This window comes from Desulfopila aestuarii DSM 18488 (assembly GCF_900143695.1).
Taxonomy (GTDB): domain Bacteria; phylum Desulfobacterota; class Desulfobulbia; order Desulfobulbales; family Desulfocapsaceae; genus Desulfopila; species Desulfopila aestuarii.
Window position 1 is genome coordinate 1 of record NZ_FRFE01000007.1, and the last position, 57671, is coordinate 57671.

The window sequence follows — 57671 nt, forward strand, 5'->3', positions numbered from 1 at the left end:
AGACTCTTTCTTCCGGTCAATTGTGCAATCATCATGGCCATGAACTGACTCCAGCGATTGAAGGAGCGAAACTTTTGGCCTTGATGGTACTGAGTTGCCAGTTTTTCAAAATCATGTCTCGGGAAAAATGCGGCAAGTTGACTGAGGATTGTGTTACAATGCGCCATGGCTCGGATCTCCTTGTATTTGAATGACATTTCGCAATTTCATTATAACACAAGAAGCTCTCCGAGCCTTTATTTATTTGGTATTACACATGTATTTGCGAGACAGCAGTGATCAAACATACAAAAGCGCGGATGTGGAGGAAAAGAGAGAGGGACGTGATCGTAATCGCCTTTTTAATGATTGTGCGGGCAAAACGACAGTTGGCTGTAATCCCGAAACCAGCCAGGAATGATATCGAAAACCTCTGGATTCACGGCTGTGCCACGCTTTCACGCCCTCATGCCGGGAAGCACCTTCAAGGTTCATCCACCATTGACTTTCAGCAAAAAAGATGCAAAGGTGGCCTCCATGTAACTATTGAAACTTGTACATGAAAATAATCACATAGCCCGACAGGCTATATAACAACGCTTTTCAGGAGGGAAAACCAGCATATGATGTCATCATACGAAGAGAATTCCACGCCAATCGTGGAAATCATAAAAAGTATCATCAGCCTCATCGCCACCTGCGTGGGTCTTGCCATTATTATTATCGGCCTGAAGTACACCATGGAGATTTTTCAGCTTATTTTCTCCATCCTCCAATCCCCCTCGCATCTTACCGAACCCATCCACCAGCTCGCCGAAAGCATCGGCGGCAGCGTCTTTGACATAAAGCTGGAAGACAGAGCCATCCCGATGGCCAACCTCATTGCGCTCACCGTCTATTGTGGCGGCGGGTTACTGAGTGCCTGGCTGACCCTTGCGATTATGCAGACCGGTGCGAAAATCGTCTCGCTGACCGCCGGCGACAGTGGCGCAGTAAAAAAGATTTTACATAACGCCTTTGGAAAACGGATGCAGCCAAAGGAATGATGGACTTGTAAAAAATCCAATCGCTTCGATGGCCGTGCAGATTCTGTCGGCCATCAGCCAAAGGCAGCGACCACCTAGAGGGTTGTTGGTTGCCTGGCTGAAGCCAACACAACCCTTTGCTTTCAGCCCTTTGGCAAGCAGTCGACCTTTGTTTCCCATCCCCTTTTTTGCACATCTTCGAACCTTTCCTGAAACGACAGGTCGGTCCGGTAGAGCTTTTTCGAGGCACTCCGCTGGGGAAATTTTTTCAGCTGTCCAGGCCCACCGTTATAGAGGGCGTAGAGCCAGGTTGCCAGATACTTCCGGCCCGGTTCCTCAGTTTTCCCTAGAAAGTCCTTATGGGCAGCAACATAACGATTGAGATAAAGAGCAAGGATCTCCGAGCCGGCCATGATGTTGTATTCGATATTCCAGCGCAGCTCTTTCAGATCGTAGATACCGCGCCATACCTTCTCGTTCACCTGCATTACTCCGACTGAGGTATTGTTATAGGAAAGTAGGTAAGTTATCTTTTTATCTTTTACGATAAACTGGCGGAAACAGCTCTCCTGCCAGGCAGTGGTTTCGAGCAATCGCTGCCCCCAGCCTGCTTCACCAACGGTGGCATCAAGTTTATCTTCCAGTTTCTTCGCTGATTTCCCTAACATCAGTCGTACCCTCGGCAGCAGCTGCTCCGCTGGTGTCAATTCCGCTGTCCAGCCACTGACCTTGTCCAACTGGGGAGTTGTAGCGGCGCATGCCTCAGCTACCCCAAACACCTGTTTCCAGTCAGGCCAATACGAAGCACCGCTGCCCGTATCATCCAGCAACTCCTCGTTGGGGACAGGAACAAAAGGAGCAGTCCCCTTCTGCGGTTCTTCTCCACCCGACGGTTCGGTTTCACGAAAAGGCACATCGGCAGAAGGAGCATCTGTCGGAGTGGGTTCGATCGGGGCCGCCTCCGGCTCTACCGGAGCAATCTCTGCCGGCACCTCCGGTTGCGGTATTGCCAGCGGGGCACCAAAACCAAGCAAATCGCGTAAAGGACTATTCACCTCACCAGTTTCATCGAGTGGTCGGTCGCTTAACATATGCGCCAGCCGGTAGAAACCTTCACGGCTGATGTCGATGCCCAGCATTGGGCCAATACGGTCAAGCACTACCAGGGCATCGGCAGCGGTGAAAAAGCTGAGATAGCCGAGCAAATTGTCGGCAGGGTTTGGGGCAAGGTGACGCTCAAACAGTGGCTTCAAGGCCGCCCAGGAGGTGATGAACTGTCTGCGGATAAAATTGGTGGTCAATCCAGGCCCACCTATCACCTCGCTGAATTCATAGCGAACGCTGAGCAAGGTATCGAGGAGTAACTGGCGGTCCTCAATGCTCAGCTCTTTGCTTGATAACTGGCCGATCATGTTCACCAGAAGCGCATCCCAAGTCTGCCACAACGCCAATAGCCGTTCTTCCATTTCGGAGTCCTCGATCGGGGGCACTCCAAGCTCATCCTCCTCGCTGGTGAGAGGAACATCGCTCTCGGCAAGGATATTGAAAGCAAGGCTATGTTTTTTCACCTGCGGCTGTTCGGGATGCATACTCGCAATAAATCGCTCTGCCGGGGAAGACGCGAAAACAATTGGCTGAGGCTGCATGAACTGTTTGAGGTTATCTATTGGCGGGGCAAGATTTACGGCAATGGAGTCGATATAGCCATGCACATTGCTCTTGAGCAGTTCCCAAATGAGACTGGGGATTGCCGCCTTTTCACCAACAGGGTTGAACAGTTTCGAATCCCTGGTAACAAACCTTAACCGCCAGTCATTGTCGATCTTTGGTTGTTGCCAGAAAACCACCGTTCCAGACCAGCGGATGGGCATAACACAGTTGCCAGCCACAGGCGTGCCCCAGACAACATGAATATCAGTCTGAAACCGCACCTCGCCGTTTTCTTCACCAAGTTGAGGGCTGCTCAGCCATATTTCATTACAGCCTTCGTTCATCACCACAACTCCGGCACGCTCCTCAGGTTCCGGATAGGCCTGCTGGGCAACCAGGCTGCGCAGTAGAGCAAAATCAACGGTCATCGGCAACTTGACTGTTTCCGCCACCGCGGAAAAAGGAATGGTGAGAAGTACAACAATAAGACAACAGCAGCACCAGCCGCTTCGAATCTTCTCTTTTTGTTTACGGGACAAACCCATCTCCCCCTCCATTTCCAGATACCACCCCACCTGCCCCACGATTCTCCTATACCAGCATATTCAGGGAACGGTCAATCAGAACCTATGCGTAAGCAGGATGGCGTTTTGTCCGGAAATAATCGAGTTTTATTACAATCGTATTTTTCAACGAACTGTTCAAGGCTTCTGTTCGATTGCCTGACAGGCTGTCCGTACCCGCTCGCTTGTCGTATCTCGTTTATTCTCCGTTTTTTCTTGTGGTTCGTTCGAAAATATCATAAATAAGGGCCTTTTAAGAGATGGTTCGCGGCATTAACTGCTGTCCTCGGGAAAAGCATATCTCACAGCCAATATAGCATCACAAGTTATATTGTTCTGTTGAGCCCAATCCCCCTATACGACAAAGTGCAATAGGGAAACCCTGAGAACAGAGGTCCATGTTTTGATGAAAGAAGAAGGCAATAAAAGCGACGAGGATATGCACATTATCGCACGACTTTTCAGTGTTGTTTTGATATTGATTTTCTGTTTGCCCAGTATGACTCTCGGAACTGAGGCGATTACCCTCACGGCGGGTGGCACCGGCAGCGGCATAGGTTTCATGCGCCTTTTAGGTGACAGCTATCAGACTTTACATCCTGAAATCACGGTCGAGGTGTTGCCAAGCCTCGGAAGTGCCGGTGGGATTCGGGCACTGAAATCCTGCGCCATTGATCTGGCGATTTCGAGCCGTCCGCTGAAAGAAACGGAGAAATCAGGGATAAACGGGCATTTTCTCGGTACATCGCCCCTGGTATTTGCTGTTCATCCTGATACCAAGGTGGCCGATGTGACCCTTGCTCAGCTTATCAATATCTATGAAGGAACCGTCACAACCTGGCGGGATGGCATCCAGATCAGGCGTATTTTGCGGCCAGTGGATGATTCGGACTGGCGTCTGATGCAGACGATATCACCAGAGATGGCAAAAGCGCTTGACGTCGCCAGCGCGACAAAAGGTTTGTTTCTGGCAGTGACAGATACCGATGCGATTTCCTATCTTGAAAGGATTCACGGTAGTTTTGGGCCGACAACTCTCGCCATGATTCGAGCGGAGAAACGTCGGGTGAAGATACTTTCATTGAACGGAGTTGATCCGGCCAAAGAAGATTCCAACCAGCACTATTCCCCACAAAAGCCATATTATCTTGTAACAAGAGCCGACGCATCTGCTGCTGTTGTCGATTTCCTCGATTTTATTCTGTCAGAGCAGGGCAGGAAAATATTAACCGATGCAGGAATTACCGTAGCGAATGAGCAGGACCATGAAAAGTGACATCAGATTTGAGTGGGAGAAAGCGGTTCAGCGTCTCATAGCAGTTGCTACCGTCCTCAGTATGGTTAGCCCGCTCGTGCTGTATCTCATTTTTTCCGTTGCAAAACAGAAAGCCGCAATTGGAGCCGAGATGGAAGTCCTGTCGCATATAATCACCGAGCAGATCAACCAAAATCCCGACTATTGGACGTACGAGGACATACGTCTTGCCTCCATCCTGAGACACCGTCCACATACCGGTGATTTTCAAGAGCACCGCCAGATCTTTGACAGCAATCAAAAGCTGGTTGCCGAGAATGTTGTCAACCTCAAGCTTCCCGTGCTAAGTCTTGATACGCCGGTATACGATGCCGGTACCACTGCAGGTTTTCTGCGAATTACCTGGTCCATACAGGCGACACTGGTGAGAGCAGCCTTGGTATTTGCCGCAAGCTGTGCAGGCGGAGCTTTGTTGTATTTCGTGTTACATACGTTTCCCCTCAGGGTACTACGATCGGCCTTTGCGGCCCTTCACAAGGAGAAGGAGCAGGCCACTATTACCCTTGGATCGATTGCTGATGCGGTTATCACCACAGATACATCACTCAACATCCTCTCTTTAAATCCTGCCGCCATAGAGTTTGCGGGAACAACGATGGCTGACGTAGCAGGAAAACCATTCGGTGATTATTTCAGAATCATCCGTCCGCAGACCCGGCATAGCCTGGAAGAGCTTTTGTTTCAATGCCTGCAATCTGAAAAGCATTCACCCCCACTGCTTGATCAGGCGGTGCTTGAGCGCCAGATAGACGGCCGGGAATATCAGGTTGAGATCACGGTGTCGCCACTGTATGACGAGCAGGCACGATTGCTCGGGCTGGTCGTTGTCCTGCATGACGTAACCGAGTCTCGCGTGCTTGAGAAACAACTGAAAGATAAGGTGCTGGAGCTTGTTCATATCGTTAGATATGCCGGAGTAGGTATCACGTTTATCCGCGACGGTGTCATACAAAAAGCGAATGGCATTGCCGCAGAAATACTCGGGATGCCGCAGGATGAGGTTGTCGGCAAAGAGCTATCCTTCATCCTCAAGACATGTCTTGGCTTCACCCAACCTTTGGACCATATCTATGAGACGCTTGGCGATGGCAGGATTTTTAATATGGAGCATCGGGCGATTCGGGCCGATGGCAGACAAATCTGGCTACGGCTCATTGGGCAGGCGATAGATCCGAACAGGATAAGGGAAAATGGTACCGTCTGGATAGCCCAGGATATCACCCGGCTGAAACAGCAACAGGAACAACTGGAAGCGGCCCGGCTCCAGGCCGAAGAGGCAAGCCGTTTTAAATCAGAGTTCCTTGCCCATGTCAGTCACGAGCTGCGCAGCCCGCTAAGTGGCGTTATAGGACTGAACCGACTGGTGCTCGATACGGAATTGACCTCATTGCAACGGCAGTACCTTACCATGGTCGATGGCACGGTCGAGACCCTTCTTCTCTTGATCAACAACCTCCTTGACCTCTCCAAAATCGAGTCAGGAGCAATGGAGTTGGAGGAAAAAACCTTCAATATCAGCTCAATATGTACCTACATACGCAACATTGTCACGTTACAGGTAGAAGAAAAAGGGCTTAATCTGATTTTTACCCTCGCAGAAGATGTTCCTGCCAAACTGATTGGAGACGAGTTACGACTTGGCCAGATACTCCTCAATCTGGTCAGCAATGCCCTCAAATTCACCTCGTCGGGCAGTATTGAGGTGGTTTGCGAAAAGATGTCGCAGTCCGAAAGCGCCATTCAGCTCAGTTTCAAGGTGATCGATACCGGATGCGGCATGGATGACACTACCTGTAAAAAGATCTTTGAAGCATTTGTGCAAGCATCAAACAGTGTGGCGAGAACACACGGGGGGTCTGGTCTTGGTCTTTCGATATGTAAGAAACTGACAGAACTGATGGGTGGTGAGATCTGGGTGGACAGTGTAGTGGAAAAAGGAACCACTTTTACGTTCACCGCATGGTTCAAAACTGTAACGGGTGTGACCACAGACTTCAGTGAGACAAATCCGCATACAGAGGAAAAGCTGACAGAGACGCGGCCACCAATGAGACGCATTCTGGTCGTTGATGATCTTCCGGTGAATCAGACAATAGCCAAGCTGTTGCTGGAGCTCGATGGCCATACCATTGATGTCGCGGGAAATGGGCGTGAGGCGCTTGTGGCTCTGGCGAAATCCACATACAACGTCATTTTCATGGATGTCCAGATGCCGGGGCTTGATGGCCTGACCGCGACCCGCCTTATTCGTCGCTGCGAAAAAGAAGAAAACCCGAATGCCAGAGAAGACAATAACCTGATAAAGGCTCTATCAGCCAAGATACGAGGGAAACATATCCCCATTATCGGTATGACGGGAAACGCCATGGATGAAGGGAAACAAGACTGTTATGCAGCCGGAATGGATGGCTATATCTCAAAGCCCTTTGAAAGGATAGAAATGCTTGAAGCCCTGGATATGGCCTTCAAACAGCAGTCGTCGACAGGAGTAGGCTCTACAGGCAGTCCGCAAGCAACGACTCTCCCGGCATAAAGAGCGACTGGCCAGTTTGAGCTTGCCAGAGCTTTTTTTCACTGTATGTATACTTTCCGCTGCACCAGTAGTGCCATCCCATAAAACTACGAATAATGCAACAAGGGATATGTCATGAGCGAACTTGAACCATATGTCATCGGAATCGCTGGAGGTTCAGGATCAGGAAAGACCACTGTCATTCGGAAAATCCTGGAAAAAACCAGTGAAGAAAATGCCATCATTCTCCAGCATGACTGGTATTATAAAGACAATCCTCATCTCTCTTTTGAAGAACGATCGGAGCTGAACTACGATCATCCCGATTCGCTCGAAACAAGCCTTCTGATTTCCCATCTCAAGGAGATCGTCGCGGGTCGCCCGATAACCGCGCCCCAATACGATTTCACTCAGCATCTGCGCAAAAAAGAGAGTCGGCTTATCAAGCCGGAAAAAGTCATCATCGTCGATGGCATCCTCATCCTTCATGATGAAGAACTGCGCGGGTTGATGGATCTGAAAATTTTCGTGGATACCGACTCCGATCTCCGCTTTATCCGCCGGATGGAACGGGATATCATCCAGCGCGGCCGCACCCGTGAGTCAGTTGTCCACCAATATCTGCACACAGTCAAACCGATGCATGATCTCTTTGTCGAAACCAGTAAACGTCATGCGGATATCATCATCCCGCATGGCGGAGAAAACTCCGTAGCCATAAATCTTTTTATCGCAAAAATTGAATCGGTACTGGCAAGCAAGCCTCTTTCCTGACAAATAAAAGCGATGACAGTGGCAACTCATTGTGCATTGTTCTGCAGTCAGCTTTTATCTTCAGGCAGCAGCTGCAGCGGCATCCCTCCGGTCCCTGCTATTACCGCTGTGAATAAGTAACGCCGAACCGGAGGTGAGCAACACAATCGCCCCCGCCGTAAAATAATAGGCCGAAGCTATGCCCAGATGGTCCATGGTGTAGCCGCTCAGCATTGCCCCGGTAAAGACACCTGCGCTCATGGCCAGGCTGAAAACACCCATCATGGTGCCGTGGCCGAAATGTTTGCGGCCTTCTTCTGAGGCATATGCTCCCAGCACCGGCCAGATGATCGCTTCCCCTACCCCTAAAAGCATATAGAGCAGCATCATCCGTGTTACTGTCTCAACCTGAGGAACCAATATCATCGCCAGACACATGAGGGTCGTTCCCGATAGCAGCAGAACCAGCTTGCTCCGCCGATCAGCCAGTTTGCCAAACGGCACCTGCAGAAGCGCGTTGACCAGGGTTCTGCTAGCGATAACGATCCCGATCTGCAATCCGGTAACGCCTTCCCAATTCGACATAAGCAGCGGTAGAAAGGCCATGGTCGGCACCATCATGATCATGGTGGCGTATCGAGCTGCCAGTATCCCCGCCGTCCGTCGTCGCTGCACCATTGCCACCATGCTTTTTACTAAGCCGCGACGGCCTTTATCCCGAGCCGGCACATGGGCCGGCATCTTGTACATCACCAACACAAACGAGAAAAAACTTAAAGCCGCCATAGCGTTAAAGGCTGAAGCCATTCCCCAGTGATCATTGAAAAAACCACCAAACACCGGGCCGCAGCCGATGCCACAGAAAATGGCTATATTCAGATACCCCATGTAGCGCCCTTCCTGTCCTTCCGGGGCGAGAAAACTCATATAGGCCATGGCGATTGGTACAATCATGGCCGAACCGACGCCGTGGAAACCACGGATGATGATAAGGTCAATAACGCTATGGGCATGGGGAATGAGCAAGCCAACTGCGCCATAAATGCAGAGTCCTGCAACCAAAAACCATTTACGACCGAATTTGTCGGAAAGACTGCCGATAACAGGCTGCAGCAGACCGCGGCTTACGGAAAACGCAGCTATGATCATGCCCAGGGCAAATCCGGAAGCACCGAGCTTGGTGGCAAACACCGGCATGATAGGAATGATGATACCGATGCCCAAAAGCGCGATAAAAACCGAAAGCAATAAAGTGACAAGTGTCTGACGTTCCATACCTTCACAACTGACCGACCATAACGTAAAACCGGTCTTTAAAAATTCAGGCCCAGCATCCACACAATGCGGTTTACAGAAAATACAAACACCCCTCTGCCCAGGCAAGTGGGCTGAGGGGCGGGATAATGAAATACGTGACTCGTTCAGCTACTAGAAACCGTCAACCATCCTGGTTATCCTGAAATAATTCAGATACACCGTGCGCACCACAGCAACTTCATTGGCCTGGGCGCGTGAAAGATTGGTGATGGCGTCCAGCAGATCAGACTCGCGCTGCAGCCCCTCCTCATATTTCAGGCGAGTGATTCGAAGGTTTTCCTGGGCCTGCTCAATAGAACGGCGCGCCACCTCAACATTGGCCAGACTTATCCGGTAATCGATAAAAATATTCCGGAGATCGTTGGTAAAAGTATCTTTTAACTCCTGCAAATCGTACTGGAGCTGGCGCTTTTCAAGTTTAGCTTTGCTGGTTTTCGCTTCCTTGGTAAAACCGCGAAAGAGATTCATCGAGAGTACCATCTGGGCACGCAGTTCATCCTCGCTGTTGTCGCCAGCGCCGTTGACATAGTTATCGTCATAGTTCGAGTAACTGCCGACCAGATCCACCTTAGGATAGTAGTCGCTATAGGCGGCCTGAATCTGGGAATCACTGGCCCCTATCAACCCTTCGAGTGCCTTGATCTCACTGCGTGAGCTGAGCATTTTCTGCCGGTATGCTTCTTCGTCAAGTTCCTTGGGCATTTTGTCGAACTCGGCGAAGATCAGTTCAGGCAGGGTTATCTCGGTACCGACCTCCCGTGAGAGCGTATTGACGCTGGTATCCAGGGTGGCCTGAGCAGCCTTCATGGTGATATCGGCGTTATCGTAATCGACCCGGAATTTCAACAATTCGTTTTTGCCGATCAAACCAACCTCGAACCGGTTTTCTCCGTCTCTGTAGAACTGCTCAAGCGTCTTATAGGCGTCCTCCGACACCCGAAGATTCGCCTTTCTATCAAAGACGTACAGATAACTCAGTGCCACGTTCAACTGAATATCCTGACGGATGGCGGCAAGGCGTTGGTTTTCCACCTCACGCAACTGTTCTGCCGTAGCGAGGTTGTATTTATCCCTGAAACCGGAAAAGATATTCCAGCTCACTCTACCGGACGCAATAGAATTCTCAGAGTCGAGATTCGACAGGTTTGTGTCGTCAAGAGAGTTGGCGATATACGAAATATCGACCGAAGGATAATAGGCGCCCTTTGCGATGGTTACGTCTTTTTCGCTCTTTTCCACGGCGGTTATATAGCGCTGGACCACTGCACGGTTTTCGATGGCCATTTTCTGCATGTCAGCGAGTTCAGCGGCCTGAACCGCTGAACCCAACAACACACCACAGGCAAGAATACTAACTATTTTCATCTGTTCTACTCCTTTCAAAACCGATGACAAAAACGAGAAGCGCAGGGATAACAAAAAGGGTCAGCAAGGTGGACAATCCCAGACCGCCTAAAAGAATCGAGCCCAGCCCGCGATATAGTTCACTACCGGAGCCGGTGGAAAGTACCAGCGGGGTCATAGCCAGCAAGCTGGTGGTGGCACTCATGAAGATGGGACGGATACGGGTCCGTACCGATTCAGAGACCGCCTCAACGCCAACCAATCCGTGATAACGAACGTTATTCAGTGACTGATGGACAATAAGGATAGCATTGTTCACCACCGTTCCGATCAGGATGATAAAGCCAAGCATGGCCAGTACGTCAAACCCTTGCGGTGCAACGAAGGTGTTGACCAGCACCAATCCGACAAAACCACCAGCCGCCGCCATGGGCACGGAAAACAGAATGATGAACGGATAGAAAAAGTTCTCAAACAATGCTGCCATCAGGAGATAGGTGATGAGAAGTGCCAGCAGCAGGTTCCATTTGAGCGCCTCGCCCGTTTCCACCAGTTTGTCGGCATTGCCACCGATAGATATTTCCAGCCCCTGGAGCTTCCCTTCTTTCTGCATCGGGGCAATCAGGTTGTTCTGGATAGTATCCATCGCCTCCTGGATCGGCACCGTCTTGGGCGGCGTCACCTGGAGAGTAATAGTACGCTTTCGTTCCAGATGGTTAATCTGCGGCATACCCTGGCTATAGACCAAATCAGCCACGTCACCCACCTGGATCAGGTCGCCAAAAGCGCTGACGATGGTCGCCTTCAGAATCTTCTCCGGGGTATCGTAGATCTCCTCACTGCCTGTTAACACCATATCGATCTGCTTGACCCCTTCCGGGCGGAAGTCGCCGATCTTACGACCATCCATCAGCACATCGACATAGACGCCCAGGTCCCTTTCGGTCAGGCCATTTGCCGCCAATCGTTCCTTGTTAGCCACCACCCGGATCTCCGGGTAGCTGGTTTCAAAGGAAGGTACCGGCCGCACCTGCGAACCTGGCACCGCCTGCATGGTGGCTCCGTAGAGCATCATGGCCGCCCCGGCAATCTGTTCGACATTTTCGCCGGAAATATTCACCTCCACGCTTCGTCCCTGGCCAAGGCCGGTCTCAAAGATCCCTGCCTGCAAAGAGACACCAAAGAAGCCGGGAATACCGCGCATGATCCGGTTAAAAAGTGGGATCAATTCCGCTGCCCGGGTTTCACTGGTGGAGATTCCGCCAAAAAGTGTGAAACGGTCAGAACCGACATAAAAGAGCTGGCTGATTCCAGGGAAACCGTCCTTTTCCTCGACATTAAAATACGGCTTGGTTTCGTCAAAAATATACGTACCGATACTTTTCAGCTTCTCCACCGAATACCCCGGCGGCGGCACTAAGATGTTCAGAATCAGGTTACGGTTTCCCTGAGGCAGATATTCAGCACTCGGCTTTAACATCACCACTGCCCCGACAGATACCGTTGTAAATACAACCACTGTCAAAATCCGGGTGAGAACGTTTTTTGTGCAAAAATTGGAAATAGCCATTAGAACGCTCGCCGCCAGCGGACCCACGGTACTTTTTTGCATCCAGTTCTGCTTTTTCTCTTCACGCTTTCGGTAGAGAATATTGATAAGGGTCGGGATTACTGTCACCGACACCAAAAGACTGAGAATAATCGAGAAGGTGATAGCGATGGCTATATCGCGAAAGAGCTGTCCGGCCTCTTCCTTCATGAAAATGACAGGTAAAAAGACCGCCACAGTGGTTGCGGTGGAGGCAAAGACAGCACCCCACACCTCATTGGCACCTTCCAGCGCCGCCTTGAACGCCGACTTGCCCATCTGCCTGTGCCTGTCGATATTCTCCAGTACAACTATGGAGTTATCAACAAGCATACCCACCGCAAAAGAGATACCGGCAAGACTGACGACGTTGAGACTGCGACCGGAGAGCCAGAGAAAAATAAAGCAGCCTATAACTGATACCGGAATGGCAATGGCCGTGGTCAAGGTCGATCGCACACTGCGTAGGAAAAGCAGAAGAACACAAACAGCCAGAAAACCACCGACAGCAACGTTCTGTTTTACCAGACCGATGGCGGTATTGATGTAGGGCCGCTGGTCGTAGACCATATCGATATAGAGGTGCTTCTCGCTTAGAAGGCCGTTATTGAGTTCAGTAATAGCCTCCTCTACCCGATCAGTCATCGACAGCACGTTCGCCCCGGGTTCCTTACGGATACCGATAACCAGTACCTGGTCGCTGTTATGGAAAACGCCACCACTCTCCTTGTTAAAGCCAGGAGTTACCGTGGCTATATCGCGCAGGTAGACCCGTTTCAAACCGTCATCGAAGACCACGACATCCAAGGCATCCTCGGGATTCTGAAACTGGCCGAGGGTCCTGATCCGGTAGTTTTTTCGGCCAATACCCATGACACCGGCCGAGGTGGTGACATTGGCATTCTTCACAGCGGCGGTTATCTGGTTGATGGAAATGTTGTTTTTCGCCATCTCCTCCATATCGAGGGTCACATGCAGCTCGGAATTGGTGCCGCCGAAGATCAGCAGTGAACCAACACCTTCCACACGTTCAAGGTGCTGCCGGACATTGTCCTCAAAATATGTCCGATAATGGTTGATCGAATTGGGATTATCCTTGGTGGTCTTCAGCATCGCCCAGATCACCGGCGAACTGTTCGCACCTGCCGCCTCGATCACCGGCTTATCGGCACTGTCAGGATAGCCCGAGACTTCGTTCATTTTGTTGGAGACGCGCAATAGCGCCTCGTTCAAGTCGGTATCAAGGCCAAAAGAGAGGGTTACCTCACCGAAATTGTTGTAACTGGCGCTCTCCATTTTGGTGAGACCCGACAAACCTTTCAGCGCCTCTTCCTGCTTTTCAATGATATCTTTTTCGATCTCATAAGGCGTAGCACCACTCCAGGTGGTCTGAACGGTAATCTGCGGGGTCTCGACATCTGGCGTCAGCTGTACTGGCAACTTATTCAGCCCGATGATACCGAAAACCAGGAGCAGGATCACCGCCACCGCTATGGTAACCGGCTTGCGCAGCCCATATTCAACGATGTTCATTTCTGCTCACCCCCGGTGGTTACCGGCTGATCGGGACGCAGCCGCTCATTGCCTTCCACCACCACCTCCATACCCGGCACGATGTATGGATTGTCGACAGCCACACTCTCGCCCATGAAGGTGACGATATTCACAGGCAGGATCGCCGCTTTGCCTTCCTTTATCGTATAGACGAAATCCTTACCCTGGAATTTCACCACCGCTGCCCGGGGCAGTACCTGCAACTGCTGTTTGGGACCTGCCGGAACATGGACCGTGGCCGACATGTTCTGGGCAACCATCTCAGGAGCAGGAATCCGGATTTTCATAAAGATATTCTTGGTTTTCATATCTGCCACCGGATCGATATCGACCACCTTGCCGGTGATCTCCTTGTCAAAGGCGGTGATAATAACCGGCACGCTGGAACCAAGTTCAACAAACTTCAGCAGATTCTCAGCCACAGGCGCTCGCACGAAAATATCTTCGCTGGAGCCAAGACTGAGCAGCTGTTTTCCCGGCGTTACCCATGCACCAGAATCGACATCCTTGGTCAGGATCGTCCCGGCAAAAGGGGCCGTAATGACACTACGCTGCTTCTGGATCTGCAGTTTTTTCAGGGTATCCTCACCGGCCTGTTTCTCTTTCTGGGCATCGTTGTAGGCATATTGGGCATCATCAAATTCCTTTTCGCTGACACCAGACTGGCTGTAGAGTTTTTGCAGACGCAGGAAATTCTTGCGGGTATTGTCGATTCGCAGCTGAGCCTGTTCAATACGGGTTCTGGTCAGGGCAATTTCCTGTTCGAGGATTTCGGTATTCAGCACCACCAGGGGGGCGCCCTCCTCCACGTGATCGCCCTGGTTCACCTTTACAGCTTCAACCAGCCCCGCCACCTCGGTGGAAATATCGCTTATGCGCTCAAAGTACACAACACCGATCACCGAGCGAGTCTGGGCAACCTCCTGTTGGGTGACTTTGCCGACTACCACCTTCGCCGGCGGTGGACCATCGGCAGCCATTGCCGGAACGCTGAGAAAGACCAGAGCCAGGGCAGCCAGCAGCCACACAACTTTTTGCATCTTTGTTCTCATTTCTCATATCTCCTGGTAAGTTCAAGAATATTTGCGTGGATGATCTTCAGACCATCCTTAATGTCCTGTATCTGCTGGTTACTAAGCCCTGCTGTAATCTCCGCCTCAAAACCGTTCAGTTCCAATCGTACGAGACGAAGCAAATCCTCGCCGCCCGGGGTCAGATTGACCAGGGTTGATCGCCGATCGTCCGGATTGGCTCGCCGCTCAATGCACTCTTTTTTCTCCAGCCGATCGAGAATGCGGGTCATGTTGGCCGGGCTTTTCATTACTATCTCGCAGAGCTGGTTCTGGGTGATACCGTGCTCCTCACTGAGACTTTTCAGCACATGGAACTGTTCCGCCGTCAGATCATAGGGTTTCACCCTATTTTCCACACAGGTTTTCATGGCCATTGTCGTCATGTATACCAGACGGCCGATAGGGTCGTTTTGGCATGTTGTCATTCTCTACCTCTTTCGTATTGCTTGCCCGTTCGTACAATTCCGGACAGGAGAGTCTTTTGCAAAAGGCTCAGGGTATAGTTAATCAGTCAACTATCTACGCAACAACCTTTTCCCTGTCAACATATTTTCAATTCTCTGACAAACCACTGCTTTCCATTACCTCAGCAGCCTTTTGCAGCGCACCCAACCTGTTAGGCAGCGAAAGGCGCTGGACAGAGAGGCATGAACGATATATGGTGAACAACTGTAGACATTTTCTCTATTCATACAGATACATATCTTGTTTTATCAACGAAAGGAGAAGCATATGAGACAAACAGCCAGATTAGTGGCCATCCTTTTCTCGCTGCTGCTGCTGAGCAGTTGCGGCTATAACTCACTGCAGATGAAAGAAGAGGCGGTATTCAAGGCCTGGGCCGATATCGAAGCGGCACTCCAGCGACGCGGCGACCTCATCCCCAATCTTGTGGAAACAGTTAAAGGCTACGCCTCCCATGAGCGCGAAACCCTCGAAGCGGTGATCAACGCTCGTTCCAAAGCCACCTCCGTGCAGGTTGCCCCGGGCGATTTAGGTAATGCAGCAAAAATGCAGGAATTCCAGGCGGCTCAGGGTGGTCTGACCTCGGCGCTGTCGAGACTGATGGTCGTGGTGGAAAGGTATCCCGACCTCAAAGCCAATCAGAATTTTCTTGATCTGCAGAACCAGCTGGAAGGCACCGAAAACAGGATCAACGTAGCCCGCCAGCGCTACAATCAGGTGGTGGAAGAGTTCAATGGCGCCATCCGGCGTTTTCCCGAGAGCCTCACCAATAATTTGCTGTTGAAACTGGATCGCAAGGAATATTTCAAGGCTGACGAGGCCGCCAAGGCTGTACCGCAGGTCAAATTCCAATAGAGGATAAACCCGCATGTTCAGGACAACCGGCTTTAAACCGTACGTCATTTTTCTGTTCTTGCTCCTGCTGCTCATGCCTGGGGTGCTTCTGGCCCTGGAGGTACCGCCGCTGAAAGCGCGGGTGAACGATTATGCCGGCCTCCTCGCTTCCTCAACGGTGACCCAGCTCGAAGGCTCGCTGAAGGCGTTTGAGGCAGACCAGTCCACCCAGATCGTGGTGCTCACCATCCCCTCTTTAGAAGGCGATTCGCTGGAAGCATTCTCGATACGGGTTGCTGAAGCCTGGAAAATCGGCCAGAAGGGACTCGATAACGGCGCCATACTGCTTATTGCCAGGAATGATCGTAAGCTGCGTATCGAGGTGGGTTATGGGCTTGAGGGAACACTTACCGATCTCACATCCGGCCGGATTATCCGCAATATCATAACCCCTCGCTTCAAGGAGGGTAATTTTGATCAGGGTGTCATCGACGGGGTCAGTGCGATGATGGCGACAGTGAAGGGAGAGTTTTCCGCCGCCGATCATAAATCGGGCAACACGTCTGGCGGCTTTACGAATTCCGCTGCATTTGTCTACATGATATTTATCGGTATTTTCATTCTCAGCCGGATGCTGAGGCGAAAGGGATTCACCGGCAGCAGTCGCCGATCATCCCGTTATATAGGTGGTGGCGGATTCGGAGGTTCATCCGGAGGATTCGGCGGTGGTTTTGGCGGTGGCGGCGGCGGCTTTGGCGGCGGCGGTGCTTCAGGAGGATGGTAATATGGAGACATTGGCAAAAGAATTTCTGACAGCATCAGAACAGCAGGCCGTTACCTCAGAGGTCCAAAAGGCGGAGCGTGAAACCTCCGGCGAAATTGTGCCGATGATCATCTCTGCCAGTCATCATTACCCTATGGCGGCGGTGCGGGGCGCAACGCTCATGGCCCTGCCGTTAGCCCTGGTCTGCACTTCGCAGCTTGGTTCCTCCTTCTGGACGGGCTCCGACAACATGTATCTTTTTGTGTTCTTTTTCGCGCTGTTCTACCTGCCATTACGGTTCGTAGTCAACCGCTCTGTAAAGCTCAAGCGGCAATTTTTAAGTGCACGTGAAATAGAAGAAGAAGTTGAAGAAGCAGCCATCACATCTTTTTATGGCGAGGGACTCTACCGCACCCGTGAAGAAAACGGCATTATCATTTTCATCTCCGTACTGGAACAGAAAGTCTGGATTCTGGGTGATAAAGGAATCAATGATAAGATCAATCCAGCCGAGTGGGAAAACATCGTGAACGAGCTGATTCAGGGGATAAAGTCTGGGAATCATGGGGAAGCACTCTGCATGGCGGTGCGCCAGGTCGGCGGAATATTGAAAACACATTTTCCCTACCGGCGCGATGATACGGACGAGCTGCACAACCTCATCATACGATGAAGTTGTGGCGGGGGGCCAGCATAACACTGATCTTGCTGAGCAAGCAGGATCACCTTATAACTGGCCAGGATGGCCTGCACCAAGTGCTTCGCGGATTGCAACGCCAAGATCATGGATTTTCAGCGGTTTTTTCAGAAAATGGCTTGCACCGAGCGATAAGGTAACCTTGACATCCTCCGTCTCGGCAAAGCCACTGATAATGATCGCCTTCTGATGTGGATTCACCCGAAGCATCTGTTCGTAGGTTTCTCTGCCGCTCATCCCTGGAGCCATGATCATGTCGAGAAGAACCAGATCCACATGATGCTTCTTTATACTTTCAATCACCTCCTCACCACTTGCTGCTGACCGCACCGTATAACCCAGTTTTTCCAGGATGAGGGAAGTGATGTGCCGCTGGGTTTCTACGTCGTCAACTACAAGAATTTCCTCACCGTGGCCTGAGACATCAGTCAAGACCAACGGTGCATCTTGCTCACGTCTTTCTTTACCTGTTATGGGAAAAAACACCTGAAATGTTGTCCCAGCCTCAGAGTTAACAACATTAATGTAGCCGTTGTGGTCCTGAACAACATTCCAGACAACCGCCAGTCCCAGCCCCGTACCACTTCTCCCCATCACCTTCTTTGTGTAGAATGGTTCAAAAATCCGCTCAAGATCTTCTTCTGATATGCCTTTGCCCTCATCGGATACCGCGAGCAGAACATACTCGCCAACATCGACAGTGTTGTAACCGCGAAACGGTGAGTCGACAAAACAATTGCCTGTTGTGATCAGCACACGCCCTTTGTCTTCAATCGCCTCGAAGCCATTGGAGACGAGATTCATCAGGATTTTCAAGATGTGGATCTGAGAACCCATAATATTGGCCAGATCTTCATCTAGGGAAATGTCAAGAGATACTCCGGGGTGAAATTCACACAATCGCCTGAAGTCGGGAGATTGAAGATATCCTTTGACAACCTCGTTTATATTGACAGACTCCTTGGCAATTGCCACCCCCCGTGCAACAGTCAGCAGATCCTGGACGATTGCCGCTGCCTTCTGTCCTGAATCCTGGATGATCTGTATGGGTTTCCGCATTGGATTATCGGGCTTGAGATCAATAAGCAGTAATTCAGGATAACTGACAACACCTGACAATATGTTGTTCAGGTCATGAGCGACACCACCGGCCAGAAGACCAAGAGATTCCATCTTCGTTGCGCGGGCTTTGATTTTTCTACTCTCTTGCAGGGCATGCTCATTTCGGTTCCGTTCAGTAACATCGGTAAATGTGTTAATAATACGGGAATCGGGCAGATAAGCCGCCTGGAACTCTATATCTTTAATCTCGCCGTTTTTGCAGGTTACTCTGTACTCAGCAATACTATTCTGCTGGCGTGAATACCTCCAGTGTTCAACCACATATTGCCGATACTCCGGGTCCGGGTAGGCAAGCTGAGCCCAACAGCTCAAGTTCGGCATGTCTTCAACCGTATAGCCGGTTATCCGGGTGAAGCTCTTGTTAAGGTGGAGAATATTTCTGTTTTTATCCCAGACAGCTATGCCGAGCGGCAGGTTCTGCAAGAGACTTTCAAGAAGATTATGCTGTTCCTGCAACTGTTCGTTGGTTTTTATCTCTCTGTTTTTCAAGGTTATCTGACGGATAAGCAGATACACCGAGAAAAAGACGATCAACAGCGTCAGCATCAGCATGATAGTGGCGCTCTGCTGAAATGATCCCAAGCGCTGGCGCTGATTATCGAGGATCTGTTGTGCCTGCTGCTGCGAGTTATGTTTGAGAGCAATTGCCTGATGAAAGGCCTCTGCTATGCGCACCTCCATAAAACTTAGGGTCACTTCGGAGTCAGGACCATAACCCGATATACCGTCACGAGACCAGATGAGAAGATCGGCGATGGCTGGTGCCAGGACCGCATGGAAAGCGGAAGCATTGATCAAGTTGTCAGCAACAAAGCTGTCTCGCAACTCAATGATGCTGTTATGGACTTTCTCGATTCGTGTCTCTAACAGGGCAAGATTCTCGGGGGAAGGCATTGCCTTGGCTATTTGAGTTGCGGAAACAACGTCAGAGACCTCTTCAAGAACCACAGACAGGGAGTTGAGCTCAACCAGCAGGGTATTCGGTAGATTTTTCTCAATAGAACGAAGTGTCGTGTTGGTATAGAACACCACAAGCATGACGGCGGAGATGACTCCAGCCATGGAGACCCAGAAGAGGAGCTGATGCCTATGCTTAAATGAATACGATGCCATTGCCGTATATCACTTGAATATACCTTTTTCCTTATAAAACTGCTCAGCTCCAGGGTGCAGGGGAATCGAAACACCGTTCAATGCCGTATCCTGGGTGATCGCCACGCCTTGCGGGTGGCCCTCACGCAACAAAGCGGTGGTTCGACGATCAAACAACGCTTCAGTAATGGCATAAGCCACGTCGTTTGGCATCTTCTCGTCTACAACAAGCAGAGCATACACTTCCAGTGTATCGGCAGTAGGGATTTCCGGATAAATGCCGGCCTCGATCCTGCCGGGAAAGAGATATGGATAGTGTCTGGTAATTTCTGCAGTTACTTTCTGGTCAAGGGATATGAGGGTGACACCTGTTTCAAGAAGTCTGCTGACCGCATCCATTGGTGCCCCGGCCATCGAGACAAATCCCTGAATATCACCATTTTTCATTTTTCCATGGGTATACATGGGTTTGAGATAGACGGGAGACAGATCGCTTTCCGACAGGTTATACGCCTGCAGGATAATCCGCATGACTGCCAGCGTGCCGGACCCTTCTTCGTCAATTGAAATCCTTTTCCCTTTAAGATCTGTAAAATGGCTGATCCCTGCATCCGTTCTGACTACGATGTGAAATTTCTCGGGGTACAGACTCGCAATTGCCCGTATTGATGACGGTTTATCGGCACCTGCAAACATTTTTTCCCTGTTATAGGCAAATGAAGCGATGTCCGCCTGTGCCATTCCGGCTTCGATCAAGCCCGATTCAACCCCTTTGATGTTTTCGATCGAACCGGCTGAGTTCTGGGCTACACCGATATAACCGTCAAGAGGCGAATCTTTCTTTTTGGCTTCCAACGTAATCCCCGAGGCAAGGAGTTTACCGATGGGATGATACACACCCGTCTCTCCACCGGTGCCAATACGAAACGGTGTAAATGCATTGGCGGCGGAGTGCACCATAAGTGAAAAGATGAGGAAATGTATTGCTGCCAGCGTCATGAAAATCCATTTGGGCAAAACATATTTGTCGACGCGCAGTCGTTGAGGATTCGGCGAAACCGAATATGCCGATGGTTTCGTAAAACCATCGGGGATACGGATAAGAATGTGCATTGATGCCCCTTTAATATGAAATAACTTCAGGAGAAAGACCATGTAAAGAACCGTCCCTCAGCCATTCTAGCATACATTCGGTTCATATGAGAAATGACAGACGGCAAAAGACAGAGAGCGTCCTATAAAACCAGGATTCGACACATATGGTGAAGGTTTACCAAACTGAAGGATTCCGGTGACGGCATCCCCAATTTTCAGAAGCACGTAGCCGTCTTCTTCGCAAGTGACGCTGACATGTCAGCAGAGGAACTCATAGAAAATGGACGACAGATGGCAACTGCCGCTTTCTGGATAAACCGCAGTGACAGAAAACTGGCGGTCAAGAACCGCCAGCATCAGAAAGTGTTAGCAGAGATTACTCCCCGGACTCACCCTCAACAATATCACGACACCAGGACACTGCTGCCATAGCCCGGGGAAAACCGCAGGTAGGGATGAGCAGCAGAATGGTATGGTAGATTTCCTCTGGTGTGGCTCCGGCGTCAATAGCCCGTCGAGAATGGGAATGTACCGAACCTTCCGAGTTATTTGCCGCCGCTGCTGCCAGCTGAATAAGATGCGTGGTCTTCTCATCCAAGGGACCGCTCTTACGAACAACTGTGCCCAGCTCACTCATGGCTGACATGATTTCCGGATAGCTTCGGGAAACGTCGAAATAGGTTCTGCTCAGGAATTTTTGTTCTGTCATCGCTTTGTCATCGTTGGAAATGAATAATCAGCAGGGCTATACGTACTTGGCATGCTCAGAGCAAACCGCACCCGCCACTCGACTACCACTCGCTTCTGTTCCTGGCATACCATCATCACACTTGAAATACCAGCAAAAATCAGCAGTTCCAGATGTCGATCATCGCCAGGACCTTGCGCCCTCGCCCCACAAATAACTTGTCATTAAAGAAACAGCGCCTGCACGCCCTGCTGTCTCGTCATTGATCGTTCATCTCAGATATTTCAAGAGTTGTCGGTTTACCAAAAGCCGAGCTGCACTCTCAAGAAATCTTCCGACATTAGCATTACGATTTCAATAGGCAGGTTAGAGCATAAATGGTGTCGTTTCCTCATTGCCCACGAAATTCTTATCGATTGACCTGAATATTTTTAATATTTCATCTTTAGTCTGCATTGTATTGCCGACGGTTTCATGTGCATCGAGGTCATGAAGCTGAATGGTGGCGGTATCTATCGCCTCTCTGAGCTTTTTTATCTTTGTCCTCAGTTCATCCTGGTTGCCATGTGCCGATTTTTCGGCCTGAGCCTCAAGGTTGCTCAGACTTTTTCGCCATTCGGCTATCTTCTCATCGATAATGTCTTGATAGGTCAGAGATTGCATGCGCTCCTCCATCTGTTTTCGATTGCAGACCTGCCTGTTCCCATATGGCATTGGCTGTACTTTTATTATACGGAAAAAAAGGGCATAAGCAAAAAAATGCTCGAAATCACGTCCAGCAGCAGGGTAAAATTTCGGCGCAATTTCAGGCAAAAGAAATCCCACCCCGAAAAAAAATGGCGAGGCGGGAGATGTGGCTCTTGGACAAGCAATTACAGATGCATCTGCTACCTCTGTAATAATTTTCAGAAGCGAAAGGCGAAGGCTTTCTACTCGTTCACAACCACCTTCTGATCCTTATTTAAATAGCTTTGCAAATTCACCATAACCGGCGTCTGCCAACGTATCTGCAGACACAAAACGGAGTGCCGCCGAGTTGATACAGTAACGAAGACCGGTCGGCGCCGGTCCGTCAGGAAAGACGTGACCGAGGTGGGAGTCGGCGCCCTTGCTGCGAACTTCTGTGCGGGTCGAAAACAAACTCCGGTCTTCACGCTCAATGATATTCTCTGGTACCAGAGGACGTGAAAAGCTTGGCCAACCGGTGCCCGAGTCATATTTGTCGGTTGAGCTAAAGAGCGGTTCGCCGGAGACGATGTCGACATAGATTCCTGTTTTTTTATTGTCCCAGAACTCGTTTTTAAACGGCGGTTCAGTGCCTTCTTCCTGGGTAACGTGATATTGCAGCAGAGTCAAACGCTTCTTTAGTTCCTCCTGGGTCGGTTTCATCATGGCAGTTCCCCCCTCGCCACTGAGATCGATCTTCACTCCTTTCCAGTTGGAATTGATAAAGTCGTCACGACCTGAACGGGAACGGTAAAAATTGTAACGGATTGGGTTGTTCTTGTAATAGTCCTGATGGTACTCCTCGGCGGGCCAGAATTTTGGCGCATCGAGGATCGGCGTCACCACCGGTTTCTTGAAGATGCCGGAGGATTCCAGTTTTGCTTTTGAGGCTTCAGCCAGCCGCCGCTGCTCGCTGTTGTAAACGAAGATAATCGAGACATATTCATGGCCTCGATCGACAAACTGGCCGCCGGGGTCGGTGGGATTAATCTGTCGCCAATAGACATCTAGCAGCTTGCCATAGGATACCCTGGTCGGGTCGTAGGTGATATCTACCACCTCGGTGTGGCCGCCTGCACCGTAATTCTGATAGGTGGGGTTCTCGGTTGTCCCACCGGCATACCCCGATATCACCGAGACCACCCCATCCAGATGCTCAAACGGTTTTTCCATACACCAGAAACAGCCGCCAGCAAAAAGTGCATGCTCAACCGCTTGGTTATTTTCCTTTGTCGCCGACATCTGCTGCGCGTGGCTTAGCAGGCCGGTATCTGCAAAGCCTCCAGCAAACAGGGCTAACACAATGACTAACACTGTTCGTTTTCTATATCTCATAGTATTTCTCCTGCTGATTTCAGTTTTTGTATTCTGCCATGTTCCTCAATTACTCTTCTGCAGGAACAGTTCGAATAAAGGTTCCGGATTCTCTTAACCATCCTTCCATCTCTTGTAAGGTCACCTTCTCCGGATCAAAAGTCACCCTGTTCACTTCTGATAAGCCAAGCCAGCCGGAGCTGACATCCGCTATCCCTTTCCGCCCTGCCAGGGCATCTCGACCAACATCATATCAAGCAACCACGAAAGTCGCTTTTTCCTGCCCAGCAGTGGCCAGCGGGGAAAAACCGCTGACCATAGCGACAAAGAGGGCGATCGGCAGAAGTATAGAAAAAAATGTTCTTCGCATAGCTCATCTCCCCAATTACCGTTGTCAATCCTATTGCATTGTTTCGGTCATGGTATCTGCAGCGGGTTTCATCATCGTATCATTGGCACTATTGCCCTTCATCATGATGGCCGACGTCTCCTCCATGCTGTCCATTGGTTTTGGATCCATTGTATCTTCCATACTGGCCATCTTCGTGTTCATCGGCTTGTCCATCATATCGTAACTGCTGCAACCGGCCATCATCAGAGCAATTCCTGCCATCATTACTGTAGTCAGTGTTCTCATGTTCCACCTCCGTTTTTCGTTAGAGCGTTATCAGCTTTTCCAGGGAACTCTCCCCTTTGCCTCAAACGGTATATACAGGAGGTGAAGGTCGAATAAAGCGAATGTAAAGATTCGGTAAAGATGCTGGATGTGTGAGAGAAGAATCCAAACCAGGCAAATTTAATGCCGCGATTTTCACGAGAGATATACATATTTGCATGCACAACAAACACTTATCGGTTCAGCAACTATAGCGGCTGCTTATACCATGTCACTGAACTGAACCTAACCTCTCACCAAAATAACAAGAAAGGAACACTATGATACGAGTCGCATTAGGAGCAAAAAATGGCCTCTACCCTTGTCTTACCACTATTGTCGGGGCCGAACCGGACAACACGCCCAATTGGGTTACCGGCGCCCATATGGGCATAATGAACCATGCCTCTGGAGACTGATGTGGTCAAGTAAAAGTGGACACCGGTGGTTAGGCTCACTGCACATTGCTGCGAAAGGCTGGAGCTTCCGGTCTTTTCAGGTATCGTCGCAATACTTTTCACGTAAGGCTCTGATCTCATCGGTATGACTAAGGAAAATTCCTACGAGGCGCGGGTCGAAAAAGATCGCGCTGTTTCTCCTGATGTAATTGATAACCTTCTGTTCTGACCAGGCTTTCTTGTATGATCGATCGGATGAGAGCGCGTCATAAATGTCGGCCAGCATGGTAATTCGTGCGAAAAGGTTAATCTCTTCGCCTTTGAGCCTGGAGGGGTAGCCTCCGCCGTCCCAACGCTCATGGTGTTGATAGGCAATGGAGCAGGCTGAGGCCAATAGCTGCCGATCTGAGGTTTTCAGGATGTCTCGGCCGATGGTGGTATGTGTTTTAATGTACTCGAACTCCTTGTCGCTGAGCTTCCCGGGTTTGTGGAGGATATGCTCTGCAATGCCGATCTTGCCGACGTCATGCAGGGGAGAGGCTGCTTCGAGAATTTCAAGTTCTTCATTTGTGAGCCCGGCCTTTTCTCCCAGGAAGCGAGAGATCTTGGCCACCCGCTTCACATGGTTGCCGGTCTCCTTCGAGTGGTTCTCGATCACTTCGCCGAGGGTCATGACCAGTTCCCGTTGAGTTTCGATGATTTCCCTGTTGAGGTCGATAATCGCCCGATCCCGCCGGTTGATATCAAGCTGCTTGAAATGGTTCTGCAGTAAAAGCACAACAATAATGACCAATATCGCGATAATGGACAGCGATGGCAGGATAATCTGCTTGTGCCTTGCGTAGAAGGAAAGAGGCTTATTGATGAAGAAAGTAGTTTCAGGCAGTGTTTCGAGGTTTATGCCAAGCTCGCGTACCACCCGGTAATCATATAGATCCCTGTAGGTGGTAACCGGCTCGGTGAACTCCGGGACTGATGTATCGCCGGTCAACAGGGAAATCAGGGATTGTGCTGCCACCTCGCCCTGTCTGAAACCAGACAGCACCCTGCCGCCAACCATGCCGCCGCCTATCTGGAACTGCCAGGAACCATAGATACGCAGTTGTGCGCGCTTAGTTAAAAACGTTGACACAAAACCCTGGCGGAAGGAGCGGTTCGTTGCGTCAAGTAAATATGGCAGCATGTAAATTATATCATCTTGATTGAGATGACTGCCATAGCCCAAAAGGTCTTCGAAGGCCATTTGTGGAACGATCCTGATTTCAATCCCTTCGTTCGCCAGTTGCGGCAATAACTTATCCACTTCAGCGAGCATCGCCTGGCCTGTAGTCGAGCTGTCAGCGATGACATGCAGTGTTTTTGCCGTCGGATTCTGGTGAAGTGCCTGACGTATAGTAGCCAGGTGGTCGGCTTTTTCGATCACAACGCTTCTGGCAATGGTGGGTTTTGCGATCGAATCAACCCCGTTGATCCCGGTGGCAACTACAACTGCCACTGGGAATAGCTGTCGACCGACACGTTCGAGAAAGTTGAGGGCATTATTGTCGGTGGCAATAATTCCATCAAAGTGGAGAATCTGATACTTGGTGGCGTAGAGTTCGGCCAGCTCTTCAAGGTACTGTTCGGTATACGTATTTTTGCTATCCATGTACTCGATCCGAATTGTGTCGGTCCAATCGAGTTTCTCCAGCACGCTCATGATACCCTCATTGACTTCACGGGTCCAGGCGTAGTCTGGACCGTAGGAATGCAGCACCAGGAATGTCTTGTGTTTTAACGGAATTCCAGTCGGGTAATTGGTGTTGACTTGGGCCCAGGCCGGCAGGGCTGTGATCAGCAGCAGAAGGAGAATCACGTTCAAATACTGGCGAATCATAACATTTCTTCAAAAGACTCCATGTTCATCCAGTCACCAAAATCAGGTGAAGTGCTTAATGCACATATGGCAGTACCATGGCTAATTGTACGACAAACGCATAGAATCGGTCAAATCGGCAACAGAATACGAGCTCATATACGTTAATCCCGATGATCAGAGCCATGAGGCTTGCCTGCACGAATCTGGAGTTGTGGCAGGGCAAGACAGGATTGCAGGTTGAATATGACGATGTCATTTCTATTGACCACTGTCATCCTTGACCTCGTCTTTGCACGAGAAAACTACAGCCATCTTTCCGGAGGCAGTGAGCAACTGTTCTGTCTGTTACCTGATTGTTTCTGTGACCAGATTGATGAAAAGCTGTAACAACGCTGAACACCACTTATCGATGTGCCATATCATGACAACAGGCGTCTCGGAAACGATATCTTTCGTTTCCAGTAGCTTCAGACTACCCTTTCGAAGTTCCTGGCTGACAGCAATCTCCGGGCAAATGGTTACTCCCAGCCCACGTTGCAGGCAACGTTGAAGGGAGGTACCACTTGAAAACTCAATACTGCGAAACGTTACTCCTGCCTCGTCGAGCGACCGCTCGAACATTCTCCGGTAGCTTCAATCCGTCTTTGGCAGGAGCAGCAACTGATTGCCAAGATCAAGCGGATGAATGCTTTTTCTTGCGGCTAGCGGATGTTCCGGAGAAGAACACATGACCAGCGGTTCTGTCTTGAGATATTTAATATTGACATCTTTCATGGTCAGATCGTCAGTCATCAGCAGCGCAATATCGATTCGACCGGTGCTAAGCTCCCGGGCTAGTTCTTTATCTGAACAGTTGATAAAGTTAAGTCTGACCCCTGGGTAGTGATTGCTGTATTGTTCTATCACTTCAGGCATATAGACATTGGCGAGCGTCTCCGGCATGCGTATCGTGAGACTCCCCTGAAGATACTGTTCTCCGGCTACGACCGAGCGGATCTCATCGGTCATGTCATCAATCTTACAGGCGTAGCTGTACAGTTTCTTGCCGGCATCGGTTAGGCGAACCTGTTTCCCGATGCGGTCGAAGAGCATTACTCCCAGTTCCTTTTCAAGTCCTCGGATGTGAGCGGAGACGGAGGACTGGGCCAGGTAAAGCAGTTCCGCCGCTCGTGTGAAGTTCAGCTGTTCAGCGACGATGCGAAATGTATTGAGTTGGCGAATATCCATATTCAGTCAATCGGCTGGGGTGATTATAACGATCGGCATAAATCGTTTTTCATGATCGATGATTTATATTAATCGTTATATCAAATCAACCCATATGGAGGAAGCATTATGAACGAACACATTGATACTGAACAAGCAGCACAATTGGCAGGCGAATACTTTGGCAATGGCTATCATTGTGCCGAGGCCGTCCTACGGGCATTACTTGATACAATGGGGGAAGATAGTCAGCCTATTGTCCCCTATGCCACCGCCTTTGGCGGCGGTTTTGGGGAAACTTTTATGGAAGCTTGTGGTGTCGTCTCCGGTAGTCTGATAGCCATTGGTCACAAATACGGAAGGAAACAGCAGGGTGACAGTTGGAAGGAAGCGGGGCTATTGGGGCGGGCGGTGGTCGAGCGCTTTATAAAACTCCACGGTACATGCAACTGCGGCATCCTGCGCAATCGATTTGGTGAGGAAGAGCAGATGGATCTTTGCCGGGAAGTGGTTATTCAGGGAACAAAAAGTCTGGCAACCATCCTTAATGAAAAGGTCGATGAGGATCGTGCATCTGTCGAGCAACGTCAGAAAAAATGTTCGAATTGTGCCTAGACCAATCTGCATCGGCAACGTGGACCAGCTATCAGAGAGTAGTATCGTATCATATTAATCAATAAAGATCAGAATCCTAAATAATGACGTGAGTAGAACAAAATAGGAGATGAATATACGATCAAATTTGATTTTTGTGTAAAGCGAACGTCATCTGAATATATCACGGGCGGAATTTCAAGATCAGGTTTCGACCTGTTCAAATGAACTGAGCCACCTCTCCTGGTCGCTCCAAGAGATCGCAGTTCCTTTTTGCTATTGCGAAGGGGTGCAATGTAATGAGCACAGGTGATATTTTACCTATCGTTTTGTATTGCGTTGCCGGTATGGTTATTGCTCCTGCCAGATTCTGGCGTCTGGCAGGAGCAGAAACCATTTGCTGAAGTCAAATTCTGATGAATGCATACCGCAATTCCAGAAAAAATGTAACGACCGAAGATCGATAATGCGCTATGATCCCAGTTCAATAGCCTTTTGCCAGATAAACCACAGCAAGCTGGAGATATCACTATGCCAAGTACCGAATTCCTCTTAACCTCCCTTGTCGTAGTTCTCATACCCGGCACCGGGGTGATCTATACGATCTCGAACGGTCTTTTCCTCGGTTGGCGGGCAAGTATCGCTGCCGCCTGTGGTTGCACTGCCGGTATTCTTCCACACATAACCGCCAGCATCCTTGGTTTATCAGCCATTCTCCATATGAGTGCAGTTGCATTTCAGGCAGTGAAATATGCAGGTGCCGCCTATCTGCTGTACCTTGCGTGGACCATGTGGCGTGAAACGGGTGGCTTGAAATTTGACACTCCAGCAACCAGGAAAGGCCTATACCAAATTGCAGTACGGGGCTTTCTCATCAATATTTTGAACCCCAAGCTTTCCATATTCTTCCTGGCTTTTCTTCCTCTATTCGTCAATCCACAAGCGGCATCGCCAACCATGGACATGATGGTGCTGAGTGTCATTTTCATGGCTATGACCCTTGTCATTTTCATCCTGTATGGAATGTCGGCACATAGTGTTCGCAGGTATGTCGTCGGCTCGCCACGAATTATAACCCGTCTGCAACGATCGTTTGCCGCTACCTTTGCTGCTCTTGGAATAAAACTTGCGCTGACAGATCAATAATCGAGCAGTAATTTGCCAGTCCCAATTACTTTTCAAGCCGGCCTTAAGACACTCTTCATTTCGAACAGCTATGCATTTACTGGCCGCTACGGACATTTTCGGCAACACAACATGTATTCATAAACTTCTGACATCATTATCAGAAAAATATTCATCGATCGAAATCATCGATCCATACGATGGCAAGGAGATCGACTTTCGCAACGAAAGTGACGCATACGAGTATTTCCAAAAAAATATCGGTTTGACCGGCTATATTGAAAAGATATTCCAGCACCTGCAAGCAAATAGAACATATTGCGAGCAACACCTGTTAGGTTTCAGCGTTGGTGGTTCGGCAATATGGGCCGTCTCTGCCATGCTCGATTTTGAGCGAAATACAAAAGGAATATGCTTTTATAGTTCACAGATACGCAATCTTCTCCACATCCAGCCTCGCATCCCAATCGATCTCTATCTCCCGAAAATGGAGCCGCATTTCAATATTGATGAGGTGATGGAGGCTCTCGCCACAACACCACTGGTCAATTATTTCAAAACACCTTACCTGCACGGTTTCATGAACCAAAAATCGGTCAACTTCAACAGGGATGGCTACTCTCAATATCTTGAAATACTCCGAAATGCATGACCACAGAAAAAACTCTCTTAACAGGGCTGAACCAATGAATATTCTTGAAGAATTACACCGATTGGCCGAAGTGGAATACAAAGCCTTCAACGACAAGATCATTCCTACCAGGCAGAAGACCCTCGGTGTCAGGGTTCCCGCACTCAGAAAGCTGGCGAAAAAGATCGCGAAGAACGACGCACTTTCCTTTATTGAGCAAGACAAACAGAATATCTACGAGATGATCCTGCTGGAAGGCATGGCCATCTCCTACCTAGATCAATCGTTCATCGACCTGCTGCCACTCACGAAAAAATTCCTTGATAAAGTCGATAACTGGGCCCAGATCGACTCAACCATCTGTGATTTTAAAAATATCAAAAAAGAACAAGAAGAGATTCTGCCTATTATTCGCACCTGGCTGCAGTCGGATCAGGAATTCGTCGTCCGCGCTGCCTTGGTTCTGCTCCTGGCGCATTATGTGGAAGAACACTATCTTGAGACAATTTTTTCGTTCTCCCAGGATGTCACCCATACCGGCTATTACGTTTTCATGGCCAACGCCTGGCTGATCTCGGTCTGCATGGCCAAATACCCGGAACAGACACTCACCTTCTTGAAAGACAATACGCTGGACAAGAAGACCCATAACAAGGCAATCCAGAAATCCAGAGAAAGCTATCGCGTCTCCAAAGAGTACAAGGCCCTGCTCAATCAATTAAAACGCAAATAACCTCAGGCCGTCAGGATATCGCATGCAACTTTCAGATAGCCTGATAGAAACGAATTCGACCACTTCATCGCACCGAGCGTACCGGCAAAAGGCTGACATCGGGAGCCTGGGCACCTTCCTGTTCAGTACCCTCGTATTGGTGGTAGGCACAGCCACAAAGCTTATCAGTCTCAACATTATCCCATACGCTGCAGCAGCGAATTTCTTCATTTCTCAACAGATAGAAAGTACAGTCCTCTCAGTCTTTTACTTCCCACCTGACAACTCCAACGCATCCACGCCCTAAATTCCACACCGTTACCGGTCGATAAATCAAATAAGAAGAACATAATTGAAGCACCTATCGACCAAGGAGTACGTCATGAAAATAGAAGGATTTGGAAATCGGTATGCCTTTGGACTGCAAGGCAAAAGAAAGAACAGAGCGGAGAGTGAAAAAGAAAACTCAAACCTACAGCGGCAGGGACAGTCCACGGGAGAAACTGAACAGGCAAAAAACGCCCAGGTTCATCACCATCAAAGATCAGCTCACGGAGCCATCCGAAACCTGCAGGAAAATCATTTTCAGGGAGTTGCCAATCTGCGGCTGCGGATCAACTTCCAGGAACAGCTCCAGACAAATTCAGCACAAAAAGTAAATGATGTTCTAGCGACCGGCAGCAACCAGCTCGTCACCGATCTGGAAGTGCGGGTTGCAACTCTTGGTAACGATTTCCAAGGAAGCTTTGGGGAAACAGATATCATTGCTCAAATGAAAGGCTTGATGGATACATTTTCACAAGCTGTCAGCAATCTCTTTGGCGGATCAGAGGAGACCGACTCCACTTCCATTAAAACCGCCGCTTCCCAGCCGGGTGATATCTTTGCTGGCATCCAGGGGGCTTTTGGCGATTTTTTCAATGCTATGTGGCAGATTGGTCAACCGCCGGCAGACGAGTCGCTTGTCGTTGACACGGACATGGAACCTGTTATTGACCCGGAAAACACCGAAACACCGGTCATCGCCGTTTCCACTGCAGATGAAACTGAAGGTACCGCTGCTGATATCGCTACAGAAGAAATGGCTGACGAAATCGTGGCTGCAGCAGCTACGGACAATCCTGAAAATACCCCAGTGGAGCCCGCGTTTACTGATAAGCTCACAGAATTGCAAACCTGGTTTGACTCACAGATTGCGTCGTTGCAGACCAGTGTTGACGATCTGATGAAGATGCCACCTATAGGTCATCAGCGGGGACATGGTATGGCGTACAGCAGGTTCCTGGCCATCTATACTGAAATGAATAGCACCGAATCCATCACTCAAGCCGGAGACGACATGCTTTTCGATGGAGGACTTGAAACAGAAGCCTGATGTTATAGCACGGCATAAATTCATAATATCAGGCCATTTGTAAGATTCCTCCCCAAACATCTGCTCTCACCTTGCCGGCCCCGTTTTCGACTGACGAACCACGGGGCCGGTGCTCGTCTCAGCCAAGCTATCGCCATCTCCTTTTCCTGAAAACTGTCCGCGACTACGCAAAACGATTTACCTTTATTCTTCTCATTTTACTTGTAGACTGAAGCGAAATTTTCTATGTACAGATCAACAAGTAATTGAGGCGACACCATCAAGTCAGGCTGCCGTCAGGCGAAGCAGGCCATTGGCCACATGCATTTCGCTATATCATACTTCACCACATCTTTAAGAGGAGCCGTATGAAAAGGTATTTCTTTGCTATCATGTTGGTCATAAACCTGGTCCTGCTCGCTGGATGCAACACCATGTCAGGGATCGGGCAGGACATCGAGCAAGCTGGCGACGCCATAGAGAAGGCCGCAACAAAGAACAAAACCTACTGATCCCAAGATTGCAACTCGGCGCATCAGATTCGAATTGCTGATTCCTACACATGTGCGGCAATTGATGGTTTTCTTAGCCCTCGATTGCCGCTATTTTTTTTCGCGACCCATCATAATCCTTCACCTTATACTGTCTTTTGAGAGTTAAGATGAGAAGCTCTGCCACCGATTTTCACAGGTTCACCTTTTCCCTCTTTCACTTTTCAGAATGATTCCCATTTACCAACCTAACACTTATCTGTATACTCTTTTGATATGATATACCAACGCTTCTTGCGTTAGCCGTCAGACGAACCGAAGTTCATAGCCCCAAGACTTTTCAGGACAAGGCTTCATGATACTCGACATAAAAACTCTGCTGGTCTGCGACATTGCCCTGTCATCAGTCTTCTTTGTGGCGTTCACGGTCTACCTCCTTTATCAGGACGCTTACCCCGGATTCAAAACCTGGACCGCTGGCATTCTGCTCCACACCCTGGGATTACTGCTACTCGTACTCCGTGGGGAAATCCCCCTGGGCCTGAGCGTAATCGGTTTCAACACCATCGCTGTCTTCTCAACCACTCTCATGCTGGATGCTGTCCGGCAGTTTGCCCACAACACGAGATTACATCGTCTCTTCTACCTGCTCCCAGCGGCTGTTGCGGTTTTCTGCTATCACTACAGCTTCATTGAAGACAACATAGCCATCAGGAACATGGGTAGCAGCATTGCCATCTTTATTCTCATGCTGGCCATATCACTGGAATGGATTGGGCACGCACCTTCTTCTGCCCGGCCACTCTATTATCTGGGTGCTGGCCTTATACTCATTAACGCGGTGTCGCTCATGGCCAGAGCGTCTCATTGGCTGTTCATACCAGCTAAAGGAATATTTACAGCAGATGGACATGACGCCATTCATTTCATCATTGCCATACTTTCAACAGCCGGAACAAATATTGTTTTTTCACTAATGAATACCCAGCAAGCTCGACAGAGTCTTCTGACGATGCACCAGACATTGGCCGACAGTGAAAGCCGCTATCGCAAACTCTCGGAAGCATCTTTTGAAGGTATTGTCTTTTCTCAGAAAGGAAAGATCGTCGAAGCAAACGACAATGCCTGTCAGATGTTCGGCTGTTCAGCCAGCGAACTCATTGGGACAAACACACATGATTACATTGACCCCAAAGATCACGACCTGGTAACACAACATATTTCCACAAATATCGAACACGCGTACGAAGTAACAGGAGTAAGAAAAGACGGAACCTCTTTCCCGCTCGAAGTCCAGGGAAAAACGTTCCTTTTCAAAGGAGCACCCACCAGAATCGCGGCCCTTAGAGACATTACTGCACGAAAACGCGCCCTGGCAATACTGCAGGAACGAGATAAACTCTATTCTGCGCTCTTTGAGATGAACGCATCGGTTATGCTGCTGATAGAAGAAAATACAGCCAGGATAATCGATGCCAACAGCGCGGCATGCGACTTTTATGGTTATTCAAAAAAACAGTTCAAAACTCTCAACATTACAGATCTCAACATCCTCACTGCAGAGGAAGTGCGCACCGAGCTTGAACGAGCGGCAACTAGAAATAAAAAGTATTTCAGTTTCACTCACAGACTTGCTAATGGCGATATCCGCGAGGTCGAGGTGTTCACCGGGCCGATAGTTTATCAAAACAGATCACTGCTCTGCTCTGTCGTCCACGACATCACCCAGCGAAAGCTCAACGAAGCCCAGCGGGAGGAACTCATCACCTCACTGCAGCAGGCTATTCAGGAAATCAAAACATTGCGCGGCATTCTACCGATCTGCTCCCATTGCAAACAAATCCGTGACGACCAAGGCTCCTGGAGCAAGATTGAGCACTATGTCCGTGAGCATTCCGAGGCCACCTTCAGTCACGGCATCTGTCCCGACTGCGTGAAGCAGCTCTATCCAAATATCGCAGACGAAATTTTGACAAAAAGCGGACTGTAACGCACACGTTCATAGAATATTTCGTGAGGAATTCTGGCTACCGCCAGCCGATCAGCTGGTAACCTTTCTCCTGCAGACACATGTCAACAAAACGGATGTAGATATCAGTCGGTTCTGCGGCATCGAAGGCGCCGCCGACCAGGGTCGCCGTGGCCGCTCCGGCCCCACCAATGGCTGCCCCTCGCCCGACACTGGTCCCTGAGGCAATAGCCCCTACCACTGCACCGGTGGCTCCGCCCACAGCCCCAGCCTTAGCTGTGTCTTTCACCAGTTCCGTCCCTTTTCCTGAATTGGCACCGCTGGCCTCGGCTGCGTACATGCAGGCATCAATATCCATCTCCGCCTGCTGTTGGCCCACCTGATTAAAATAACTGTTGGGATAGAGAACTGGCCGTTTGGCACCGGCACAGCCGGTCAGCATCAGGGTTACGGCAAGGAGTGTGATACAGGATAATCTTTTCATTGTTCACTCTTTCAAGTTTTTTGGTTTCCATGAGTTCCATCATAACCGGTCAGCGTGGCAGACGGAAACTGATGCAGGTCCGCCCGCCCGTGCTTTCGGCGCTCATCTGGCCGCCATGCGCCTCGATCAATTCACGGGTGATCGCCAGGCCTATACCAGCGCCGCCGTCACGTGAGCGTGAGCGGTCGGTACGGAAAAACCGCTCGAAGATGAAGGGGAGATCCGCTTCCGCAATCTCCGGCCCGGTGTTGCAAAAACGCATTTCGATCGAGTTTTCTATTAATCGACTTGAGATTTCAATGCTCCCATCAGCTGGAGTGTACTTTAAACAGTTATCGAGCAGGTTGCTGGCGGCCTGAAGAAATTTGTCACGATCCGCCTGGACGAATTCGGCATCCGCTGCAAAATCATTTACCACCGAGATGTTTTTCTGGGCAAGACCATTCTGGTAGAGGGTAAGCAGATAACTGATCTCCGCCGGGATACGGATCTCCTCGCGATGCAGATAGTGACGGGCGGCGTCGGCCCGGGCCAGCTGCTGCAGACTCTCCACGAGTTTCACCAGACGCATGGTCTCCTCCTGCAGCACCTGCAGGGTCGCAGGCGAAGGCTCCAGCACCTTATCATTTAAGGCCTCGAGATAGCCCCGCAGATTGGTAAGTGGTGTGCGCAACTCATGGGCAACATCGGCAACCATATTCTTTCTCAATTGTTCGATGCGCGCAAGGCTGTCGGCCATGCGATTAAACGAGAGGCCGAGCCGCCCTACCTCATCGCGGGTGGTAACATCAACCCGGGTCGAAAAATCGCCCGCCGCCACCTGTGCGGTAATCTCCGACATCTGCGACAAAGGCTTCAAAACCCTGCGAATGAGTAAGAAACTTAAGACAAAGGAGAGTATCAACGCGGCGACGCTGGCCCAGATCAGCGAGAAATGGATTGAGGAAAGAAACATCTGATGAATTTCGGTGGGCGAGATCTCATATTTTTTCATGAGTGCCATGAAATAGCCTGCGGCCTGCTTGTCAATGGCCAGCCAGATCACCCCGATTATGGTAATGGCGGGCACTACCGTTACCAACAGCAGCTTGACCAGCAGACTTTCGCCGGGGCTTTTCATCTGACGACCTCATCGGTGAAGCTGTAGCCAAAGCCTCGTACGGTAAGGATGTATTGCGGTCTTCCCGGCTGTTTTTCCAATTTCTGCCTGAGCTTACCGATATGGACATCAATAACCCGATCCACCACGATTTCCCCATGTTCATAGAGGCTGTCGAGCAGTTCATTACGTGAAAAGACCCGGCCGGGCGACTGCATAAGCGTCTTTAACAACCGGAATTCGGTGGTGGTCAGCTGCACCACTTCCCCATCGAGTTTCACCCGGTGCTTTTCCAGATCCATCGCAATACCACTGGAAACCAGCAGGTTCTCCATCTGTTGCCGTTGCGGCCGGACCCGGCGGAGAATCGCCTTGACCCGTTCCACCAACTCACGCGGACTAAAGGGCTTCACCACATAATCGTCGGCGCCGATGGCAAGACCACTCACCCGGTCGATCTCCTCCTCACGAGCAGTGAGCATCAATATCGGCACCTCTGAAAAGGTGCGAAGCCGTCTGCAGACATCCCAGCCGTCAAGGCCTGGCAACATGATATCAAGAATGACAAAGACCGGCTGCTTCTCCCTGGCGAGTTGCAAACCCATCATACCATTGTCGGCATGGATGGTCACAAACCCCTCCCGCTCAAGATAAGTCCGCACAAGAGCGGCGGTATTCGGATCATCCTCAACTATCAAGACCGGACCGTCACTGGTCATGACATGTTCCCCTGCTCCCAGAGAATCGCCACCTCGACATCATAGATATCGCTCTTTTTCGGTTTCACCATCACCGGCTCCATTTCGTAGCGCTCAATAGCAAAATCTTCACCGATAGCCATCGCCTGCTGTTCGATCTCTGAGGAGAACTCCTTAAGAGCCTGCTGCAGTTCGGCCATCTGTTCCTTAGCCCGCTGCACGTCCGCCTTCTCCTTCACCACCCGTCCGGCACTGCGCATACCGCTGGCGGTCCGCGAGATGGACGTTGTCGAGATCGCTTTCCGGCCAAAGAGTGCGCCCACCACTGCGACCCCAAACGAGAGGACGGTATCCACCGTTTTGGTCTTCACATCCAGCTGTTCCTTCTCCAACCGGTACATGGCCTTCTGCAGTTGATCTTCAAGACGCTGCTGTTTGATCCCATAACTCTTCTGCAGCTTTTCCACTGCTGCTGCCTTTTTTTCCCGTAAGACATCCTGCAATCGAACCCGGAAATCACCAACACTCTCGCCGGGCCGGGACTCGAGCTTCAAGGCGGCGACCCGCTGCAATTCAAGACGTTCATTATGATACAGATAGTCACGAAATCCTTTGTCGAAAGTCTGAAGATTCCTTGCGCCGGAGATCGCGGCAGGCAAAGGATAATACTGGCTGCCTTCGGGTGCACTCTGGCCACAATCCGCAAGCTTGATGAGTGTCTCCTCGGCTTCCAGCCAGTCGAAACGACGGAGCTCCTGGCTCAGGTAGATCCGCCGCCCAACCTGCCGTACCTCATCGATATTTTTTGTAGTATTGACAAAACGCACCTTGCCGGTCGCAAAAAGCCACGGTTCAAACACCACCTTGTCACTCACCACATTCTGCATGGCGTAATATTGGCTGATGTCCGGCGACAGCACGGGCCGGGAACCATATTCGCCCGGGACCGCGCTTTCGGCCAAACCATCGGTTGCCGGCTGAGACACAGTCGTTGTAACATTCGCGCTACCAGCCATCAGCATCCTGATGTCACTGGCAGCGATCGGCCCCCGCAGATAGGACATGACCCAGCGGGTTTCAAAAAGGACCGGGGCATCCAGGTGAGCTGAGCGAAGCAGAAATTGCCGGCCTTTCATGCCGGACAAAAGTGACTTCACCTCGCCAATCGCCAGTGTTCCCCCGCTTCCACCGGCAATACCCTCAGCCACCCGTTCCTGATCCTGGCTGGTCTGGAGCCGCCCGATAAACCAGCTGCCGATATTGGCCAACCCTTTATAGTCGAGATCCACCGGATTCTGGGTCGCCAGCACCACGCCGCAGCCATAGGCCCGGGCCTGCTTCAACAGCAGCAGCATCGGCTTTTTGGAAGGTGGATTGGCGATCGGTGGGAAGTAACCGAAGATCTCATCCATGTACAACAAGGCCTTCAGCGACGAGGTACCGGATTGCCGCCGCATCCAGTCGATAAAACGCCCGAGCAGCATGGTGACGAAAAACATCCGCTCCGATTCGCTTAAATGGGCAATGGAGAAAATGGCGCTTCGCGGCTTACCCTCTTCGGTATAGAGCAGACGCTGGATGTCCAGTGGTTCACCGGTAAGCCAGGCCGAAAAAGTAGGGCTCGCCAGGATATTGTTGAAACTCATGGCAAGTCCCATTCTCTCCGACTGCGGGTAGAAGGTATCCAGCGGGAAGACCCCCACCTTATCAAAAGGCGGGCTGACAATGGTCCCGATCAGTTGCTCCATCTGCAGATCTTCGCCCTTGCGCCAGAAATGAAGGAGAATGGAGGAGAGCAGGATATGCTCTTTACTCTGTAGTGGCTCACTCTGGACACCTATCAGGGTGAGCAGGCTGGTGACTGTTGAATTAATCAGTGAGTTCAGGGTATCAAGATCGTCCAACACTTCGGTTGTGGGCGCTGCAATATTGCCCAGCACCGACACCGGCACCCCAGCGGTGCTTCCCGGGGTGTAGATGGTCATTTCGGTCCTCGCTTTCAACTCCCCGATCCGTTCGCCCCCCTGATCCCAGGCACTCAACCCCTCCCGCCAGGTCGTTGCGGTTTTGGCGGCATATTCCTCCACGCCAAGCCCCTTTCGGGCGGCCTCCTTCGGATCGATCCACGGCTGGAAATCGTCTGGCCGCAGTCCTGGAAATGTGAGCAATAGGTTACCCATATCCCCTTTGGGGTCAATGATGATCGAGGGGATATTATCCATAATCGCCTCTTCGATCAGGGCGATACCGAGACCGGTCTTGCCGCTGCCGGTCATGCCGATAATCGCAGCATGGGTAGTAAGGTTATTGCTTTTATAGAGTAGCGGTGCCGGGGACGGAGCCAAGTGTGCCGCATCGAGTTCCCGGCCCAGATAAAACAACCCCAACTTCTCATATGCGTAATTTTCCATTCTCTCTCCTCATCCGGACACCCAAAAAAAACCTACAGAGTCACCCCGTCAACCTGCTGTTTCGTTCGCCGATTCCTGACACATTCATCCTCCCGCAGGAGAAAAGAAATCGTCAAAGAAAAAAAATCTCTCCCGGGATATAAACCTCCAGAGTTCATGTAACTCTTTCGCCCACGACGTTTCCGGCTTTTCCAGCCAGCCGTTTTCGCCCCTCGTCCGTATGATTTTGGGTTGTTACAAGCTCATCCCATTTGATTCACCGGCAATTTATTATTATACTGATCAAAGTTATACTTCTTCTTTGCTATTACAACAAAAAACTGCGATTTCAGTTTATTAGACCTGCCGTTATTAGAATGGAAGCTCTGCAATACGGTCGGGCTGTGATTTTCGCATTTTCATGCCGCAACCACGAGAGGTGAACACCATGACCGAAAGCCCGTCAGCGTCATCAAAAACGTTCAACCGCAGGACATTTCTCCAGATTGTAGCTGTCGCCGGTGCGGCGGGAGCGTGCTGGCAGCTCGGTCTGTTCAACGGCGCATCAAGACTTGCAGTAGCCCGCCGCAGTCAGCCGATCATGGGCACCTATGTGAACCTCACGGTTTACGGCAAAAACAGGGACGCCTGTGAGCATGCCATCGACACAACCCTTGCCAGGATGCTGGCCCTTGAAGGGAAACTGAGCCGCCACATGGCTACCAGCCCAGTCTATCAGCTCAACCAGAGCGGCACTCTTACCGCACCCGGCAAGGAACTGTTGGAGGTACTGCAACTCTCCCGCACCTTGAGCGAAAAATCAGACGGCGCCTTTGATGTCACCATGCTGCCATTACTGGCGTTGCACAGTGAACAGCAATATCCTGATCCTGCAAGGTTGCAACAGACTAAAAACGGGGTCGACTACCAGAAGCTTATGGTAAGCGAGACCGAAATCCGTTTTGACGCTCCGAACATGGCAATTACCCTCGATGGCATCGGCAAAGGCTATATCGTCGACCAGGGAGTGGCAGCGTTGAAAGAGCAGGGATTTCAACAGGTTTATGTCGATGCCGGCGGCGACCTGATGGTCACCGGGTCCAAACCGGATGGCAGCCCCTGGAGGATCGGTATCATGAATCCGAGAAAAGAGAACACGGCAAAACCGGTGGCCTTCGACGTTACCGAACGCGCCGTAGCCACCTCCGGCGACTATTTCCAGGCTTTCACGCCGGACCTGAAAAACCATCACATCATTGATCCACACACCGGCTTTTCCTCGCCGGAACTGGCAAGCTGCACGGTCACGGCTCCCAGTGTTATGCTGGCAGATGGACTGGCTACGGCAGTCATGGTCCTTGGTCGAGACAAGGGGCTTGAACTGTTAGAATCGATGGATGGTTGTGAAGGCTACCTGATCGACAAGGAGCTGAACAGTTCCCACACCACCGGTTTTTTCAGCTGACCCAAAAAATTAAAACAACAGGCAATCCTGCCTCCAGAAAGAACTATAGGCCAACTGCGTATGAGCACCATAGCCCGCACCATCGGCGGCATCGTCTTTCATCAGGCTGACCGCCATTTTGAGTTACAACGAGGTCTCGACCTGCCCATCGCCGGCGCGCCGGATCCAGCGATCAGAGCCGCCTCGCCGGTGAGTCAAGTGGCGATTATCGGTGACGACTCCATCGGCATGAAGCCAACCATGGAGGTGGAAGTCGGTAACAAGGTCAAGACAGGCCAGTTGCTTTTTACCGACAAGAAAAATCCGGGGGTGAAATACACCTCACCCGGTTGCGGCAAGATCATCGCCATTCATCGTGGTGACAAACGAAAGTTCGAATCGATCATCGTCGATCTGACAGGTGAAGCAGCAGTTACCCTGATTGACGAACCGGATCAGCCACCCACAAACTACTTCCCGGAAGCAATCAGGACCATCTTGATAGATTCCGGCCTCTGGCCATCGTTTCGCACCCGCCCCTACGGCAAGATACCGCCCATTGACGCTACCCCTGCTTCGCTTTTTGTTACCGCTATCGACACCGAACCGCTAGCTCCACCGCCGGAAAACATCATTGCCCGACACGGTAGCGACTATAATCGCGGTCTCCAGTTACTGGCCATAATGCTTGATGTGCCGCGTAACTACTGCAGCGCGAAACGCGAACTGCTCTCCCATGAAAAGGCGGAAGGCTTCAACTACTGGGCTTTTTCCGGGCCGCATCCCGCCGGGCTCCCGTCTACCCACATTCACTGTCTCGACCCGGTGCATGAGCAGAAGAGTGTCTGGCACATCGGCTATCAGGATGTGATTGCTATCGGGTATCTGTTCCGCACCGGCCAGCTGATGACGGAACGGATCGTTTCTCTTGCAGGCACCGGTGTACGCGAACCGTCTCTCGTCGAAACCCGGATAGGTGCCAACATCGAAGAACTCTGCAGAGGCGAGCTGACTGAAGAGCACTTACGCGTCGTCTCCGGCTCGGTATTAAGTGGTCGTACCGCCAATGAGATCCATGGTTTCCTTGGCCGTTACCACAACCAGGTCAGCGTCTTACCAGACAACAGCGGCCGCAGCCTGTTCAACTGGGCAATGCCAGGCAGTAACCGTTTTTCGGTAAAGCCGGTGTTTATCTCAGCCTTGAACAATATGCTGAAATTGCCGATGAACACCGCACTCTGGGGTGGTAAGCGAGCTATTTACCCGCTCGGTACCTACGAGGATGTGATGCCGCTCGATATCATTCCCACCTACCTTTTAAAGGCGCTCTCAGTGGGAGATACAGAAAAATCAAAAGCACTCGGCTGCCTGGAGCTGATCGAGGAAGACCTGGCACTCTGCGGTTTTGCCTGTCCCGGTAAAAACGAGTTCGGCCAGGCACTGCGTAACGTACTGACCACTATTGAGATCGAAGGCTGAACCCATCGCCACAGGATAACGAAAAGACAATGAAAAAACTGAGCACGATCATGGAAGAGATGGGCCGCCACTTCAAGCCGGGCGGCCGCTACGCCCGCTGGTATCCGCTCTATGAGGCGTTCGACTCCTTTCTTTTTGGCAGCAACACCACCACAAAGGTTGCGCCCCACGTCCGGGACGGTATCGACCTGAAACGGATCATGACCACGGTGCTGGTAGCCCTCTTGCCCTGCACCATCATGGCGTTGTGGAACACCGGCTACCAGGCCAACCTGGCCCTCGGGACATTGGGACTCGCCGCCCCCGAAGGCTGGCGCGGCTCGATCATGGCTATTGTCGGTTGCGATCCAAACAGCATCTTTTCCAATATGCTACACGGCGCTCTCTATTTTCTGCCGATTTATATCGTCACCATGCTGGTTGGTTCATTTTGGGAAGGTGTATTCAACATCATCCGCGGTCATGAATTTTCCGAGGCCTTTCTGGTCTCCGGACTGCTGTTTACCCTCTCCCTGCCCCCGACCATTCCGCTCTGGCAGGTGGCGGTGGGCATTAGTTGCGGCCTAGTTTTCGCCAAAGAGGTTTTCGGCGGCGTCGGCAGAAACTTCATGAACCCAGCCCTCGCCTCCCGCGCCTTTATCTATTTCGCCTATCCGGCCCAGCTTACCGGCGACAAGATCTGGACCGCCGTCGATGGTGTAACCAGCGCCACCCCGCTTGGCGTGATCGCGGCGGCCGCCCCCGGCAGCAACGTCACCGATCTCGGTTACAACTGGTGGCAACTCTTTGTCGGCACCATCCCCGGCTCTCTTGGTGAAACCTCAACTCTGGCCTGCCTTCTGGGAGCGGTGATTCTGCTCGCAACCCGCGTAGCTTCCTGGCGAATTATCGTTTCCATGCTGTTGGGGGGCTTTGTCGCCAGTCTCTATTTCATTCTGCAAAGCGACCCGGCAAATCCGCTGTATGGACTTGGCCCCCATTATCATCTGGTGCTCGGCAGCTTTGCCTTCGGCATGGTGTTTATGGCCACTGATCCCGTATCGGCAGCCCACACCCGCACCGGCCAATGGTTTTACGGTGGGTTGATCGGTATCCTCTGTATCGTCATCAGGGTGGCTAATCCCGCCTACCCGGAAGGGGTGATGCTGGCCATTCTGCTGGGCAATGTCTTTGCACCACTCATGGATTATTTTGTGCTTCAGGCCAATATCAAGAGAAGGATGGTTCGTCATGGTTGATATTACCGCTGCCAAACCCTTTTATTCCGTGCTCATCCTGGCCTTTGCCTGCTCGGCCCTGGTTGCCGGCGCCGCAGTCGGTCTGCGTCCCATCCAGGAGGCCAACCGTCAGCTCGACCGCCAGAAAAACATCCTTTACGCGGCAGGGCTTTATAACGAGAACACCCCGGTCGATGAGTTGTTCACGGGCATCGAGACCCGGGTTATAGAGCTTGCCAGCGGTAAATTCGTTGATGAAGAGACCATCAACCCGAGCAACTACAACCAGCGAAAGGCTGCCTTTACCAGCGATCTCGGTACCGCCATCGAAAAAGACATCGACACCGCTGGCATCTCCCGTAAGGAGAAATACTCACTTGTGTATCTGGTGAAAAAGGACGGCAAGCTCTCCGAGGTTGTGTTACCGGTACGCGGCAAGGGGCTCTGGTCGACGATGTACGCGTATGTTGCGATCGATAGTGATCTCAACACCATTCGTGGCGTATCCTTTTACGAACATGGCGAAACACCGGGGCTTGGCGGCGAGGTGGAGAACCGCAGCTGGCAGGAACGCTGGCAGGGCAAGCAGATCTACAAAGATGAAACGGTAGCCTTGAAACTTGTAAAAGGCAGTCCGGACAAGAGTAGCCCTGAAGCTGCGTACCAGATCGACGGACTCTCAGGAGCGACAATCACCTCACGGGGGGTCAGCGGCCTTTTGGAATTCTGGTTTGGCGACCACGGTTTCAAACCGTTTTTGCAGCAATTACAAGCTCAGAAAGAAAAGGATAACACCAATGGCTGAGACTAAAATAGAACTGCTGACACTCTCTGTTTTCAAGCGGAACCCCATTGCCTTGTTAATTCTCGGTATCTGCTCGTCACTGGCAGTAACCGGCCAGATGGCTACCGCTCTGGTGATGACCATCTGCGTCACCCTGGTCACGGCTTTTTCGAGCCTCACCATCAGCATCGTCCGTTTCCAGATCCCCAACACGGTTCGGATTGGCATTCAGATCATGGTCGCCGCCACCCTGGTTATTCTGGTGGATCAGATATTGAAAGCCTATGTTTTTGATCTCTCCAAACAGCTCTCCATCTATGTCGGGCTCATCATTACCAACTGCATCGTCATGGGCCGCGCCGAGGGTTTTGCCATGTCCAATCCGCCAATTGCTTCATTTCTCGACGGCATCGGCAACGGCCTCGGTTACGGTTTTATTTTGATGACCGTCTCGTTTATCCGCGAGCTGCTTGGTTCGGGTTCTGTTTTCGGCTATGAGATCCTCAAACTCGCCTCCAATGGAGGCTGGTATATTCGCAATGGTTTCCTTGTACTACCGGCAAGCGCATTCTTTCTGATCGCGCTCATTATCTGGACCATTCGTACCCTTGATCCGCAACAGCAGGAGAAAGACTAATGGCACACTCTATCGATCTCATATTCCGCTCGATTTTTATCGAGAACATGCCGCTCAGCTTTTTTCTTGGCATGTGCACGTTCCTGGCCATCTCCAAGCAGGTCAAATCTGCTATCGGTCTTGGTGCCGCCGTGCTGTTTCTGCAGACGATTACGGTACCGATCAACAACCTGATCCTGAATACTCTATTAAAACCGGGTGCTCTCACCTGGGCCGGACAGCCCGACATCGACCTCAGCTTTCTCGGGTTGCTCACCTATATCGCCATCATCGCCGCGGTGGTCCAGGTACTGGAGATGGTTATGGACCGTTTTCTACCGGGTCTCTACAATACTCTTGGTATCTTTTTGCCGCTATTAACCGTCAACTGTGCCATCCTCGGCGGCACCCTGTTTATGGTCGAACGCGATTACACCTTCGGGGAGTCCGTCGCGTATGGTATCGGTTCCGGTGCGGGGTTCTTTCTGGCAGTGGTGGTACTGGCCGGCATCAGGGAGCGCTCGGAATATGCCGATCCACCAGCCGGGCTTAAAGGCCTTGGCATGACCTTTATCACCGCCGGTCTCATGGCCATCGCCTTTATGGGCTTGGCTGGCATGTGACAAATTCACTTCTGCCGGAAAAAGAAAAGAGAATGGTTATTATAGGGAATATGGAGGCGGAACATGCATGAAATAGCAGTCGCGGTACTCTGTTTTCTGGCCATCCAGTTCGTGCTGGTATCGCTAATCGTGATCGCCAAGAAAACGCTTTTGCCCAGCGGAGATATCACCATCACCATCAACGATGATAAGGTTGTCAAGGACAGCCCGGGCGGCAAGCTCCTCACCACTCTGGCCGACCATGGTGTGATTCTTTCCTCTGCCTGCGGCGGCGGCGGCAGCTGCGGCCAGTGCCGGTGTATCGTCGAAGAAGGCGGCGGTTCTATATTGCCGACCGAAAAGGGCAAGATCAACAATCGTGAAGCACGATCCGGCATGCGTCTTTCCTGCCAGGTACCGGTAAAGCGGGATCTGAAAATCAAGGTTCCCGCCTCAATGCTCGATGCCCGAAAATGGAAATGCAAGGTTGCCTCCAACGAGAATGTGGCAACATTTATCAAGGAACTGGTATTGGAACTGCCCGCGGGCGAGGAAGTCAACTTCAAGGCAGGTGGCTACATTCAGATCGAGGTACCGCCGCACACCCTTTCGTATGCCAACTTCGATATCGGTGAGAACTATCTGAGCGACTGGACTAAATTTCAGATGTTCCAGTACCGATCCCATGTGCACACACCAGTGACCCGCGCCTATTCCATGGCCAACTATCCTGGCGAAAAAGGCGTTATTAAACTCAATGTCCGTATCGCCAGCCCGCCACCGGGGACGAAAAAAGAGATTCCGCCAGGGCAGGTCTCCTCCTACATCTTTAACTTGAAAGCTGGCGACGAAGTCACAATCTCCGGGCCGTTTGGCGAATTTTTCATGGACGACAGTGATTCCGAGGTCATCATTGTCGGCGGCGGTGCTGGTATGGCCCCCCTGCGTAGCCATGTTTTCGATCTTTTTAAGGGAAAACACACGAAAAGAAAGGTGTCATATTGGTACGGCGGCAGGAGCCTTAAAGAATGCTTTTATCTTGACGACTTTGCCGAGATAGAACGAGAGAATGACAATTTTTCCTTTCATCTGGCGTTGTCTGACCCTATGCCCGAAGATAACTGGCAAGGAGACAAGGGCTTTATCCACCTGGTTCTCTATGACAAGTATCTGAAAGACCATCCCGCTCCGGAAGATATCAACTATTATCTCTGCGGGCCGCCGATGATGACCAAATCGGTGATCGATATGCTGGAGGGGTTGGGAGTGGAGTCGGACAATATCCATTTTGACGACTTCGGCGGTTAAAGAATAGCCAAAGGAATACCACGTGAAAACTTTTCTATTGATATTCGTCATCACATTCGTCGTTTTTGGCATGGCCGCTTTCTTGATCAATTTCTGCAAACGGAGGGTTGGCCGTACCAATCACGGTTTGACTGGGATGTGCCATAAAGATGGCGGCCCGATGTGCTCCTGCTGCGGTGAAAAACTCATTGCACCTGCTACCCGGCTTGGAAAGTCAGCTGAAACTAGGTGCTGTTAACCTGCTTGCATCCTGCCATTTTTTTTCGCTCCCATTTGTTCTTTTGTTCACGTCTGTGATATTCTGACACAGAATACGATCAATAGATTTCACCGTACGACCCAAGCGCTGCAATTATCGACCTGACTCTTGGCCGATAATCAGACTGACATGCTGTTATCGTCACCAGACAGGAGATGACTATGCAAACCGCGTCTGATACCGCTGAACAACTTGCCCTGAAAATACTCCAGGCCGGGATCGACCTGCCGCCTCTGCCAGCGGTTTTCACCAGGCTCATGGCTCTGTCGCGCCAACCGGAAGACCGGATCGACGTGGGCAAGTTCACCAATCTGCTCCAGACCGATCCTGCCCTCACCGCCCGCATTCTCCAGCTCGCCAACTCCTCCTATTACGGGACGCTGAATAAAATCAACAATCTCCGGCAGGCCATTATGCATATCGGGCTGCAGGAAACCATCTCCACCGTCAATTGGATGCTCTGCCAGAAGCTTCTACCACAATTTCCGGTAATGGAAGGATTTTCCGACAAAGACTACTGGGCCCACTCCTGGGCCTGTGCCACCGCCAACCGGATGCTGGGCCGGCAAGATCTCCTGGTTGATTGCCAGCCCGGCGAACTCTACGTGGCCGGCCTTCTCCACGGAATTGGCCGCCTTATTCTGGCCCTGCACAGACCAGAGGAGTTTCGCCAATGCCTTGCCAATTCCCGCGACTTCTCCCAACCCCTTGAAGATGCAGAGCTCGATGTTCTCGGCACTACCGATGCTTTTATCGCCTGTGAGATTCTCAGAACATGGCAGTTTCCAGAGTCGATCTGTAATGCTGTCAAATACTTCCGGAACCCGGAAGCAGCACCCGAGGAGTTTCTTGAAATCGCCGCTCTCACCCAGTTCGCCTACTATATCGCCAACACCTCCGGAGTCGGCAACAACGGTGACGAGTTCAGCTATAATTTTCACGAAACCTATCTGGCTAATCTGGAAAATTCACCCTTTGCCGATAAAAGTACTCGCGAAAAACTGATTCAGGATATCCAGCATACCCTGCAAAAAAAGGCCGCAGCCGTCACCGGCGTCGCAGGAAAGGCACCTCCCGCAGAACCATCACCTGCCGAAGAAGAGCGCATCACCATGCGGAAAGTCACCAAACAGACAAAGCAGGGATTCCTGGCTCGCCTCTTTTCATCATTTAGAGAGCTGTTTCAGTAATAGCGTCAGTTCATCGCATTTTTCGATCAAATTTGCTCCAAACTTTCCTGGTGGTTCAACCAGAACCGCCAGGAAAACGACTCTGCCGTCTCATTGTTCTTCCAATTATTTCCTGCCGGCAGTTATCGCAGGCAGAACTGTTTCACCCCTTGAAGTATCAAGCTCTTAGACTTTTCCTGCCAGCAAACCCGCAATTACCATTACCTCACATTCAGCCGCCCCTGTTTATGTTTTTATAAATTTTTACAATTTATTTTGACTTTTCCCTCAATAAGACGTAAAAGGAAAAAAATGACCTTGCAACGATTGGTCATCCCGGCCAAGCCAGCAGTCAGTTGTAAACAAAAACGCAAGGTCGGTCAGTTGCCGGAAACAGTCGCCGGATGTCGTATATTCGACAAAACCGGTCTCAGCGCATCACAACCAACCAGGCGTTTGTTCGCCGTTGCCGATATGTGAGCCCATGAAACTTGATGCAACTAATATAGAGATTATCCGCCATCTGAAGAATGGCCGAAAATCTTTCAAGCTGATAGCCAGCGATCTTTCCATTACAGAAAACACCGTCCGCAGCCGGGTCAACAAGATGATCGAGGAAGGGCTGCTTGATATTTCCGGAAATATCCGTGTCGATGCCCTACCGGGTCACAACCTGCTCTACCTCGGTGTCAAGTTGAACACCATGGAACTGCAGGTAAAGGCCAAGGAGTTCAGCAAATTACGTGGCGTTGTCTCCGCCGGAATCGTCACCGGCCGCTATGACCTGATCCTCCAGGTCCTGCTCAATGAAGATTATAACCTGCTGGAGTTCATCACCGGTCAGGTAACCAAAATAAAAGATGTGCAGACTGTTGAAAGCTTCATCGTGTACGAGGGCTATAATCTTAAGGTTCCGTACATTCTATAGAAGGCAGTTGTTCTGAGGCGGCTTCGCCCCCACTCCCTCTCCTCCGGGGACGAAGTCGCAGCAGGAATTCGTAACAGACCTAATCAAGCAAGGGGTGACACAATGATCGTTGGAATTTTAAAAGAAATCAAAGTCCTGGAAAACCGCGTAGCCATGACTCCTGCCGGTGTTGAAGTTATGGTTCACAACAAGCATACCGTTCTGGTAGAGAACAATGCCGGTGTCGGCAGCGGTTTTACCAATGAAGAGTATGTTGCAGCCGGTGCCACCATTGTGGAGACCCCTGCGGAAGTCTACGCGAAATCTGACATGGTCATGCATGTTAAAGAGCCGCAGCCTCAAGAGTACGACATGATCCGCAAGGATCAGATCGTCTTCACCTACCTGCATCTCGCTGCTGACGAGCCTCAGACCAAGGCGCTGATGAAAGCCGGTTCCATCAACATCGCCTACGAGACCATTCAGAAAGCTGACGGTTCCCTGCCGCTTCTCACCCCGATGAGCGAAGTTGCCGGTCGTATGGCCACCATCCAGGGTGCAATGCATCTGGCCATGCCTGCAGGCGGCCGTGGCGTACTTCTTGGCGGCGTTCCCGGTGTTGAGCCGGCAACCGTTATCGTCATCGGCGGCGGCATTGTTGGTATCAACGCTGCAAAAATGGCTTGTGGACTCGGCGCTAAAGTATACATGCTTGACACCAACCTCGATCGCCTTCGTTACCTCTCCGACGTTATGCCGGCCAACTGCATCCCGGTCATGAGCTCCAAACCGAAACTCCGTGAGCTAATGGCTGAGGCTGATCTGGTGATCGGCGCAGTCCTCATCCCAGGTGCCAAAGCTCCGAAACTTATCACCCGCGACATGCTTTCCGTCATGAAAAAAGGTTCAGTTCTGGTGGACGTTGCCATTGATCAGGGTGGTTGTTTCGAGACCTCCAAGGCTACCACCCATGCCGAGCCGACCTACGAGGTTGATGGCATCGTACATTACTGTGTTGCCAACATGCCGGGCGCCTATGCCAAGACCTCTACTCTGGCACTGACCAACGCCACCCTGCCCTATGCGGTTCAGATCGCCAATAAGGGCTGGAAAAAAGCTTGCCAGGAAAACAAGGAAATCGCACTCGGCCTGAACGTAGTTCACGGCAAAGTCACTTTCGAAGCAGTTGCCGAAGCCTTCGGACTTGATTACACCCCGATTGCATCCGTTCTGGCGTAATTCTCCACCCCCGCGGCCGGGGTGTCCTCCTGGACAAACGGCCGCGCCTTTCTCCTCTTTTCAAGAATCAGCCTATCATCAGTAGGCTGATTCTTGCTTTTTGTGCTCTTCGCAATTTTTCCTCGACCATTCACTTACGTGCCCGTTCACGCAGACGTGACCTAGCATCGCAGTGGTCATCAGATTTTTTTCGACATTTTTTTCCGCAACCCTCATGCATCTCTCTGGCAGGCAAACGGCCATCGAATCGGGCTGTTGCCGCACCTGCTTGAGACCATAATGGCTGGCAGCGGCACCTACCTCACGATAAATACGTCCTTTTTTAATGCCAGAGCAAGATAATTGTCAGGTCGCATTGCTAGACTGGTCCCATACCATCAAGTCAAGCAACCATTACCGGCGTACGACAAGCACGACCCAGGGATTTCCCCTGCAAGATCCTGAAAACGGAGGCGGCCTATGTCAACTTTATCAGAAACAATCGTTTTCTTGTGGCTTTTACCGGTACTTCTCAACATCATTCTCCCGCTCAGCGTGCTGACCATCTGGCCAGTGCTGCGATTGCTCGGCCTCGCCAGGAGCATTACCCCAATCGAAAATGAGGCGGCCACCAGGCATGCGTATTAGCTTTTCAACGTAGAGATAGCGAGAGTGTAAGACAACGTTGAGTCGGGGGGAGCGTCGGACGAAAAGAAGAGGTCAGAACGAACTCTTCTTTTTCTGATAGGCCTGCAGCAATAGTTCAGCCAGGTGCAGTACCGGAATCGTTTTACCGGCAGCCGCCAGTGCGGTTTTCCACTGCATGAGACAGCCGGAACAGCTACTGGTGATGATGTCCGGGGCCATAGCCAGAACCTTTTCTGCAAGATCGTCTCGGATCTTCGCCGAAAGCTCTGGGGCCCCAAGATGAAACAACCCGCCATGACCACAGCACTGCGGTCCGTCGGGAAGTTCCAATAGTTCGATGGAAGGAACGCGTCTGAGCAAATTGCGCGGTTCGCGAGTGATATTGAGACCATGCCGCAAATGGCAGGGATCGTGATAGAAGACCCGACAACTTTTTCCGGTTGTCTCTTCAGATACAAGATCTTGTGGCAGACATTGGTCAAGCAGCTGGGACATCTCAACGAGACGTCCACAAACATATTCCACCCGGTCCTGCCAGGCCGGGTCGCCTGCCAATACCTCGTGGTAACGCTGCAGATGGGCATAACATGACCCGCAGGAAACCATAATCGGCCCATCATATCGTTCAAGGGCCAGAATATTCTTCCGGGCCAAAGCCCTACTCCTCTCACCATCTCCGGCCGCGTCAATCGCCAGACCGCAGCAGCCTAGCCCCTCAGGGATGACAAGCTCATAGCCGGCATGACGAAGCAGCTGCCGACAGGCATTGATGGTCTCCGGATAGAGGTGCGTTGCACTGCAGCCGGGAAAATAGACGAGGGTTTTCAGACTGGTTTCTGCCACCGCCGATTGGCGATGGTCATCTTTGGTTACGATCGGTTCATGGTCGAAGATAGCCATCTGCAATCTCAGACCACTCTCAGCCGGCAGCCGTTTTTCCAGAAGCGGGGCAAAGCTTCTGCCAAAGGTTCTGACAACACTCAGCAACTCGGGATGGAGCAGCACCTTCCGAGCAAGAAATTTCAGGTAGCCATGCTCGCCATAGAAGGTGGAAAAGTCGGATCGGGCCCTTCGAACTTCTTCCGGGATATCTACACCGCGAGGGCATGCGGTCACACAACTCCCACAGAGCAGGCACTTGGAGAAAATATCCTCGAAGATGGGAGAGGGCGTACCCTCTCCCATTACCTCAAGCAGGTGCTTCTTGCCGCGCCCTGAGTAACATTCCTTGCCGCCACTTGCCTTATAGACAGGACAAACGACGGTGCAGGCTCCACACTTGGCACAGCGTTGTGATGTTTGTGTCCCACTTACTTTGACCTTCATCACCGCTTACCTCACTTCTTCCAAAGAAGGTATGCTTTGATGAAGGGATCGAGATTGCCGTCCAGCACCGCATCGACGTTACCAACCTCATGATCGGTACGATGATCCTTGATCATCCGATACGGTTGGAGAACGTAGGAGCGAATCTGACTGCCCCAGGCGATATCCTTTTTGTCACCGCTCAAGCCTTCCTGTTCGGCGGCCTGCCGTTGCTTCTCCGCTTCATAAAGACGAGCGGCCAGCATCTTCATGGCCATGTCCTTGTTACGGTGCTGTGATCGCTCGTTCTGACACTGAACCACTATACCGGTTGGGAGATGGGTGATACGGATGGCTGAATCGGTCTTGTTGATGTGCTGGCCACCGGCACCACTGGCCCGGTAGGTGTCCACCCGCAGATCCTTCTCATCGATGCTGACATTGACACTGTCATCAAGTTCCGGCATAACCATCACCGAGGCAAAAGAGGTGTGGCGTCTGCCGCTTGAGTCAAACGGTGAGATCCGCACCAACCGGTGAATACCCAGCTCGCTGCGCAGATAGCCGTAGGCATTGCGCCCTTTGAACATGATGGTGACGCTTTTTACTCCAGCCTCGTCGCCCGGCAGATAATCAAGGATATCCGACTTGAAACCTTTGTCTTCCCCCCAGCGCAGATACATCCTCATCAGGATATCCACCCAGTCCTGGGCCTCGGTACCGCCGGCTCCGGCATGAATGGAAATGATGGCGTTACTGGCATCATGTTCGCCACTGAACATGCGCTCAACCTCGGCCACCGCAATCTCGCCGTTGATTTCCTGCAGTCGCTCAGCAACTTCAGTGAGCGATTCCGCGTCTTCCTCTTCTGCCGCCATCTCCAGCAAAAGCTCGATATCCTCAATCTCCCGCCAGCGGTTTTCCCAGTCGTTGATGATATCCTGCAGTTGACCGTGATCCTTCTGCACCTGCTGAGCCAACTCGGCGTTGTTCCAGAAATCGGGTGCCATGGTCTGACGTTCTAATTTTTCCAGCTCTTCCTTCTTGCGGGGTAAGTCAAAGATGCTCCTTCAAGGCCAACATCCGGCCTTTCAGGTCGCTTACAACCTGTCTTGAAACTCCCGCACCTGTATCTATCGCCATAATTCTTTCCATGAGGGTTGTGGTTCTTTACAGCAAACAGCGGCAGCCTGGAATGTGATTCCCGGATCCTGCCGCTGCAGTCCAATTTCATTATAATATCCTTCGGCCAATACGCTATCCGTTTATTGTTCTCCTCTTTGTCGCCAGAGCGGATAGAGAAAACAACAGCCCGACCACCAGAGAAACTATCGGAAAAAGGTAACCCCAGCGGACAAAGATCGTCTGGCCGTCCATTAACACAATCTCGCGAGCCGCCGACCAGGTGGTAAATATCGGTGACGGATGGTGGATAACGCCAAGTGGATCGATAAAACCGGAAATTCCGGTATTGGCAGCACGCACCACACTGCGACGATTTTCCACCGCGCGAAACACGGTCATCGCCATACTGTGATATGGGGCACTCGATTTACCATACCAGGCATCATTGGTCAAATTCACAAGCATATTTGCGTCGTTTTTGCTCCACTCTCGAGCAAGATCGGGAAAAATAGACTCAAAACAGATCAGCACCCCGATTTTCCCCTCATGCCGAACCAACGGTTTTTCCACTCGTCCGGCGCTGAAATCACCGACGGCCTCGACCAAGGGCGCCAGAAAAGGCAGCAGTTTCTTTAAAGGCACATATTCGCCGAAAGGCACCAGATGCGATTTGTAATAGGAGGCGATAAATCCTTTTTCCGGCTCGATCAATTGGGCACTGTTATAGTAACGGATATCTTTTGTGTTCTGATCCACTACTTCAAACCAGGGCGCACCGGTGAGGAGCGCTGTGTCATTCTGGGTTACCAGGCCATAAAGCACACCGGTATCGGGATAAGTCTGTGGATAAAACGGCAAGGCCGTTTCAGGCCAGACCAGCAGATCCGGATGAGTCTCACCAAAAAGGGCTGTGGAATAATTGAGATATGTGGAGACCGTCTGCTGCTGGTTGGCCGGCGACCACTTCACGCTCTGGTCTATATTGCCCTGGACAATCCCGACCGTCATACTCTTTCTTTGCGGATCTGCGATATCGGCGGACACTGCCTGCCAGCGCCAGTTGGAATAGAAAGCAGCAACTCCACAGATGACAAGGACAGTTAAGGCCGGTATCGCCAGTGTTTGCAAAGCGTGACGTCGATTAAGCGCCAGCACCACAAAGGTATTGACCAGCACCAGCAGAAAGGAAACCCCACCATGCCCGAAGAGCTCTGCCGTCTGGATCAGCTGCGGTACGTTACCAAGGGCATAACCGATATCCATCCAGGGAAAGCCGGTAAAAAGCCAGCCACGCAGCCAGTCAGCACCCACCCAAAGAGCGGGAATACCAAGAAGTGCAACAAGCGGCGCCCCTTGACGTAAAAGCAGACGACCACAGAGAGCAAAACCGGCCACATAGAGTGCCATATACCCGGCGAGCAACACCAGGGCAGGCACAGCAATATAGACCGGCAAACCACCATAACGGCCGAGTACAATGACAATCCAGTAAAGCTGCAGCAGGTAGTGAACCGTTCCGGTTAAAAAGCCGCACAGCAATGCTTCCCGGCCACTGACACGTGACAGGGAGAAAAAGAGCGGCACCAGGGCCACCGTCAATAACGGCCAGATCTCACCGCCACCCGGATACGCGCCCCAGAGGAGCAAAGCGGAAACGAGAGAAAACGCAACAGGCCAGAGTCGCAACCGGTTCATCATGCAGAAGCGCCCTCGTCCACCTGCCTGGAAACTTTCACCATTTTGATATGCCTCTTTGAGGCACTTTTTACTTCAAACAGCAGGCCGACGGCAGTGACCTTATCGCCGGTTTTGCCAAGCCGGCCAAGCAGGTTGATAACCAGACCGCCTACTGATTCATAAGGACCGTCTGGCATCTCAACATCGAAGAACTCCTCGATCCGTTCGATATCAAGCCGGGCATGCACCATCACGGTGTTGTCGTCGATTTTTTCGAGTTCATCCTGCTCGTCGTCATATTCGTCGTCGATCTCGCCGACGATTTCTTCAATAATGTCTTCCAGGGTGACCAGGCCGCGGACCGCTCCGAACTCATCGGTAACCATGGCCATATGGTTCTTTCGCATCTGGAATTCGCGCAAAAGTTCGACGATAGGTTTATTTTCCGGAATAAAGGTGACCGGCCGCAGGTAGTCCTCAAGCCGCAGTACCTCTTTGCCCATACGGGCACAGATCTGCAGCAGGTCCTTGACGTGCAACACTCCGATAACATTGTCCGGAATATTCCTGTAGACTGGAACCCGGGTGAAACCGTTGTCGATGACCGAATCGATAATGTCGGAAATGGGGGTGGCGGCCTCCAGACTGAACAACTCGGCGGCAGGGGTCATAATTTCCGCAGCCTCCGTGTCACGAAAATCGAAGATGGAATTGATCATCTTCTCCTCAAGCGGAGAAATGAGGCCATGCTCCTCCCCTTCCTCCAGCAGCTCGAGGATTTCGTTTTCTAGATCTTCGGTAGTTTCAGGTCGCCCGAACGGGACTTTGGACAGCAGTTGCTTAAGAAACCCTTTTCGTTCACCAGGTTCCTCTTGCTCAGATTGGTTGTCGTTGTTCATCGTGATGTGTGTTGGTTTCGCTGATTGCGACGAAAACCAACGGTGCAGTGTATTATCTCGTTGAAGTTGAGGTGTTGCTTTTATACCTTCCGGACAGCTCAGAGACAACATTACGCATATTACCAAATCGTTAGCAATATGTTATGGCCAACTGGAAGTGCCCTCGAAGTGGAAACAGTTCACTTAGGATAGCATGTATGGATATTCAATTCAGTTGTCAAGAGGAAACAGCAGGAAGTCTGTAACAGAACAGTCAATCTGCACCCAATGTTGACAAACTGCATATTTTCTCTTTTCTATTTGACCTTGCGTGACTATAGTAGTTCCGTTTTTGTTCTGCAAACTCTGATCTCTCGTTTTGCATGGAAGATCGGAGTATTTTTAGTATCGGCCATCACCCACCATCCACAGCACATGATGAACCCGTAAAAGCCCAGACCGTTCAGGAGTAAGACTTAAAAATCAAGGTGTTATACAACACAGTTGATGTTCGCGGCTTTTTACACAACCAACAGCAAATGATGAACTCGTAACCTGACGGAATGATTATTCCATTCTATTCGATTTCAGCAGTTTTAGAGAGATGGCTGCCCGTTATCGGAATGATGTTACGAAACTCAACCACAAAAACAATCGCAATTTACGAGGATTAGTTTGGAAGGAAAGGTACTCATAGCAAATCGAGGTGAGATCGCCATCCGCATTATGAACGCGTGCAAAGACCTTGGACTCGACTATGTCGTCGTCTATACCGAGGCAGACAAATATTCCGAACATGTGCAACGCAACATAACCAGCGGCCCCGATCAAAACGCCTGGCGTGTCACCAGTTATACGGAACCCAACGACATTCTTGCCGTTGCGGATTACACCGGCTGTACGGCCATTCATCCCGGTTACGGTTTCTTCTCGGAAGATTACCGTTTCGCCCGTCGGGTCACTATTCGTGATCGGGCGTTGACCTTTATCGGCCCCAACTGGGAAGTCATCAAGAGCCTTGGCGATAAAATCAACACCAAACGGGTTGCCAACTCGCTCGGCATTCCCACCATTCCCGGCACCGACGCTCCCATTTATAACGAGATGGAAGCCGAAGAGATCGCCCAGAAACTGCTGGAAGATCAAAAGGCCCAGGGTATTGACGACCCATCGATTCTAGTCAAGGCCGCTGCCGGCGGTGGCGGTATGGGTATCGAAGAGGTCACCGAGATCGAGCAGTTCCGTCGCATTTACCGCCAGCTGCAGAACTACGCCAAGCGTCAGTTCGGCGACGGCGGTGTGCTGATCGAGCAATGCATCCGTGACTTCAACCACCTGGAAGTCCAGCTGGTCTGCTCACGTCATGGCGACAGGATGCACTTCAGCTCACGAAACTGCACCATCCAGTCCACCGGGCGTCAGAAACGGGTCGAAGCCTCTCCAGGCTTTCACCGGTCCTGTTTCGAATATGATTTCGATGAACAGAAGGTGCTCGACCAGATAGTTGAATACTCCTTGAAACTCGCCAACCACGTCAAGTATGACAACGTCGGCACCTGGGAATGGATCGTCACCAGGTCAGGCCAACCTTACCTGCTGGAGGTTAATACCCGCATCCAGGTAGAAAACGATATCTCCGCCCGTATCAGCTATCTCGACGGTAAGCAGCCCAACCTGATCCGTGAACAGATCCGGCTGGCTCTGGGCGATAAGATCGGCTACAAGCAGAGCGCCATCGAGTTCAAGGGCGCCGCCATCGAGCTGCGCATCGTCGCCGAAGATACCCGTCGCGGTTTTGCTCCCTGGATCGGAACCATCACCGAATTTTCATTTCCGGAGCATGAGTGGTCTGCGGTCTACACCCACGTGCCTTTTGACCGTTCCTATCAGATCCCCAGCGAC

51 protein-coding genes and 1 pseudogene (1 of these 52 running past the window's edge) are annotated in these 57671 nt (G+C 51.1%); 29 read left to right on the top strand and 23 right to left on the bottom strand.

What is annotated here, in order from left to right; translation table 11 throughout:
* Window positions 1–167 (bottom strand): DUF4372 domain-containing protein (locus BUF15_RS08620; RefSeq protein WP_143170669.1); only part of this gene is annotated, 167 nt, incomplete at its 3' end.
* A gap of 435 nt (window positions 168–602) precedes the next feature.
* Here BUF15_RS08620 and BUF15_RS08630 point away from each other — a divergent pair.
* The gene (locus tag BUF15_RS08630; RefSeq protein ID WP_073613076.1) at window positions 603–1025 is read left to right on the top strand and encodes a hypothetical protein; all 423 of its coding nucleotides are present in this window, start codon (window positions 603–605) and stop codon (window positions 1023–1025) included.
* 122 nt (window positions 1026–1147) lie between these two features.
* Here BUF15_RS08630 and BUF15_RS08635 read toward each other — a convergent pair whose 3' ends face one another.
* A complete protein-coding gene (locus tag BUF15_RS08635) occupies window positions 1148–3199 on the bottom strand; it encodes a lytic transglycosylase domain-containing protein (protein ID WP_073613077.1) in 2052 nt (683 codons plus the stop codon).
* A gap of 424 nt (window positions 3200–3623) precedes the next feature.
* Here BUF15_RS08635 and BUF15_RS08640 point away from each other — a divergent pair, with 424 nt between their 5' ends.
* The 3 genes from BUF15_RS08640 to udk all read left to right on the top strand — a co-directional run bounded on the left by BUF15_RS08640 (window position 3624) and on the right by udk (window position 7818).
* A complete protein-coding gene (locus tag BUF15_RS08640) occupies window positions 3624–4493 on the top strand; it encodes a substrate-binding domain-containing protein (RefSeq protein ID WP_073613078.1) in 870 nt (289 codons plus the stop codon).
* Window positions 4483–7065: a PAS domain-containing hybrid sensor histidine kinase/response regulator gene (locus BUF15_RS08645; RefSeq protein ID WP_073613079.1), complete on the top strand. Its 2583-nt coding sequence runs from the start codon at window positions 4483–4485 to the stop codon at window positions 7063–7065. Before BUF15_RS08640 ends, BUF15_RS08645 begins: the two co-directional genes overlap by 11 nt.
* Before the next feature lie 114 nt (window positions 7066–7179).
* Window positions 7180–7818, top strand: coding sequence for a uridine kinase (udk, locus tag BUF15_RS08650; RefSeq protein ID WP_073613080.1), 639 nt, complete (start codon window positions 7180–7182; stop codon window positions 7816–7818).
* A gap of 60 nt (window positions 7819–7878) precedes the next feature.
* Here the strand turns inward: udk and BUF15_RS08655 are convergent, their stop codons facing one another.
* The 5 genes from BUF15_RS08655 to BUF15_RS08675 form a co-directional block, all read right to left on the bottom strand.
* Window positions 7879–9072 carry an MFS transporter gene (locus BUF15_RS08655; protein ID WP_073613081.1) on the bottom strand — a complete coding sequence of 398 codons (1194 nt, stop codon included), beginning with the start codon at window positions 9070–9072 and terminating at the stop codon, window positions 7879–7881.
* Between the two features lie 153 nt (window positions 9073–9225).
* Entirely contained in the window at window positions 9226–10479 is a 1254-nt protein-coding gene (locus tag BUF15_RS08660; protein WP_073613082.1) for a TolC family protein, read from the bottom strand.
* Window positions 10466–13579 carry an efflux RND transporter permease subunit gene (locus BUF15_RS08665; RefSeq protein ID WP_073613083.1) on the bottom strand — a complete coding sequence of 1038 codons (3114 nt, stop codon included), beginning with the start codon at window positions 13577–13579 and terminating at the stop codon, window positions 10466–10468. Before BUF15_RS08665 ends, BUF15_RS08660 begins: the two co-directional genes overlap by 14 nt.
* The gene (locus tag BUF15_RS08670; RefSeq protein ID WP_073613084.1) at window positions 13576–14652 is read right to left on the bottom strand and encodes an efflux RND transporter periplasmic adaptor subunit; all 1077 of its coding nucleotides are present in this window, start codon (window positions 14650–14652) and stop codon (window positions 13576–13578) included. The genes BUF15_RS08665 and BUF15_RS08670 overlap by 4 nt, the downstream gene beginning before the upstream one ends.
* A complete protein-coding gene (locus BUF15_RS08675; RefSeq protein ID WP_073613085.1) occupies window positions 14649–15098 on the bottom strand; it encodes a MarR family winged helix-turn-helix transcriptional regulator in 450 nt (149 codons plus the stop codon). The genes BUF15_RS08670 and BUF15_RS08675 overlap by 4 nt, the downstream gene beginning before the upstream one ends.
* 307 nt (window positions 15099–15405) lie before the next feature.
* Between BUF15_RS08675 and BUF15_RS08680 the strand changes: the two genes are divergently transcribed.
* The 3 genes from BUF15_RS08680 to BUF15_RS08690 are packed head-to-tail and all read left to right on the top strand — an operon-like array spanning window position 15406 to window position 17408.
* Window positions 15406–15993, top strand: coding sequence for a LemA family protein (locus tag BUF15_RS08680; RefSeq protein WP_073613086.1), 588 nt, complete (start codon window positions 15406–15408; stop codon window positions 15991–15993).
* Between the two features lie 13 nt (window positions 15994–16006).
* Window positions 16007–16756: a TPM domain-containing protein gene (locus tag BUF15_RS08685; RefSeq protein ID WP_073613087.1), complete on the top strand. Its 750-nt coding sequence runs from the start codon at window positions 16007–16009 to the stop codon at window positions 16754–16756.
* A 1-nt stretch (window position 16757) separates the two neighbouring features.
* Window positions 16758–17408: a TPM domain-containing protein gene (locus BUF15_RS08690; RefSeq protein ID WP_073613088.1), complete on the top strand. Its 651-nt coding sequence runs from the start codon at window positions 16758–16760 to the stop codon at window positions 17406–17408.
* Between the two features lie 54 nt (window positions 17409–17462).
* Here the strand turns inward: BUF15_RS08690 and BUF15_RS08695 are convergent, their stop codons facing one another.
* The 6 genes from BUF15_RS08695 to BUF15_RS08720 form a co-directional block, all read right to left on the bottom strand.
* Window positions 17463–19667 (bottom strand): hybrid sensor histidine kinase/response regulator, encoded by a 2205-nt coding sequence (locus BUF15_RS08695; protein WP_073613089.1) that lies wholly within the window; start codon window positions 19665–19667, stop codon window positions 17463–17465.
* A 9-nt stretch (window positions 19668–19676) separates the two neighbouring features.
* The gene (locus BUF15_RS08700; RefSeq protein WP_159441260.1) at window positions 19677–20759 is read right to left on the bottom strand and encodes a TAXI family TRAP transporter solute-binding subunit; all 1083 of its coding nucleotides are present in this window, start codon (window positions 20757–20759) and stop codon (window positions 19677–19679) included.
* Window positions 20760–21117: 358 nt separating this feature from the next.
* A complete protein-coding gene (locus BUF15_RS08705; RefSeq protein ID WP_073613090.1) occupies window positions 21118–21450 on the bottom strand; it encodes a carboxymuconolactone decarboxylase family protein in 333 nt (110 codons plus the stop codon).
* A gap of 345 nt (window positions 21451–21795) precedes the next feature.
* Window positions 21796–22092, bottom strand: coding sequence for a hypothetical protein (locus BUF15_RS26780; protein ID WP_143170671.1), 297 nt, complete (start codon window positions 22090–22092; stop codon window positions 21796–21798).
* 294 nt (window positions 22093–22386) lie between these two features.
* A complete protein-coding gene (msrB, locus tag BUF15_RS08715; RefSeq protein WP_084553769.1) occupies window positions 22387–23490 on the bottom strand; it encodes a peptide-methionine (R)-S-oxide reductase MsrB in 1104 nt (367 codons plus the stop codon).
* Between the two features lie 379 nt (window positions 23491–23869).
* Window positions 23870–24106, bottom strand: a complete 237-nt coding sequence (locus tag BUF15_RS08720; RefSeq protein ID WP_073613092.1) for a hypothetical protein — start codon at window positions 24104–24106, stop codon at window positions 23870–23872.
* A gap of 299 nt (window positions 24107–24405) precedes the next feature.
* Here BUF15_RS08720 and BUF15_RS27055 point away from each other — a divergent pair, with 299 nt between their 5' ends.
* Window positions 24406–24543: a hypothetical protein gene (locus tag BUF15_RS27055; RefSeq protein ID WP_159441261.1), complete on the top strand. Its 138-nt coding sequence runs from the start codon at window positions 24406–24408 to the stop codon at window positions 24541–24543.
* A 76-nt stretch (window positions 24544–24619) separates the two neighbouring features.
* Here BUF15_RS27055 and BUF15_RS08725 read toward each other — a convergent pair whose 3' ends face one another.
* Window positions 24620–26398 carry an HD domain-containing phosphohydrolase gene (locus BUF15_RS08725; RefSeq protein ID WP_073613093.1) on the bottom strand — a complete coding sequence of 593 codons (1779 nt, stop codon included), beginning with the start codon at window positions 26396–26398 and terminating at the stop codon, window positions 24620–24622.
* A 225-nt stretch (window positions 26399–26623) separates the two neighbouring features.
* Here BUF15_RS08725 and BUF15_RS27700 point away from each other — a divergent pair, with 225 nt between their 5' ends.
* Window positions 26624–26767, top strand: coding sequence for a hypothetical protein (locus tag BUF15_RS27700; protein WP_234981147.1), 144 nt, complete (start codon window positions 26624–26626; stop codon window positions 26765–26767).
* On the opposite strand, the pseudogene BUF15_RS08735 reads toward BUF15_RS27700, so the two are convergent.
* Window positions 26726–27607: pseudogene (locus tag BUF15_RS08735) on the bottom strand (LysR family transcriptional regulator). The gene BUF15_RS27700 and the pseudogene BUF15_RS08735 overlap by 42 nt on opposite strands.
* 108 nt (window positions 27608–27715) lie before the next feature.
* Here BUF15_RS08735 and BUF15_RS08740 point away from each other — a divergent pair.
* From BUF15_RS08740 to BUF15_RS08775, 7 genes are all read left to right on the top strand, one after another.
* The gene (locus BUF15_RS08740) at window positions 27716–28201 is read left to right on the top strand and encodes a C-GCAxxG-C-C family protein (protein WP_073613096.1); all 486 of its coding nucleotides are present in this window, start codon (window positions 27716–27718) and stop codon (window positions 28199–28201) included.
* A gap of 510 nt (window positions 28202–28711) precedes the next feature.
* Window positions 28712–29326 carry a LysE family translocator gene (locus BUF15_RS08745; RefSeq protein WP_073613097.1) on the top strand — a complete coding sequence of 205 codons (615 nt, stop codon included), beginning with the start codon at window positions 28712–28714 and terminating at the stop codon, window positions 29324–29326.
* A gap of 70 nt (window positions 29327–29396) precedes the next feature.
* Window positions 29397–29957, top strand: a complete 561-nt coding sequence (locus BUF15_RS08750) for a hypothetical protein (RefSeq protein WP_073613098.1) — start codon at window positions 29397–29399, stop codon at window positions 29955–29957.
* A gap of 34 nt (window positions 29958–29991) precedes the next feature.
* On the top strand, window positions 29992–30669 hold the full coding sequence (locus tag BUF15_RS08755) for a DNA alkylation repair protein (RefSeq protein ID WP_073613249.1): 678 nt from the start codon (window positions 29992–29994) through the stop codon (window positions 30667–30669).
* Window positions 30670–31030: 361 nt separating this feature from the next.
* Window positions 31031–32023 carry a hypothetical protein gene (locus tag BUF15_RS08765; protein ID WP_073613100.1) on the top strand — a complete coding sequence of 331 codons (993 nt, stop codon included), beginning with the start codon at window positions 31031–31033 and terminating at the stop codon, window positions 32021–32023.
* Between the two features lie 347 nt (window positions 32024–32370).
* Complete coding sequence (locus BUF15_RS08770) at window positions 32371–32514, top strand: entericidin A/B family lipoprotein (protein ID WP_073613101.1); 144 nt, start codon at window positions 32371–32373, stop codon at window positions 32512–32514.
* A 334-nt stretch (window positions 32515–32848) separates the two neighbouring features.
* Window positions 32849–34483: a PAS domain-containing protein gene (locus tag BUF15_RS08775; protein WP_073613102.1), complete on the top strand. Its 1635-nt coding sequence runs from the start codon at window positions 32849–32851 to the stop codon at window positions 34481–34483.
* Window positions 34484–34520: 37 nt separating this feature from the next.
* Here the strand turns inward: BUF15_RS08775 and BUF15_RS08780 are convergent, their stop codons facing one another.
* The 4 genes from BUF15_RS08780 to BUF15_RS08795 are packed head-to-tail and all read right to left on the bottom strand — an operon-like array spanning window position 34521 to window position 39154.
* Window positions 34521–34946 carry a hypothetical protein gene (locus BUF15_RS08780; RefSeq protein ID WP_073613103.1) on the bottom strand — a complete coding sequence of 142 codons (426 nt, stop codon included), beginning with the start codon at window positions 34944–34946 and terminating at the stop codon, window positions 34521–34523.
* Between the two features lie 49 nt (window positions 34947–34995).
* Window positions 34996–36066, bottom strand: coding sequence for a sensor histidine kinase (locus BUF15_RS08785; protein WP_073613104.1), 1071 nt, complete (start codon window positions 36064–36066; stop codon window positions 34996–34998).
* A complete protein-coding gene (locus BUF15_RS08790; RefSeq protein WP_073613105.1) occupies window positions 36063–36764 on the bottom strand; it encodes a response regulator transcription factor in 702 nt (233 codons plus the stop codon). The genes BUF15_RS08785 and BUF15_RS08790 overlap by 4 nt, the downstream gene beginning before the upstream one ends.
* The gene (locus tag BUF15_RS08795; RefSeq protein WP_073613106.1) at window positions 36761–39154 is read right to left on the bottom strand and encodes an ATP-binding protein; all 2394 of its coding nucleotides are present in this window, start codon (window positions 39152–39154) and stop codon (window positions 36761–36763) included. The genes BUF15_RS08790 and BUF15_RS08795 overlap by 4 nt, the downstream gene beginning before the upstream one ends.
* Window positions 39155–39581: 427 nt before the next feature.
* Here BUF15_RS08795 and BUF15_RS08800 point away from each other — a divergent pair, with 427 nt between their 5' ends.
* From BUF15_RS08800 to BUF15_RS27065, 12 genes are all read left to right on the top strand, one after another.
* On the top strand, window positions 39582–40598 hold the full coding sequence (locus tag BUF15_RS08800; RefSeq protein ID WP_073613107.1) for an FAD:protein FMN transferase: 1017 nt from the start codon (window positions 39582–39584) through the stop codon (window positions 40596–40598).
* Between the two features lie 60 nt (window positions 40599–40658).
* On the top strand, window positions 40659–42056 hold the full coding sequence (locus BUF15_RS08805) for a Na(+)-translocating NADH-quinone reductase subunit A (protein WP_073613108.1): 1398 nt from the start codon (window positions 40659–40661) through the stop codon (window positions 42054–42056).
* Window positions 42057–42085: 29 nt separating this feature from the next.
* A complete protein-coding gene (locus BUF15_RS08810; protein ID WP_073613109.1) occupies window positions 42086–43294 on the top strand; it encodes an NADH:ubiquinone reductase (Na(+)-transporting) subunit B in 1209 nt (402 codons plus the stop codon).
* The gene (locus BUF15_RS08815) at window positions 43287–44078 is read left to right on the top strand and encodes a Na(+)-translocating NADH-quinone reductase subunit C (RefSeq protein WP_073613110.1); all 792 of its coding nucleotides are present in this window, start codon (window positions 43287–43289) and stop codon (window positions 44076–44078) included. Before BUF15_RS08810 ends, BUF15_RS08815 begins: the two co-directional genes overlap by 8 nt.
* The gene (locus BUF15_RS08820; RefSeq protein WP_407642608.1) at window positions 44062–44694 is read left to right on the top strand and encodes an NADH:ubiquinone reductase (Na(+)-transporting) subunit D; all 633 of its coding nucleotides are present in this window, start codon (window positions 44062–44064) and stop codon (window positions 44692–44694) included. Before BUF15_RS08815 ends, BUF15_RS08820 begins: the two co-directional genes overlap by 17 nt.
* Entirely contained in the window at window positions 44694–45296 is a 603-nt protein-coding gene (gene nqrE / locus BUF15_RS08825) for an NADH:ubiquinone reductase (Na(+)-transporting) subunit E (RefSeq protein ID WP_073613112.1), read from the top strand. Before BUF15_RS08820 ends, nqrE begins: the two co-directional genes overlap by 1 nt.
* Before the next feature lie 63 nt (window positions 45297–45359).
* Window positions 45360–46583 (top strand): NADH:ubiquinone reductase (Na(+)-transporting) subunit F, encoded by a 1224-nt coding sequence (gene nqrF, locus BUF15_RS08830; RefSeq protein WP_073613113.1) that lies wholly within the window; start codon window positions 45360–45362, stop codon window positions 46581–46583.
* 420 nt (window positions 46584–47003) lie between these two features.
* Window positions 47004–48032 carry an HDOD domain-containing protein gene (locus BUF15_RS08835; RefSeq protein WP_073613114.1) on the top strand — a complete coding sequence of 343 codons (1029 nt, stop codon included), beginning with the start codon at window positions 47004–47006 and terminating at the stop codon, window positions 48030–48032.
* Between the two features lie 291 nt (window positions 48033–48323).
* Window positions 48324–48491: a hypothetical protein gene (locus tag BUF15_RS27060; protein ID WP_159441262.1), complete on the top strand. Its 168-nt coding sequence runs from the start codon at window positions 48324–48326 to the stop codon at window positions 48489–48491.
* A gap of 4 nt (window positions 48492–48495) precedes the next feature.
* Window positions 48496–48939, top strand: a complete 444-nt coding sequence (locus tag BUF15_RS08840) for an Lrp/AsnC family transcriptional regulator (RefSeq protein ID WP_073613115.1) — start codon at window positions 48496–48498, stop codon at window positions 48937–48939.
* A gap of 102 nt (window positions 48940–49041) precedes the next feature.
* On the top strand, window positions 49042–50157 hold the full coding sequence (ald, locus tag BUF15_RS08845) for an alanine dehydrogenase (RefSeq protein ID WP_073613116.1): 1116 nt from the start codon (window positions 49042–49044) through the stop codon (window positions 50155–50157).
* A 459-nt stretch (window positions 50158–50616) separates the two neighbouring features.
* On the top strand, window positions 50617–50784 hold the full coding sequence (locus BUF15_RS27065) for a hypothetical protein (RefSeq protein ID WP_159441263.1): 168 nt from the start codon (window positions 50617–50619) through the stop codon (window positions 50782–50784).
* Window positions 50785–50856: 72 nt separating this feature from the next.
* On the opposite strand, the gene BUF15_RS08850 is transcribed toward BUF15_RS27065, so the two are convergent.
* From BUF15_RS08850 to BUF15_RS08865, 4 genes are all read right to left on the bottom strand, one after another.
* Window positions 50857–52110, bottom strand: a complete 1254-nt coding sequence (locus BUF15_RS08850) for a (Fe-S)-binding protein (RefSeq protein ID WP_073613117.1) — start codon at window positions 52108–52110, stop codon at window positions 50857–50859.
* Between the two features lie 11 nt (window positions 52111–52121).
* A protein-coding gene (gene prfB, locus BUF15_RS08855; protein ID WP_234981143.1) for a peptide chain release factor 2 occupies window positions 52122–53232 on the bottom strand; the annotation gives its coding sequence in 2 pieces (ribosomal slippage) (window positions 52122–53147 and window positions 53149–53232; 1110 coding nt in all).
* A gap of 114 nt (window positions 53233–53346) precedes the next feature.
* A complete protein-coding gene (lnt, locus tag BUF15_RS08860; protein WP_084553775.1) occupies window positions 53347–54912 on the bottom strand; it encodes an apolipoprotein N-acyltransferase in 1566 nt (521 codons plus the stop codon).
* The gene (locus tag BUF15_RS08865) at window positions 54909–55790 is read right to left on the bottom strand and encodes a hemolysin family protein (protein WP_073613119.1); all 882 of its coding nucleotides are present in this window, start codon (window positions 55788–55790) and stop codon (window positions 54909–54911) included. Before BUF15_RS08865 ends, lnt begins: the two co-directional genes overlap by 4 nt.
* 654 nt (window positions 55791–56444) lie before the next feature.
* Here BUF15_RS08865 and BUF15_RS08870 point away from each other — a divergent pair.
* On the top strand, window positions 56445–57671 hold the 5' portion of the coding sequence (locus tag BUF15_RS08870) for a biotin carboxylase N-terminal domain-containing protein (RefSeq protein ID WP_073613120.1). The gene runs 177 nt beyond the window's last position; 1227 of the gene's 1404 nt are visible here — the first part of the coding sequence; its start codon is at window positions 56445–56447; the stop codon falls past the right edge of the window.

Coding starts and splice junctions, on each gene's coding strand:
- BUF15_RS08630 (WP_073613076.1), top strand. CDS start 603: ATGATGTCATCATACGAAGAGAATTCCACGCCAATCGTGGAAATCATA.
- BUF15_RS08635 (WP_073613077.1), bottom strand. CDS start 3,199: ATGGGTTTGTCCCGTAAACAAAAAGAGAAGATTCGAAGCGGCTGGTGC.
- BUF15_RS08640 (WP_073613078.1), top strand. CDS start 3,624: ATGAAAGAAGAAGGCAATAAAAGCGACGAGGATATGCACATTATCGCA.
- BUF15_RS08645 (WP_073613079.1), top strand. CDS start 4,483: ATGAAAAGTGACATCAGATTTGAGTGGGAGAAAGCGGTTCAGCGTCTC.
- udk (WP_073613080.1), top strand. CDS start 7,180: ATGAGCGAACTTGAACCATATGTCATCGGAATCGCTGGAGGTTCAGGA.
- BUF15_RS08655 (WP_073613081.1), bottom strand. CDS start 9,072: ATGGAACGTCAGACACTTGTCACTTTATTGCTTTCGGTTTTTATCGCG.
- BUF15_RS08660 (WP_073613082.1), bottom strand. CDS start 10,479: ATGAAAATAGTTAGTATTCTTGCCTGTGGTGTGTTGTTGGGTTCAGCG.
- BUF15_RS08665 (WP_073613083.1), bottom strand. CDS start 13,579: ATGAACATCGTTGAATATGGGCTGCGCAAGCCGGTTACCATAGCGGTG.
- BUF15_RS08670 (WP_073613084.1), bottom strand. CDS start 14,652: ATGAGAACAAAGATGCAAAAAGTTGTGTGGCTGCTGGCTGCCCTGGCT.
- BUF15_RS08675 (WP_073613085.1), bottom strand. CDS start 15,098: ATGACAACATGCCAAAACGACCCTATCGGCCGTCTGGTATACATGACG.
- BUF15_RS08680 (WP_073613086.1), top strand. CDS start 15,406: ATGAGACAAACAGCCAGATTAGTGGCCATCCTTTTCTCGCTGCTGCTG.
- BUF15_RS08685 (WP_073613087.1), top strand. CDS start 16,007: ATGTTCAGGACAACCGGCTTTAAACCGTACGTCATTTTTCTGTTCTTG.
- BUF15_RS08690 (WP_073613088.1), top strand. CDS start 16,758: ATGGAGACATTGGCAAAAGAATTTCTGACAGCATCAGAACAGCAGGCC.
- BUF15_RS08695 (WP_073613089.1), bottom strand. CDS start 19,667: ATGGCATCGTATTCATTTAAGCATAGGCATCAGCTCCTCTTCTGGGTC.
- BUF15_RS08700 (WP_159441260.1), bottom strand. CDS start 20,759: ATGCACATTCTTATCCGTATCCCCGATGGTTTTACGAAACCATCGGCA.
- BUF15_RS08705 (WP_073613090.1), bottom strand. CDS start 21,450: ATGACAGAACAAAAATTCCTGAGCAGAACCTATTTCGACGTTTCCCGA.
- BUF15_RS26780 (WP_143170671.1), bottom strand. CDS start 22,092: ATGCAATCTCTGACCTATCAAGACATTATCGATGAGAAGATAGCCGAA.
- msrB (WP_084553769.1), bottom strand. CDS start 23,490: ATGAGATATAGAAAACGAACAGTGTTAGTCATTGTGTTAGCCCTGTTT.
- BUF15_RS08720 (WP_073613092.1), bottom strand. CDS start 24,106: ATGAGAACACTGACTACAGTAATGATGGCAGGAATTGCTCTGATGATG.
- BUF15_RS27055 (WP_159441261.1), top strand. CDS start 24,406: ATGATACGAGTCGCATTAGGAGCAAAAAATGGCCTCTACCCTTGTCTT.
- BUF15_RS08725 (WP_073613093.1), bottom strand. CDS start 26,398: ATGATTCGCCAGTATTTGAACGTGATTCTCCTTCTGCTGCTGATCACA.
- BUF15_RS27700 (WP_234981147.1), top strand. CDS start 26,624: ATGACGATGTCATTTCTATTGACCACTGTCATCCTTGACCTCGTCTTT.
- BUF15_RS08740 (WP_073613096.1), top strand. CDS start 27,716: ATGAACGAACACATTGATACTGAACAAGCAGCACAATTGGCAGGCGAA.
- BUF15_RS08745 (WP_073613097.1), top strand. CDS start 28,712: ATGCCAAGTACCGAATTCCTCTTAACCTCCCTTGTCGTAGTTCTCATA.
- BUF15_RS08750 (WP_073613098.1), top strand. CDS start 29,397: ATGCATTTACTGGCCGCTACGGACATTTTCGGCAACACAACATGTATT.
- BUF15_RS08755 (WP_073613249.1), top strand. CDS start 29,992: ATGAATATTCTTGAAGAATTACACCGATTGGCCGAAGTGGAATACAAA.
- BUF15_RS08765 (WP_073613100.1), top strand. CDS start 31,031: ATGAAAATAGAAGGATTTGGAAATCGGTATGCCTTTGGACTGCAAGGC.
- BUF15_RS08770 (WP_073613101.1), top strand. CDS start 32,371: ATGAAAAGGTATTTCTTTGCTATCATGTTGGTCATAAACCTGGTCCTG.
- BUF15_RS08775 (WP_073613102.1), top strand. CDS start 32,849: ATGATACTCGACATAAAAACTCTGCTGGTCTGCGACATTGCCCTGTCA.
- BUF15_RS08780 (WP_073613103.1), bottom strand. CDS start 34,946: ATGAAAAGATTATCCTGTATCACACTCCTTGCCGTAACCCTGATGCTG.
- BUF15_RS08785 (WP_073613104.1), bottom strand. CDS start 36,066: ATGAAAAGCCCCGGCGAAAGTCTGCTGGTCAAGCTGCTGTTGGTAACG.
- BUF15_RS08790 (WP_073613105.1), bottom strand. CDS start 36,764: ATGACCAGTGACGGTCCGGTCTTGATAGTTGAGGATGATCCGAATACC.
- BUF15_RS08795 (WP_073613106.1), bottom strand. CDS start 39,154: ATGGAAAATTACGCATATGAGAAGTTGGGGTTGTTTTATCTGGGCCGG.
- BUF15_RS08800 (WP_073613107.1), top strand. CDS start 39,582: ATGACCGAAAGCCCGTCAGCGTCATCAAAAACGTTCAACCGCAGGACA.
- BUF15_RS08805 (WP_073613108.1), top strand. CDS start 40,659: ATGAGCACCATAGCCCGCACCATCGGCGGCATCGTCTTTCATCAGGCT.
- BUF15_RS08810 (WP_073613109.1), top strand. CDS start 42,086: ATGAAAAAACTGAGCACGATCATGGAAGAGATGGGCCGCCACTTCAAG.
- BUF15_RS08815 (WP_073613110.1), top strand. CDS start 43,287: ATGGTTGATATTACCGCTGCCAAACCCTTTTATTCCGTGCTCATCCTG.
- nqrE (WP_073613112.1), top strand. CDS start 44,694: ATGGCACACTCTATCGATCTCATATTCCGCTCGATTTTTATCGAGAAC.
- nqrF (WP_073613113.1), top strand. CDS start 45,360: ATGCATGAAATAGCAGTCGCGGTACTCTGTTTTCTGGCCATCCAGTTC.
- BUF15_RS08835 (WP_073613114.1), top strand. CDS start 47,004: ATGCAAACCGCGTCTGATACCGCTGAACAACTTGCCCTGAAAATACTC.
- BUF15_RS27060 (WP_159441262.1), top strand. CDS start 48,324: ATGACCTTGCAACGATTGGTCATCCCGGCCAAGCCAGCAGTCAGTTGT.
- BUF15_RS08840 (WP_073613115.1), top strand. CDS start 48,496: ATGAAACTTGATGCAACTAATATAGAGATTATCCGCCATCTGAAGAAT.
- ald (WP_073613116.1), top strand. CDS start 49,042: ATGATCGTTGGAATTTTAAAAGAAATCAAAGTCCTGGAAAACCGCGTA.
- BUF15_RS27065 (WP_159441263.1), top strand. CDS start 50,617: ATGTCAACTTTATCAGAAACAATCGTTTTCTTGTGGCTTTTACCGGTA.
- BUF15_RS08850 (WP_073613117.1), bottom strand. CDS start 52,110: ATGAAGGTCAAAGTAAGTGGGACACAAACATCACAACGCTGTGCCAAG.
- lnt (WP_084553775.1), bottom strand. CDS start 54,912: ATGATGAACCGGTTGCGACTCTGGCCTGTTGCGTTTTCTCTCGTTTCC.
- BUF15_RS08865 (WP_073613119.1), bottom strand. CDS start 55,790: ATGAACAACGACAACCAATCTGAGCAAGAGGAACCTGGTGAACGAAAA.